Raw genomic sequence first — 57,671 nt, 5'->3', positions numbered from 1 at the left:
GAGCACGTGGTGCAGGCGCAAGGTGATGTCGGCGTCTTCGGCGGCGTAGCGGGTGGCGTCGTCCAGGCTGATCTGCGCGAACGGGATCTGCTTGGCGCCCTTGCCGCAGACGTCTTCGTACTTGACCGTGTCGTAGCCGAGGTAGCGCTTGGCCAGGCTGTCCATGTCGTGACGGGCGCTGCCGGAATTGAGCACGAAGCTCTCCAGCAAGGTGTCGTCGCTGTAGCCGGCCAGGGCGATGCCGTGGCGGCGCATCACGTGCAGGTCGTACTTGCCGTGCTGGCCGAGCTTGCGCACGGCGGGGTCGGTGAGCAGCGGTGCCAACTGCGCCAGCGCCTGGGCGCGGTCGAGCTGGGCCGGGGCGCCGGGGAAGTTGTGGCCGAACGGCAGATACGCCGCCTGGCCGGGCTCGGCGGCCACGCTCAGGCCGATCAGGTCAGCCTGCAGCGGATCCAGGCTGTCGGTTTCGGTATCGAAGGCGAACTGGCCGGCCGCGCGCAGGCGGGTGATCCAGCTGTCGAGCTGTTCCTGGGTCAGGATGGTGTCGTACTGGCCGGGTGCCGACAGCGCCGGGTCCACTTCCACCGGGGCGCTGACCGGGCCGGACACGAAGCCGGTGCCCCGCGCGCGGCCGGGTTCGGTGCGGGCGCTGGCTGCAGCGGCCCCCAACGGCATCGGCTCGGTCAGCAGGCCGGCCTGGGCAGCGGCGCCGCCGAGCTCGCGCAATGCCTGGGTGAAGCCGTAGCGCGCATACAGCACCGCCAGCGTTTCGGCATTGGGCTCGCGCAGGTCCAGCGCGCGCGGGCCGCTGGCCAGGGTCACGTCGGTCTTGATGGTGACCAGTTCGCGGTTGAGCGGCAGCCGCGGCAATGCGGCGCGCAGGTTCTCGCCGATCTTGCCCTTGATCTTGTCGGCGTTGGCGATCACGCCGTCGAGCGAGTGGTATTCGGCCAGCCATTTGGCGGCGGTCTTGGGGCCGCACTTGTCCACGCCGGGCACGTTGTCCACGGTGTCGCCCATCAGCGCCAGCAGGTCGACGATCTGGTCGGGGCGCACGCCGAACTTGGCGATCACCGCCTCGTCCGAATCCATGCGGCTGCCGCTCATGGTGTTGACCAGTTCGATGCCCGGACGCACCAGCTGCGCGAAGTCCTTATCGCCGGTGGAGATGGTGACGCTCAAGCCATCGGCGGCGGCCTGCAGGGCCAGCGTGCCGATCACATCGTCGGCTTCCACGCCGTCGATGCGCAGGATGTCGATGCCCAGCGCATGCACGATGTCGCACATCGGCTGCACCTGCGCGCGCAGGTCGTCGGGCATCGACGGGCGATTGGCCTTGTAGTCGGCATACAAGTCATCACGGAAGGTCTTGCCGGGCGCATCCACCACGAACGCGACATAGGCCGGACGTTCCTTCAAGGTGGCGCGCAGCATGTTGACCACACCGAACAAGGCACCGGTGGGCTCGCCCTGGGCATTGGTCAGCGGCGGAAGCGCGTGGAACGCGCGATACAGGTAACTGGACCCGTCGATCAGGACTAATTTGCTCATCGGCCAATTCTACCGCTGCACGCTCACCCCACGCCGCCCAGCGCATACTGAGCAAGGACCTAGAACGGATGACGACGATGATGAGAGCAAGTCTTTTGCTGCTGCCGTTACTGCTGCTCGGCGGCTGCGCCACCAGCGGCGCCAGCGGCAACGTGCCGGCCGGTGCGGATGTCACCAGCAAGACCATGGGCAACGGCGACAAGGTCGACGAGTACCGCGTCAATGGCCAACTGGAAATGGTGCGGGTGACGCCCGCGCGCGGTGCGCCCTACTTCCTGTACGACCGCGATCACGACGGCCATACGGATGCGGAAAAGGACAAGGTCAACAAGGTGTATTGGAAGTTGTATAGCTGGTGATTCGGGATTCGGGATTCGTAGAGCGTAAGCGCAGCGGCTCTTTGGCCGCTGGTGCCGGTGAAGCCAACTTCGTATCAGCGTTGCACAACCGCGGTGGTGGTCTCTGCGCTTGAGGTGGCCGGCACTGCCTTGGCCGCTGCGGCCAGTGCCAGGGTCTGGCGTGCGGCAAGCAGCGGTTCTTCGGCATCGCCGTAGATGCCGGCCAGCATCTGCACCGCCTGCTGCGCGTGGTCGCGCGCAGCGGCGGTCTGGCCAAGCCTGCGCTCGGCTTCGGACATGCCGCGCAGGATCTCGGCGGTCTGTGGATGCGCACGACCCAACACGCGCAAGGACGAGGCCAGGCAAGCGCGCTGTTCGACCAATGATGCCTGCACCTGCCCGGCATCCAGCAACCAGAAGGCATGGTTGCTGCGGTAGGTGATCGTGGCTCGCGCATCGTCGCCGAAGGCGGCGCGTGCGCGCTCCATCGCAGCGCGGTAATGCGGGCCGGCTTCGGCCAGCTTGCCTTGCTGACGCAAGGTGTCGGCGAGATTGCCTTCCACCATCAAGGTATCGGCGGCGTTGTCGCCGTACAGCTTGCGGGTAATGCGCAGCAGCGGGGCGAGTTCGGCCTCGGCAGCGGCAAACTCGCGCTGCATCAGCAAAAATACCGCCAGGCTGTTGCGCATCGACAGCACCAGCGGATGCTCTGGCCCACGCACGCCAATGCGCTCGCGCAGCAGGCTGCGCTGCAAGGCGATGGCCGGTGCAAGCTGCCCATTCTCGGCCAGCATGCCGGCGTAGCTGTTGCCGGCATCGATGCGGCGTTCTGCGGTGGTGGCCCCGTTGGCCAATGCGGCGACGTAGGCATGCCGGCTTTCCGCCAGCGCCTCCAGCATGCGGCCTTGATCGCGCAGCGCCCATGCCAGCCGGGCACGCATGTCGTTACCCAGGCTCTGCTGCTTCGCATTGCCGCGCGCGGCCTGCGCCATGCCGGCGCGCAGCACGCGCTCGGCCTCGCGCGATTGACCCGCACCACTGAGCGCCTGGCCCAGCATGGAGGCCGCTTCCAGCGCAGGCGTACTACCGGCACCCGTGCTCTGCTGCGCCAGCGCCTGCGCGGTGCGCAGATGCGCAACCGCCTGCGGATAGTCCGACAAGGCGATCAGCGTGCGACCCAGCGTCAGTTCCACCTCGTTACGTGCATCCGGTTGATCGGCCAGCTCGCGCGCGGCGCGCTGCGAGGCCTGCTGCAACACGCGCAGCATCAGCGTCTTGTCCAGATCCTGCGCGATGCCAGGGTCCACGCTGGACAACACCGAGCTGATGAAATCGCCGGTGACCTGCGCGCGTTGCGCATCGCGCGCGGCTTGCTGCAGCGACCATAGTGTGGCGCCCAGACCACCCATCAGCGCAATCGACACAAGCCCGGCGGCCAGCACGCCACTGCGATGGCGTTGGGCGAACTTGCGCAACCGCAACCACCGGCCCGCCTGCAACGCGCGCGGCGGGTAGCCGTCGAGCCAACGCTGCAACTCGTCCAGCAAGGCCGATACCGACGCATAACGTGCAACGGGCTCGGGCGCCATCGCGCGCAGCACGATCGCATCCAGGCCATCGCGCAGTTGCTGCTGCAATTGGCTGTGGGTCGTCGCGCGCGCCGCGCAGATCCGCGCGCGCGCATCGGCCGGCACCGCCGCCACGCGCCGTGAGGGCGGCTGCGGCACTCCATCCTGCCCGGCCACCGGCGCCAGCCCGCAGCTCAACTCGTAGAACATCGCGCCCAACGCATAGATATCGCTGCGTGCGTCCACGTCCGGCGCACCGCGCGCCTGTTCCGGACTCATGTAACCGGGTGTGCCGCGCCCGTGCGCAGAGGTCATGGACGGGTTGGCCGCATCGATCGCGATACCGAAATCGATCACGCCCGGCATCGGCCGCCCGTCGATGTCGCTGACCAAGACGTTGCTGGGTTTGAGGTCGCGATGGATCACGCCTTTCTGGTGCGCGTGCTGCACCGCCTCGCTCACCCGCAGCATCAGCAACACGCGCGCATGCAGCGACAGCAGATGCGCATCGCACCACCAGGTGATCGGCTCGCCGCGCAGGTATTCCATCACCAGATACGGGCGGCCGTGCGCATCGGTGCCTACATCGTGAATCTGCGCGATCGCCGGGTGCACCATTTGCGCCAGCAAGCGGCATTCGAACTCGAACAACGCGCGGCCCTGCACATCCAGCGCATCGGCGGCCACCAGCTTGATCGCCACCTCGCGCTCGTAGGCACCGTCGGCGCGATGGCCCAGATACACCTGGCCCATGCCGCCGGCGCCGATCAGGCGGTCGATCGCCCATGCACCAAAGCGCGTGCCGGCCGGCAGTTCCGGCAATGGCGCGCGCAAGGCGGCCACGGCCTGTTTCAACGGCGCACGCACGCGCAGCGTGGCCTGCGATTCCACCGCCAGCATCGCCAGCAACGCATCGCGCAGCACCACATCGTCACCGGCCTGCGCACGCGCGAATGCCTCGCGCGCCTCCACCGGCAGTAGGCAAGACTGATGAAATAACGCCTCCAGGCGTTGCCAGGAAGTGGCGACAACGCTCACAGCTGCGCCGCCAGCCACACCCGCGCAAAGCGCAGATCGCGCTCCAGCGTGGGCACCGACACCTCCAGTTGCTCGGCCGCCTCGGCCACACTGAAACCCACCAGCTCGGTCAGCGCGAACGCCTTGGCCTTGCGCTCGTCCACGCGCGCCAGCTTGTCGAAGGCATCGGCCACCATCAGCAAGGCCTCCGGTCGCGGCGCGCCATCGGACAGACTGATGGTCAACGTCACCGCCTGCCCACCCCGCTTGGCGCTGGCCTGCTGCCGCGCCAGATCCACCAACAGGTGGCGCATCTGCAGTGCGGCAACCGAATAGAAGTGCGCACGCGAGCGAAATCCCTGCTGCCCCTGCTCCAGCCGCATCCATGCCTCATGCACCAGCTCGGTGGCCTGCAGCCCGCCGCGCGCATTGCGCCGCAGTAGCCGCAACGCCGTCTCGCGCAGCACCATGTACACCTGCCGCGCCAATGCATCGCCCGCGCCGGGCTCCTCCCGCTGCCAGGCATGCAACAACTCGGTGATCGGCAGCTCGGACATCGGGTCCATCTCGCCTGCGTGGGAGCGCAGTATCCCGCATTGGCGGACGGGTAGGCATTTCAAAACCAAACGGTTTAGCTCGCTTGCGCCGGGCCTGGCGAACGCGCCTCGGGCCGGCCAGGTCAGGCAGCCATCAAGGTGCGGGCTGCCAGGTCGGCCCCTGACATATGAAGGCCACGCAGCCCTCCACCTTCAAGGAGCCATCGGCGCCACGCTTGATCTTGGCGTTGTAGGTCTTGCCGGATTCGGGGTTGTAGATCTTGCCTTTCCACAGATCTCCTGCATCCACCAGCTCGCTGAGGATCACCGTGCCTTCCATGGGATTGTGGCGCTTGGCTGGATCCGGATTGAACGCATCGGTCTTCCGGCTACCGGGCTTGGTCCGCAGCACCTTGACGATGGTGCCGCACAGCGACGTGCCGCAGGGCTGGATGTCGACCAGTGCCTGCTGGTTATCGGTAAACCATTTTCCGGTGATCGGTTCGGCGGCGAATGCAGGCGTGCTCTGCACGACAAGGCCGAAAACGACACAACATACTGCAGAGACGCATTTCATTGGATTTCCCCAAGCTTCGATAAGAGCAATTGACGCGCGAACGTGCTTTCGCTGATGCAGCGTCGCTGACACAGCCGCAGCAGCGTTAGGGATGGTCTGATCAACGGCATCGGAGGATGAGCCTAACCACATCGACCAGGCTGACGGCGCTCAGATCCTCGATTTTTTTGCCGTTTCCGGCGCGTTTGCAGGGTGTTGCCCGGGTTACAGGCGCACGTTCCCCATCGTCGGCAGTAACTGCTTTCGCTTCATCCACAGGTTCGATAGCGCAAACAAGGTCAGCACCTGCGCGGTGTTCTTGGCCAGGCCGCGATAGCGGACCTTGGTGTAGCCGAACTGGCGCTTGATCACCCGGAATGGATGCTCCACCTTCGCGCGCACGCTGGCCTTGAAGTGTTCCCAACGTCTTTCCCGAGCACGCTCGCGTTTGTTGCCGAGGGCTTGCATCGTCGAGGGCCTGGCGGCGATGAAGAATGCAGCCTTGCAGGCCTGCAGTTCTTCGCGTTTGTCCGCACCGGTGTAGCCGCTATCGCCGAACACGCTGTCTTCTTTGCCATGCAGCAACGTGTGCATCACCGTGACATCGGCGACGTTGGCGGCTGTGCAATGGACGTGGTGCACCAACCCGGAAAATTCATCCACGCCGATGTGCGCCTTCATCCCGAAATACCACTGATTGCCCTTCTTGGTCTGATGCATCTCAGGGTCGCGCGCGTTGTCGGCATTCTTGGTCGAACTGGGCGCCGCGATCAGCGTCGCATCGACGATCGTGCCCGACCGCAGGCTCTGGCCCTTGCGCGCCAGATGCGCGTTGACCGCTTCCAGCATCCGCGCGGCAAGGCCATGGGTCTCCAGCAGGCGCCGAAAGTTGAGAATCGTGGTCTCGTCCGGAACGTTGTCCAAGCCACCGAGCTGGGCAAACCGCCGCAAGGTCGGGATCTCGTGCAGTGCTTCTTCCATCGCCGGATCGCTCAGCGCATACCACTGCTGCAGCAGATGAATCCGCAACATCGTCGCCAGTGCGTACGGCTGCCGACCTGGCCGGCCCGATACCGGATAGTGCGGCGCGATCAGACCGAGCAGTTGCTGCCACGGAACCACCTGCTCCATCTCGGCCAGAAAGATCTCGCGCCGGGTCTGCTTGCGCTTGCCCAGGCCCTCAGCGTCACCGAACGTCAGTTGCATGGATCACTCCTCAACATCAGGCGGGTAGTGTCGCGTATCTGTGGTGCGTTGTTCAGAGGTTCCTTAGAATCAGGCGAGTCAAATCGTATCGATGCAGTCTTGGGAGATGATTAGATCACTTGCCAGCAAGCACGCATGGCCGCATCCATGGAAACTTTTGACCTGATATCGGGCTTGCACCGATTGCGCTTACCTTGCTGATGTCGAATAGCTTGGTGAGCGAAGTAACAAGCGAACCTCGCCCACTGCTATCGCCCAGAAAAAATTTCAATCGCATTGCATCATCACAAGAGCAAATCGTTAGCTGGGCCTCCTGCAACGCTGGCTCACTTCTCCCACTGCCTCGCCCTAAAGTACAAGGATCGTCATGCCTGTCATTCATCGTCGTGAGCTGTTGATTGGCGGGCTGACGTTGCCACTGTGGTCACTGCCGATCGTTGCTCACGCAAAAACATCAAGCCCGCCTGCATCGTTCGAAACATTGCTGCGCCCAACCGTGCACACCGGTCAGGAGCAGTGGGCATTGCAAGCGCGTATGCAACATCACCGAGTACCAGGCGTGGCAGTTGCGATCCTGCGCGGGGGACAAATCCACAGCATCAAAGGCTTCGGATCGACAACGGCGGAAACTCGCTCACCGATCGGCGAAGACACCTTGTTCTCGGTTGGCTCAGTCAGCAAGGTAGTGACGGCCGCCCTGTGCGTGAAGCTTGCCGCGCTTGGCATTGTGGATCTGGATAAAGACGTCGGCTCCTGGCTACGCCGTTGGCAGATACCGCAGGGACCGGACGGCGATACCAGCAAGATTTCCCTGCGCATGTTGCTGTCGCATACCGCAGGTTTCAACGTGCACGGCTTCAAGGACTTCGACCCAGGCGCTGCATTGCCCACGCTGGTACAGACGCTCACCGGCACATCGCCCGCAGTCAACAAGCCTTTGCAGCGGATCGATAGTGCCGGCACCCGCGCGCGTTACTCCGGTGGCGGTTACATGATCGCGCAGGCGGTGATCGAAGACGCTGTGGGCAAACCGTTGAATGCGATTGCCACCGAGCATCTTCTTGGCCCATTGGGCATGCGCAGGAGCCGGTTCGATGCAGGCCTTGCCGCAGACACGCGCGATGTGGCGCACGCACACGACGACTCGGGCGCTCCTGTCGCACTGCCGCGGGGATGGCAAAGTTTCCCGGAACTGGCGGCCTCCGGCTTCTGGACCTCAGCCAAGGAGTTGAGCCGCTTGGTCATCGCGTTGGGTAGCTCCTACCGCAGCAGTGACGGATTTCTGCCGCAAGCACTGGCCATCGACATGATGACCGAGGTGGCCCCCGGCATCCACGGACTCGGGCCACGCCTCGCCGGGCAAGGGCAATCGCGCATCTTTCATCACGCCGGAGCCAACGACAGCTACAAGGCCTATCTCGAAGGAAATCTCGAGAGCGGCGACGGGCTAAGGAACCTCTGAACAACGCACCACAGATACGCGACACTACCCGCCTGATGTTGAGGAGTGATCCATGCAACTGACGTTCGGTGACGCTGAGGGCCTGGGCAAGCGCAAGCAGACCCGGCGCGAGATCTTTCTGGCCGAGATGGAGCAGGTGGTTCCGTGGCAGCAACTGCTCGGTCTGATCGCGCCGCACTATCCGGTATCGGGCCGGCCAGGTCGGCAGCCGTACGCACTGGCGACGATGTTGCGGATTCATCTGCTGCAGCAGTGGTATGCGCTGAGCGATCCGGCGATGGAAGAAGCACTGCACGAGATCCCGACCTTGCGGCGGTTTGCCCAGCTCGGTGGCTTGGACAACGTTCCGGACGAGACCACGATTCTCAACTTTCGGCGCCTGCTGGAGACCCATGGCCTTGCCGCGCGGATGCTGGAAGCGGTCAACGCGCATCTGGCGCGCAAGGGCCAGAGCCTGCGGTCGGGCACGATCGTCGATGCGACGCTGATCGCGGCGCCCAGTTCGACCAAGAATGCCGACAACGCGCGCGACCCTGAGATGCATCAGACCAAGAAGGGCAATCAGTGGTATTTCGGGATGAAGGCGCACATCGGCGTGGATGAATTTTCCGGGTTGGTGCACCACGTCCATTGCACAGCCGCCAACGTCGCCGATGTCACGGTGATGCACACGTTGCTGCACGGCAAAGAAGACAGCGTGTTCGGCGATAGCGGCTACACCGGTGCGGACAAACGCGAAGAACTGCAGGCCTGCAAGGCTGCATTCTTCATCGCCGCCAGGCCCTCGACGATGCAAGCCCTCGGCAACAAACGCGAGCGTGCTCGGGAAAGACGTTGGGAACACTTCAAGGCCAGCGTGCGCGCGAAGGTGGAGCATCCATTCCGGGTGATCAAGCGCCAGTTCGGCTACACCAAGGTCCGCTATCGCGGCCTGGCCAAGAACACCGCGCAGGTGCTGACCTTGTTTGCGCTATCGAACCTGTGGATGAAGCGAAAGCAGTTACTGCCGACGATGGGGAACGTGCGCCTGTAACCCGGGCAACACCCTGCAAACGCGCCGGAAACGGCAAAAAAATCGAGGATCTGAGCGCCGTCAGCCTGGTCGATGTGGTTAGGCTCATCCTCCGATGCCGTTGATCAGACCATCCCTAATCGTGCTGACCAACGGTGAAAACGGCGACCTGCTCCATAACGAGATTCGCAACGCGGTCTCCGATGCGCAGCATTGGCCTGGCGATTGGTCGGTGCAAGTCAGCACCGTCGATTTCACAGCCCTCCTGAAGGACTACACCGGCCGCTATGTGCGGCGGCCCAATCAGGAACCGCTACTCACCGGCGTGCTGGATATGAGCTTTCTCGGCGAGGAGGTTGTGATCTCGCAAAACAGCGAGGGACTGGTGCTGGAAGGTAAAAGCAGACCTCGCTCGCTGAAGCCGCTCAACAGCAATCGCTTTGTTGCCGATGCGGCGATTCCTGCGGGAACGCTGCAGTTTCAGTTTGATCGAGGCAGCGATCGTCGTGTGGTGACGCTGAGAGTGATGGCTGGGGATGGAGTGATGGTTTTTGCGCCCGAGTGAAGCAAGCTTGGAAAGCAGCATAAAATTTCTACCATGGCGCCGATGGCTGGTAACAGAGCACGGGCATGATGCCCGAAGCACGCCGTCGCATTTACTGCTCACTATAGTGGCAAATAACATTGGCTGATTCGCAGGAAATCTCGGTCATGGGTGTCACCAGAGTGTGCACACCAATTGATTCGGCGCCTGGACTCATGCCGCTTGCCAACGTCTTCCAAGCTCGAGTCAGGATCAGGAATCAGATAGACGCACTATCCGACACAACGTCTTGGGACCTCGCCGGGATCGAGACGCGTTGAAAGACCGGCCGCAATCGATTCGTTGCGGCCGGTCTTTGCCGGACATCCTGCAATCAGCTGCCTTTGATAAAGGCAATCGCCGGATCACTCGAGTTGTACCTCACGTAATGGTCGCCATTGCGATACGTGTTGACCTGATAGCTGTCGCCTGTCTTGTCGTAAAAATAGTAGTCGTAGTGCTCGGTGTTGCTGAAATACAGGATATATGCCCAGGTCCCGCCGTAGGCTCCGAGATTATAGCGAGAAATCGCAGCAATCGATTTAACCTCTGCGGTGGTATCGGTCCAATTGTTTCCGGTCAGCGGCCAAGCAACAGCAATGCCGAAATCTCTCTTCGCTTCTTCGCCTGCAGCATCGGCTTGCTCCGTCTCCTGGCTGCTGCCGCGAAACCCGATTTGGTAGGGAATTCCTTTGTCGCTGACGGCGTCGGTCCATTCGATACCGGATTCATCATGCGGATGTGGCGATGCGGTGCTCATTCGTTATCTCCTGATGGCAAACCAAGACACTGCGTTCCGGCTGGAACACTGCTACAACCTGAAAGTGATGACGATGTCGCTGCCGGCGTATCCCGATTCCGGGTCAACGCCAGACTGGCAAACAACGCAGAGCGAGCTGCGAGGTGGATGCGGACGAAACGATTGGAACCTAGCGTGCGGGCTGTCCACGCAGCAGCGCTCCGGCAGCTCCACGCTGCACCTACGCGAAAATCCGAGATTTTCCCTATGTCCAGCGGCTGGCGACCCAGTCACGCGTTTGTTTCCACGCATCTGTCTGCAGGTAAGCCTGGGTTTCGCTGGCCAGATCAGCGACATGCTTCCAGTCATCCAGTGCGTAAGGACGTTTCAGTTCGACATTGGCGCGCTTGAAGTTGCCGGCCAGCACCTGCTCGGCCTGGATGCTTGCAAGTTCGGCCGTTGCATCCATGGTCAGATTCAGTAGCGGCATGGCCGGCACCGAGCCGCTTGCCCAGGGATACAGCCAGGATTTTGCGCCCCAGTCGAGCGGGTTGCCGATCGCGGTGGATGGAATTCCTTGCGGGCTGCTGCCGGTTCCAAGCGAGAGCAGCTGGATATCGCCGACGCTGTTCACCAGGCCACTTGCAATGGCCTCGGCCACGGCGGTCATGGCCGGATTGTTGGCGAACACGCCGCCGTCGGCGAAGAAGCCATAATCGTCGTTCACTCCGGCAATCCGATAAGGCGGAAAGTAGGTTGGCGCGGCAGACGTGGCCAATGCGGCATCGACCATGCTGATCTGCCTGTACGCATTGTTGACGCCGTTGGAGAACGTGGCAGGCATCCAGTTCCCACTGGTCGCGTCCCACAGGCGCGCGGCGTTGACGACGACGAGCCGCTTCGCGTCTGCAAGCGACGTTGTACCCAACAATCCGCTTGCGATCTGGATCAATCCATCGTTCTTATACTGGCTGCTGAAGAAACCCGGCCCGCTACCCAGCGTCGCGTCCACCCCTTGCTGTTGCGACTCGGCCTGTTGATCGAGAAGCCACCCGTTGGGTTCGAAAATGCTTGCGCCTTTGGTCATGTACATCTCGATAATCGTGTTGATCGAGACGTTTTGCACCAATGCCAGAGCAAGCAGGCCACCGGTGGAAGTGCCGGCAAAGCAATTTGCATGGCTGAGGATGTTGCTGTGCTGGTCCAGGTCCTGGATGAGGATCGCGGTGATCAGTCCTCGAATTCCGCCGCCATCGCAGCTGATGATATTGAACGACATTGAAGTCTCCTGGAGAGCGCGCACTGTCTTGAAACGTGTGTACGAAGGCGTCAAGAGCAAGCGATCTGACTGTCCCGCTAGCGCGGGATACCGACAGCTGTCAGGACGATTCCACGTGTGCGTGAGAGTGGTGGCGACGACGCTTCCGTCTCCCGTTGCGTCACCCTAGAAGCACCTTCGTCGATCACCCGACAAATCGTCTCACCGCATTGATCCTGTGATCTTCGACCGCCTTGCTGTGGGCCTTCGGTCGTGCTGAGCTCGGTATTCACTTGGCGGCCAGCATCGCGCTGCAGAACCCAGTCTTTTCGAATCAGCGAATCGGCGCGACCTCATGCAGCGCAGCGCTAGCCAGCGCTGTTCCCTGATCTCGATGCGATGCCGTTGCTATGGGCCTTGCATTGGGCGCTACCCAAAGCGCAGGCAGGGTCCATGCGGCTTCCCGGCGTCGCGGTGCATTGAGAAAGGGGCCAGACGGTTGGCCTGGATCGCCGTTGATCGCACCGGTGCGTGACGCAGCGCGGAGTTCATAAAGACCGTGATGGGTTGGCGCCGCTTTTCTCGGTTGATCAGATAACAGGCCCCGGGGAGTGGGCCGCAGGCAGCACCCGCATGAGCAACACCGGCTATTACAACGCCATCGTCCCGCAGGCATCGGCATCGGTGGTGGCGCACGCGCCGCTGATGATCGATCTGCTGGCCTACATCGAGCAGCACATCGGCGAGGCCGAGCTCGGTACCGAGTCCTTGCAACAGGCGTTCGCGCTATCGCGCGCCTCGTTATACCGGCTGTTCCAATCCCGTGGCGGCGTGGCCCGCTACATCCGCGAGCAGCGCCTGTGCACCGCGCACCGCTATTTGCAGGCCTACCCGGAGTGCAGCCTGACCTGGTTGCTGTATGAAATGGGCTTTGCCTCGGAACGGCAGTTTCAACGCTGTTTTCAGCAGCGTTTCGGCATGCAGCCGATGCAATGGCGCCGCCACTGTCGGGCTGCGCCGGCAACGCATTCGCCGCGCCGCGGCCACTACATGCCGCTATGGCGCTTCATGCGCGAGCTGAGCCAGGATGCGCAACGCGATCACGCGCCGGTGCGCCCTGGCACGCTGCCGGTCCAGCCCGCCCCGCTGATACATACCGAAGCGCTACGGCGTCTTGCACAGCCGGCGAGCCGCTTTGCGGGTCAGCCTGAAACAATAGAAAACTGATCCGTAATCCGCGTAGGAGCGTGCTTGCGCGCGATGGGGCGTTACCGGTAACGCCTCTCGCGCGAAGGCGCGCTCCTACAACGGAACATGCGGGCTGACACCTGAGATGCACTGCGCGTGTTCTTGTGCAGCAAAACATCCGCCAGTCAGCGAATCACCAACACCGGAATCGAACTGTTGGTCAGCACTTCCACCGTCTGGCTGCCGAGCAGCATGCGGCGCACGCCGCGGCGTCCGTGCGAGGTCATGATGATCAGATCGCTGTTGCAGTCCTTGGCGGTCTGCACAATGCCTTCGGCGGCGAACCGATCCAGCACGTGATGCGAGGTGGCCTTGATATTGGCCGCAGCCGCCAGTTCCAGTGCCGGGCGCAGAATCTTCTCGGCAGCGGCCTCGCGCTCGGTGCGATATTCCGGGCTTGCCTCGTAGCCCACGCTCCAGCCCATCGCGTCGTACATGCCCATCGCCCATGGCTCGGACACGGTGACGATATCGACCTTGCCGCCAGTCGCCTTGGCCAGTTCAAGGCCCTGGAACAAACCACGATGCGACAGCTCGGATGCATCGATGGCGATCAGGATACGTTTGTACATGGTGATCTCCGAAGTGACTGGCAGCATCGCCGGTGATGGAAGCCTGACAGGGTCCAGCGACGCAGACATTGATGTGGATCAATCCAGCTGCGGCGGTTGCACTGGTGCTCAAGCAGGGTTGTAGAGCTCGCCCGACTCATTTTCTGCGCATCCTGCCGTGTGTTGCTCTGCGTTCGATTCGATCGCAGGGTGTCACGGATGATGCTGTGAATGCATCGGGCAGCGCACAACGGCACGCTCGTAGTGACGGTTACATGTCCAATTTACGACCGCAATGCGTAGATGCAACGCGCTCGTCTGCTGTCGGACGCGTTGCACGTGTACGCATGACATGAAAACTTTCGCTGGCCGCTGGTATTGCCCAGCTCGGCAGCCTCTAGCAGCACTGGCTGAAATTTACGAATGCTCCAGTGTGATCATCATAGAAAATGTACAGCTGCGCAGTGTCGTGACGGAGGCTGCCAATGTCGATCTGCCCTACAAACACCAACGGCCGTCCTTCAACGATAGGCCAATCAGGGCCTTGCAGCCACTTCGGCGCCGATTTCAAGAAACGAAAATCCTGCGCGATCTTGTCTTTTAAAATCCTCACCAGTTCCTTTCCCTTGCTATCGCCCTGACCTTCGATAGCAAGGGAAAAGTACCAGGATGGAAGATCAAGCCATTTGGGCTGAGCTTTCAGTGTCAACTGGAGTAACTCGCCATATTTTTCACTACAGACATGCGCAACCTCGTGTTTCTTCAAGAAGCTGCAAAGTAGTTTTTGAACATTGTAGACAGAGCCGATCCGGCTGTAGTCCTGACTGATCAGATGCGTGTAGAGATCAGCTTCCTGGATGTGGGCAGGAAGTTGAACTTCATTCTTTAGAAGACGTTCGAAGGATGCATCGGACTGAATCTTCCGTTCAAATTCCTCTGCAGAAATCGAGGCTTCTACAAAAGCTTTTATCGTCGCTTCCACCATCATTGCCTCGCTCCGTCCTGTGGAAATTCGCGCATCGCCACTGCCAGCCACGACGTACCCTCATCCGGCGCTGCGCGCCACCTTCTCCCGATGGGAGAAGGGAAAACCTCGTTGTCCAATCAGCAGCGGCCACCACAGTGCGTCTCCCCGTAGTAGAAGAAACGCCTACATCACCGTCAAATTCGCATACGCCATGACCAGCCACTTGGCGCCGACTTCGTCGAACTGCACCTGCACGCGCGCATGCGCACCGGCGCCCTCGTAGTCCACGACCACGCCGCCGCCGAAGGTGGGATGTTCGACATTTGCGCCGAGCTTGATCGGTGCGGCTTCGACTACGCCGTGTACCGGGCCGCCACGTGCCGCGCCCAGCGAAGCGGTGCGCGAGACCTGCACCTTGGGCCGCACTTCATGCAGCAGCTCGCGCGGGATCTCGCGCAGGAAGCGCGAGGGCACGTTGTAGTTGTCCTGGCCGTGGATGCGCCGCGATTCGGCGTAGCACAGCACCAGCTTCTGGCGCGCGCGGGTGATGCCTACGTACGCCAGGCGACGCTCTTCTTCCAGCCGCCCGCTTTCTTCCAGCGAGCGCGCACTCGGAAACAAGCCATCTTCCAGGCCGACCAGAAACACGATGGGGAATTCCAGGCCCTTGGCCGAATGCAGCGTCATCAGCTGCACGCCTTCTTCGCCCGCCTGGGCCTGGCCTTCGCCGGCCTCCAGCGAGGCATAGGCAAGGAAGGCGACCAGCTCGGTCATGCCCTGGCTGTCTTCATCGTCCGGGCGGGTGAAGCGCGAGGCTACCGAGACCAGTTCGTCCAGGTTCTCGGTGCGCGATTCCGAATCCAGCCCGCTGCGGCTTTCCTTGGCCCAATGCTCGCGCAGGCCTGAACGCATCAGCACGTGGTCGATGCGCTCGGCCAGTTCCATGTCGCCGGTTTCGGCATGCAGTTGGCCGACCAGGCTCAGGAACGTGGCCAGCGCATTGCGTGCGCGTGCGGCCAGGGTGTTCTCTTGCGTGCACAGCATCGCTGCTTCCCACAGCGACAGCGCATTGGCGCGTGCCAGACGGCGCACTTCGTCCAACGTGCGATCGCCGATGCCGCGCGTGGGCGTGTTGACCGCGCGCTCGAAGGCGGCATCGTCGCTGCGGTTGCTGAGCAGGCGCAGGTAGGCCAACGCATCCTTGATTTCGGCGCGTTCGAAGAAGCGCATGCCGCCATACACGCGGTACGGCAGCTGCTCGGAAATCAGCGCCTCTTCCAGCGCGCGCGATTGCGCATTGCTGCGATAGAGCACGGCAACTTCACCGTAGCTGCCGCCGTCGCGCACCCACTGCCGCGCGCGCTCGACCACATAGCGCGCCTCGTCGACCTCGTTGTAGGCCGCATACAGATCGATCGGGTCGCCATCGCCGGAATCGGTCCACAGCTGCTTGCCGATGCGGTCCGGGTTGTGCGCGATCACCGCATTGGCAGCGCCCAGAATATTGGCGCTGGAGCGGTAGTTCTGCTCCAGCCGCACCGTCTGCGCGCCGGGGAAGTCCTTCAAAAAGCGCTGCACGTTCTCGACCTTGGCACCGCGCCAGCCGTAGATGGCCTGGTCGTCGTCGCCCACCACGAACACATGCCCGCTCTCGCCGGCCAGCACGCGCACGAAGGCGTACTGGATGGCGTTGGTGTCCTGGAATTCGTCGACCAGAATCTCGCGGAAGCGCGCGCGGTAATGCGCCAGCAACGCCGGGGTGTCGCGCAGCAGTTCATGCGCGCGCAGCAGCAACTCGGCGAAATCCAGCAGACCGGAGCGGTCGCAGCGTTCCTGGTAGGCCGCGTACACCTGCCGGCGCACCTCGGTCCAGTCGTCGTTGGGTTCGGGCTGGATGTGCTGCGGACGGCGGCCTTCGTCCTTCTGCTCGTTGATCCACCAGCTCATCTGCTTGGGCGGATACTTGCTCTCGTCCAGCTCCAGCGACTGCACCACGCGCTTGACCAGCCGCAGCTGGTCGTCGCTGTCCATGACCTGGAAGCCTTCCGGCAGCCGCGCGTCCTGCCAATGCAGCCGCAACAGCCGATGCGCCAGCCCATGAAAGGTGCCGATCCACATCCCGCGGCTGCCGTTACGCAGCTGCAGGTCGGTACGGTGGCGCATTTCGCCGGCGGCCTTGTTGGTGAAGGTCACCGCGAAGATGCCGTGGTTGGGCACGCCCTGGACTTCGTTGAGCCAGGCGATGCGATGGATCAGCACGCGCGTCTTGCCGGAGCCGGCACCGGCCAGCACGAGGTAATGCCCCGGCGGCGCGGAAACGGCCTCGCGCTGGGCGGGGTTTAAATGATCGAGCAAATGAGAGACATCCACCGGACCATTTTACCGGTTGTGGCGTCGCTGCGGCTGAGATTGCGATGAAGGGGTTTGGGACGGTGGGTAACCCAGGCTTCGCTCGTACCCTCATCCGGCGCTTCGCGCCACCTTCTCCCAGCGGGAGAAGGGAACAACGCCCCTCACCGCCCAAGCAATACCAGCACATCCCGCGCAATCGCCATTGCCTGCTCACGCAACTCCGGCACCGCCAGGCTTTCCCACAACGCGCCGATCCGCAGACTGCCGATCACCCGCAACTGCGGATTGGCGCGGCCATCGGCATCGATCAAGCTGCCATCGGCATCGGTCCCCACCCCGATGCCATGCGGCCCGGCCACCGCGATGCCCTGCCCCAGCAGCTGTTGCAGCAGCGGGTTGCGCATCGCCTGCACGCGCATTTCCACACCGGTGGCGTTGATCAGCGTCTGCACATCCAGCTGCAAGGCATGCCCGGCACTGGCGCCAGCACTCACCCGCACGCAGGCGCCAACCTGAAATGCGACATCCAGCCGCGCGCGATGCAGCTGCAGTTGTCCGCGCGCGCGCATCGCCTGCAGCTGCGCATGCACCGGCGCGGCGATGCGATGACGGTGCACATCCCAGTAGCGCACCACATGGCGCAGGAAGCGGCGTTGGTCGGCGACCGACAGCGTCTGCCACAAGGCCTGACTCAACGGCCGAATCCGCTCCATCACGCTCTGCCAGGGCAACCCCTGCGCCATCGCCTTGCGCGCATGCTGACGCAGTGCGTGCATGCGCGCACGCAGCGATAGCGCCAGCAACGGCTGCGGGTCGAAGTCCGCCGCTGCGCAATGCGTCTGCGGCAACGGCAACAACCCGTGCCGCGACACCACGTGCACCGCCCCGCGATGCGCCTGCGCGGCCAGCGTCACCACCGTGTCGACCATGCTCAACCCCGAACCGACGATGCACACCGCCGCATCCTGCGGCAACGCGGCGACCGCCGCTGTGTCCCAGGCTTCCACCCGCTGCGCACTCGACAAGCCGGTGGCACCACGCAGCGGCAACGGCCGTAGCGCATTGCCCACCGCCAGCACCACGCTGGTGGCCTGCACCGTTTGCCCGTCGTCCAGCTGTAGCAGCGCACCGGAAGCATTGGGCTGCACGGTCTGCACGCGTGCGGCATGCATTGTCAGCGTCGCCGGGCTCTGCGCACGTGCGGCCTGCAAGCGATCGCGCAGATAAGGCGCGTAATGCCGGCGCCCGACGAACTGCTGCGGTAGCTGCGCGTCTTCCAGCTCCGGGCAGCAGGCGTGCGCGCGCAGGTAATCGACAAAATCCTGCGGCGCCTCCACCAGCGCACTCATCCGCGCTGCCGGCACATTGAGCAGGTGTTCGGCACGCGTGGTGGAATACGCCACGCCCTCGCCCAGCACCGGGTGTGGCTCGATCAACACAACCCGCACCGGCGCGGTCGCCTGACGCAGCAATTGCAGCGCCACCAGCACACCGGATGCGCCGCCGCCGACGATGGCGATCACTGCATCGCCGGGATCACGCAGTTCATTCATCCGGCAATTGTAGGCGATGCGTCACGTCGCACCGATGACAGCCGCCATGGCCGCTGTCATGGCCGGGATCACGTACCGCCGCGCAGACGCCGTCGTGCGATGCGCGTTGTCCGACATCCGGGAAGACGATGAGCACAATCCATCCAATCCGACCTGGGTGACGACGAGCGAGGTGCTCGTCGTCACGTTGGAAATAGCCGGCTTGCCTGAGGCCTGCGCCGGAAGGCGGGCACTCTCAAACGCAGCAAGGCCTTGCCAACCTGTGCTTGCGCCCAGCAATGCGCCCGCACCCGCAGGCATCGACGCGCGTTCCAGCTGGCAATGCGCCTTCATACAACACGCATATGCAAGCCCTACATCAATGCATCCGCCAACCGCGCAATTCCCTCACGGCTGCGGCGCCAGGCCGGGCGACTACGCCACTGCTCCAGCTGCAGCTGGCGTGCGTTGGCCAGGTAATCCTGCTCGATCGCACGCAGCCGCTGCACCACGCCATGGTCGTAGCACAGCATGCCGATCTCGGCGTTGAGCGCGAACGAGCGGATGTCCAGGTTGATCGACCCTACCAGGGCGATGTCCTCGTCCACGCTCAGGTGCTTGGCATGCAGAAAGTGCGGACGGTACAGCGCAATCTTCACCCCGCAGCGCAGCAGCTCTTCGAAATACGCCTCCTGCGCCCACGCCGCCAGGACCTGATTGTTGCTCTCCGACAGGATCAGCTGCACATCCACACCCGAGACCCCGGCAATGCGCAACGCACTGAGCAAGGCTTCGTCGGGGACGAAGTACGGCGTTACCAGCACCACCTTGCGGCGCGCCAGGTGGATCACCGCATTGATCGCATCGCGCGCATTCTCGAACGGATATGCCGGCCCGCTCGGCAGCAGTTGCGTGGCGATGTTGGCCTCGCACACCGGCGCGTCCGGCCACACGTCCAGGCGCTGCCCGGTTTCGGTGAACCAGTCGCTGGCGAACACCGCTTCGAGATGATTGACCACCGGCCCGCGCACGCGCGCCACCAGTTCGCGATTGGGCACGCCTTCGATAAAGCCGGCGTCGGCCAGATTCTGCGAGCCGACAAAGCCCACTTGGTTATCGATCACCGAAATCTTGCGGTGATTGCGCAGATCCATGCGCCCGCTGCGACGCCAACGCAGCCCACCGGGCAACACCGCCAGCACCTCCACACCGCCGGCCTGCAACCGCTTGCGGTAGTGGCGCAAGCCACGCTTTGCGCCCACCGCATCCAGCAGCACGCGGCAACGCACGCCGCGCGCACTGGCGCGCTCCAGTGCGGCCACCACCGCATCGCCTACCGCATCGTCGAACATCAGGTAGTACAGCAGATGCACGCGTTTTTCCGCCGTATCGATCGCGTCGGTCAAGGCCTGCAACGACTGCGCGTAGTCGTCCAGCAACTCCACCGCATTGCCCAGCGTGGGCATGAAATCGCCCTGGCGTTCGATCAGCGGCACCACCTCGGCGCTGCTGGAATCTGCCTGCGGCATCCAGCGCAAGGCATGCAAGGGCAGTTGCTGCTCGCGGATCACCTGCGAGGCGGTGGCCTGGCGCTCCACCCGCAAGCGCGACAACCACGGGTGGCCGAACAGCAGATACAGCGGCAGGCCGACCACCGGTACGAAGCCGATCAGCAACAGCCAGCTGCGCGCCGCGCCGGGCGTGGTGCGGGCCGGAATCCACAGCAGTGCGGCCAGGCGGATCGCCCAGTCCAGCGCCAGTAGCCAGGTCCCTTGCAACCAGTCGGGCAGCATCAGCGATCCGTTCTCAAGAAGACTCCGATTCTGACTGCGCCGCGTGTGAACGCAACGGCGCGATGCCGCTGATCGGCGCGCAATAGCGAAACGGTCCACCATGCGCATCGGCCGGCTGCACGCGCTCGGCGCAAACCTGCCGCAGCGTCTGCACGAACGCCGACTGCGCGCGGGTGGGATGCCAGTCGCTGCGCAGCGTCATGCCGATCTGGCGACGCAGCTGCGGCCCGGTGGCGCCGATCTCGCACAGCAACCCGGCGCGGCGCTCGAACAGAAACTGGTCGCGCGACATGAGCGTGAGCCAATCGTCTTCCAGCAGCAGCCCACGGATGGTCAGCTCCGCGCCGCATTCGATGCGCAGCGCAGGCGGTTCGATGCTCTGATCGCGAAACATCTGCTCCCAGCGCGCGCGCACCGGCGTGCCGGTGGTGGCGATCACCCAGGGGTACTCCAGCAATTGCGCGAACGCATAGGCCTGCCCGGCCAGCGGATGCCCGCTGCGCGCCACGATCACTGGTTCGTCGTCGAACAACGGCTCCTGCAGCACATCGCGCACCGGCAAGGGCTCACGCAGCGCACCGATCAACAGATCCAGCTCGCCATCGCGCAGATGCGCCAGCAATTCGGCATACGGACCTTCGACCACGTTGACGCTGGCACCAGGATGCGCGCGCACAAAGCGCGCCAGCACCTGCGGCAGCAGGATCGCCCGCGCCAACGGCATCACCCCCAGCGTGAGCCGGCCGGCGTGCTGCGAGCGCAGCGCAGCCACTTCGTCCAGCCCGGCGCGCAGCTCGGCCAGCGCCAGCCGCACCTGCCGCAACAGCCGCACTGCCACCGGCGTGGGCTGCATGGTCTTGCCGCGACGCACCGTCAGCGGCACCTCGATCACCTCGGCCAGCGCCTGCACCGCACGGTAGATCGCCGGCTGCGAGACCCCGGCGCGCGCCGCCGCCAGCGAATAACTGCCCGCCACATCCACCGCGATCAACGCCTGCAACTGCCCCAACGAGACCCGCCGCTCCAGCCCCGGGCGTGTCGGCAGCCGCAGCGCACGCCGCGCCACCCGGATGCCACGGCCCAGTTGCTCCAACGCACGTTCAATGCGCGGCACCAGCAGCTGCGTGGCCTCGGTGGCGACCATGCCGCCCGGATGCCGATCGAACAGGCGCACCCCGAGCTGCTGTTCCAGCCGCGCGATTGCCTGCGTCAACGCCGGCTGCGACAGATTCACCTGCGGCGCGGCCGCGCTGACGCTGCCCAGCCGGTGCACCACGACCAGGGCGTACAGATGGCGTAGGTTCGGTTCCAGAATTGGCGGCATGCTCTAACTATAAGCAAAACCAATATGCATACCTCAAATGAATCTTGAGCCATCAGGCGATCGGCGCACAGACTCAGCACACCCCTAACGAGGATGGATGGATGAGCCAGGTCGTCACCCGGATCGAGCGCACCCCGCTGGCCATCGTGGATGGGCTCGCGCAAGCCGGCGTGGCCACCGTGCACGAGGCGCAGGGGCGCAGCGGCCTGCTGCATCACCGCCTGCGCCCGATCTACGCCGGCTGCCGTGTTGCCGGCACTGCGGTCACGGTGTCGATTCCGCCCGGCGACAACTGGATGATGCATGTGGCCATCGAGCAACTGCAGCCCGGCGACGTGCTGGTGGTGGCGCCGACCAGCGACTGCTGCGACGGCTACTTCGGCGACCTGCTGGCCACCTCGGCGCAGGCGCGCGGCTGCCGCGGGCTGATCATCGATGCCGGCGTGCGCGACGTGCGCGATCTCACTGCCATGCAGTTCCCCGCATGGAGCCGTGCCATCTGCGCGCAGGGCACCATCAAGGAGACGCTGGGCTCGGTCAACGTGCCGCTGGTCTGCGCCGGTGCGCTGGTGCAGCCGGGCGATGTGGTGGTGGCCGACGACGACGGTGTCTGCGTGGTGCCGCGCGCCACTGCAGCGCAGGTGCTGGCTGAAGCGCAGGCACGCGAAGCGCGCGAGCTGATCAAACGCGACCGTCTTGCCAGCGGCGAACTGGGCCTGGACATCTACGCCATGCGCGAACGCCTGGCGGCCAAAGGCCTGCGCTATGTCTGAGCACGTACGCGCGATGTGGATGCGCGGCGGCACCTCCAAGGGCGGCTTTTTTCTGGCCGACGAGTTGCCCGGCGATCGCGCCACACGCGATGCGTTTCTGCTGCGCGCCTACGGTTCGCCGGATCTGCGCCAGATCGATGGCATGGGTGGCGCCGACCCGCTCACCTCCAAGGTCGCGGTGGTGTCGCGCTCCACGCGTGCCGATGCCGACGTGGACTATCTGTTCCTGCAGGTGTCGGTGGAACAGGCGCAGGTCAGCGACGCGCAGAACTGCGGCAACATGCTCGCTGGCGTCGCCCCCTTCGCCTTGGAACGCGGCTTATTGCCCGCGCACGATGGCGAAACCGACGTGCGCATCTTCATGCGCAATACCAACACGCTGGCCACCGCCACCGTGCAGACGCCCGGCGGCCAGGTGCGTTACGACGGCGATGCCCGCATCGACGGCGTGCCCGGCACCGCTGCGCCGATTGCGCTGGCGTTTGCCGAGATCGCCGGCTCTTCGTGTGGTGCGTTGCTGCCGACCGGCCATGCGGTGCAGACGCTCGACGACGTAGAGGTCACCCTGATCGACAACGGCATGCCCTGCGTGGTGCTGCGCGCCAGCGATCTCGGCATCAGCGGCTACGAAGACCGCGCCACGCTCGATGCAGACCAGGCACTGAAAGCCCGCCTGGAATCGATTCGCCTGCAGGCCGGCCCGTTGATGCGGCTGGGCGATGTCACCGCTGCCACCGTGCCGAAAATGATGCTGGTCGCCGCACCGCGCAACGGCGGCGCGATCAGCGTGCGCTCATTCATTCCGCACCGCTGCCATGCCTCGATCGGCGTGCTGGGCGCGGTCACCGTCGCCACTGCCTGCCTGCTGCCCGGCGCTCCCGCGCATGCGCTGGCGCAATTGCCTGGCGGCACTACACAGCAGCTGGATGTGGAACATCCGAGCGGTGCGAGCAGCTGTGTCATCAGGCTCGATGCGCACGGTGAGGTGGTGCGTACCGCCGTGCTGCGCACCGCACGCAAACTGTTCGATGGTGAACTGTTTGCTTGAGCGCGGCTGCCAGCCTGCGATGCGTAAGCCGGCATCGCGCTGGCTTGAACCCGGGGCGTTGCTGCGTGGTGTGCTGCGTGCTGCAGTCTGCGTGCCAGCTACTCACGATCGCGCGTGGCGCGTTCTCTGCGCACTCCAGCAACGCGATTCGCTTTTCGGGCTACCCGCCCGATATCAGCGCGGCATTCCGGTTCGCCCGGGTGCGATGCATTGCTTCGCCGACAACTGCAGACCGATGGCAGTGCATACGCGGAGCTGCATCGCTCCAAGGCCCATGCATCCGAATCCAGACATCCGTCCACATGCGCACTGCACATCTATCGGTCGGATGCGTAGCGCGTTCTGCGCACCTCAACGAGCATTCTCATGATCATCGACTGCCACGGCCACTACACCACCGCGCCCGCTGCACATGACGCCTTCCGCAAGGCGCAGATCGCACACTACGACGACCCGCAGTTGCCGGCACCGATCTATCCGCAGATCTCCGACGACGCATTGCGCGAAAGCATCGAGCAGCATCAACTGCGGCTGCTGCGCGAGCGCGGCGCGGACATGACGATTTTTTCGCCACGCGCCAGCACCATGGCACACCACATCGGCAACGAGGCGGTGAGCCAGATCTGGACGCGGCATTGCAACGACCTGATCGCACGCGTGGTGCAGCTGTATCCGCACACCTTCATCGGCGTGTGCCAGTTGCCGCAATCGCCGGGCGTGGCGATCGCGCACTCGATCGCCGAGCTGGAGCGTTGCGTCAGCGAGCTCGGGTTTGTCGGCTGCAATCTCAATCCCGACCCGTCCGGCGGCCACTGGACCGGCGTGCCGCTGACAGACCGCGCCTGGTATCCGCTCTTCGAAAAAATGGTCGAGCTCGACGTGCCGGCCATGGTGCACGTGTCCGGCAGTTGCAACGCCAATTTCCACGCCACCGGCGCGCATTATCTCAACGCCGACACGACGGCCTTCATGCAGTTTCTCGAAGGCGATCTTTTCAGCGACTTTCCCGACTTGCGCTTCATCATCCCGCACGGTGGTGGCGCGGTGCCGTATCACTGGGGCCGCTTCCGTGGCCTGGCCGACATGCTCGGTAAGCCGCCGCTGTCCACACATGTGATGCGCAATGTGTTCTTCGATACCTGCGTGTATCACCAACCTGGCATCGACCTGTTGTTCGAGGTGATCGACATCGACAACATCCTGTTCGGCTCGGAGATGGTCGGCGCGGTGCGCGGCATCGACCCGCAGACCGGTCAGTATTTCGACGACACCAAGCGCTACATCGATGCATTGGCAATCTCCGATGCAGACAAGCGCAAGGTGTTCGAAGGCAATGCCAGGCGGGTGTATCCGCGCCTGGATGCGCAACTGCGCGCACGCGGGATGTAATCTCCTTCTCCCTCCGGGAGAAGGTGCCCCGCAGGGGCGGATGAGGGTACGGGCGAAGCCTCTGGAACTAAAACTATTGCGAGTGGCTTCGCCCCGTACCCTCACCCCTACCCCCGCTCCGCGCCCCGGCCCGCGCTTGCGGCGCGGGCGCTCCAAGGCACGCGCGCCAGTGGCGCGCAAGCCGTGCCTTCTCGCCCCGCAGGGAGAGGGATGCAGTCCGCCGAGTTGTATTGGCCCAGAAAGTGTGCGGATTAAAACCTTGGTTGCGATAAAACCCGCAACACACCCCACAAACGCAAACACCCGCCTTTCGGCGGGTGTTTGCTTGGATGCAAATCGTGTAATCGGTGGATTACTTGATCTTGCCTTCCTTGTACATCACGTGCTTACGCACGACCGGGTCGTATTTCATCATTTCCATCTTCCCCGGAGTGTTTTTCTTGTTCTTATCCGTGGTGTAGAAGTGGCCGGTAGCGGCCGAGGAAATCATACGAATCTTGTCACGCTTGCCTTTTGCCATGACTGCTTACTCCTCAGACCTTTTCGCCGCGCGCACGCAGCTCTTTCAGAACGGCATCAATCCCGTTCTTGTCGATGGTGCGCAATGCATGCGCGGAGACACGAAGCTTCACCCAGCGGTTCTCGCTGGCGACCCAGAAGCGGCGCTCGTGCAAGTTGGGCAGGAAGCGACGACGGGTTCTGTTGTTTGCGTGGGAGACGTTGTTACCCGTCTGCACACGCTTGCCGGACACTTGGCATACGCGGGACATTACGCACCTCGATAAATGAATTGCCACCCATAGCCTGGGGAGCGGCGGCCCCGACAGCGCTAGGCTGCCACGCAACGTTGGGAATCAAGAACTTACGCTGGGAACGAGCCGGCAACCCCATCGCGCTGGGTGCCGCCATCCGGAGCGATCCGGGCACAGCGAGCCGCGCATTATGCACGGCTTTCCTTTGTGCCGCAAGCACTTACAGCACTCGCCCGCTAACCCACCGCTGTCGGCACCTGGCCCGACGGCGGTGGTCGATCAACCTCCCACTCCCTACGTCAGCGCAGCGACCCGATGCAGTTCTGCCCATGCGCCGCGCGCCACCTGCCAGGCCGAGCGCAGGAACAGCAGCAGCAATGCCACCGCGATCACCAGGTCGGGCCAGCCGCTGCCGAACGCCCACACCGCCGCACTGGCAGCCAGCACCGCAAGGCCTTCGTAGACATCATTGCGCGAACAGGCCCAGGCCGAGGCCAGGTTGATGTCGCCGTTACGGTACGGCCATAGCAGGCGCAAACACACCAGATTGGCGGCAAAATTCAGCGCGGCCACCAGCCCCATGCTCTGAAACAGCGGCAGCTGCGGGTGGGCCAGCTTCCAGCCGATCTCGGCGGCCACCGCCAGCGCCGCCAGCAGGATCAACCCGGCCTTGAGCAAGGCGACCCGCGCCTTGGCCGCCAGGCTGGCGCCCACCACCGCCAGGCTCAATGCATAGGTCAGCGCATCGCCCAGGTTATCCAGGCTGCCGGACAGCAGCGAAGCGGCGCCACTATGCAGCGCGCCGGCAAGCATCAGCGCAAAGCTGCCGGCATTGATCGTCAACACCCACCACAGCACGCGCCGCTGACGGGCCTGCATTGCGGCCACATCCAGGGTCTTGCCGCACCCGCAACAGGACGCGCTCATGGCGTGCCTGCCTGCGGCGTTGCCGCGATAACCGGTCCGGATCGCCCCGCCCGCTCGCGATGCAGCCAGCGATACAGCACCGGCAACACCAGCAAGGTCAGCAGCGTGGACGAGACGATGCCGCCGATCACCACCGTGGCCAGCGGGCGCTGCACCTCGGCACCGGCGCCGACGTTGAAGGCCATCGGCACGAAACCCAGTGCGGCCACCAACGCGGTCATCAGCACCGGGCGCAGGCGGCTCAGTGCGCCTTCGCGCAGCGCCTGCTCCAGCGACATACCCTCGGCCCGCAAGCTGCGCACGAAAGCGATCATCACCAGGCCGTTGAGCACCGCCACGCCCGACAACGCGATGAAACCGACGCCCGCGGAGATCGACAACGCCAGATCGCGCAGTGCCAATGCGACCACACCGCCGGTCAATGCCAGCGGCACACCGCTGAATACCACCAGCGCATCGCGCAGCGAGCCGAATGACCAATACAGCAGCGCGAAGATCAGCAACAAGGTGCCCGGCACCACCCAGGCCAGGCGCTGGCCGGCGGAGATCAGTTGCTCGAAGGTGCCGCCGTAGCCGATCCAGTACCCGGTCGGCAGCACCACCTCGGCCTGCACGCGCCGCTGCACTTCGGCGACGAATCCACCCAGATCGCGGTCGCGCACGTTTGCGGTGATCACGATGCGGCGCTTGCCGTCTTCGCGATTGATCTGGTTAGGCCCGAGCACGGTTTCGACCTTTGCGACCTCACGCAGCGGCACCGTGGTCGGTTCGCCGCTACGCCAACCGGCCGCGCGGCTGGACTCGTCGACATCGGCGCGCTCGCCATCGCCACGCAGCGGGATCGGCAGATCGGCCAAGGCGGTGGGATCCTGACGCAGGCCTTCCGGCAGGCGCACCACGATGTCGAAACGGCGGTCGCCTTCGAACAACTGCCCGGCCGCCTGCCCACCCACCGCCGCCGACACCGTGTCCTGCACCACGCCGGGATTGAGCCCGTACCCGGCCAGCGCGGCGCGATCGGGCACCACCGCCAGCATCGGCAAGCCGGTGGCCTGCTCCAGGCTCACGTCGGCCGCGCCCGGCACCGTGCTGGCGACTTCCTGCACGCGCTGTCCCAGCTTGACCAACGTGTCCAGATCATCGCCGTACACCTTGATCGCCACGTCAGCACGCACGCCGGAGATCAGCTCGTTCATGCGCATCTGGATCGGCTGGGTGAACTCGTAGTTGTTGCCGGGCAATTGCTTCACCGCCTGCTCGATCTCGGCCACCAATTGCGCCTTGGGCTTGCGCGGGTCCGGCCATCGCTCGCGTGGATGCATGATCAAGAAGGTATCGGCCACCGATGGCGGCATCGGATCGGTCGCCACTTCGGCAGTGCCAAGCTTGCCGAACACATGCGCCACTTCCGGAAACTGCTTGATGCGTTTTTCCAGCGTGGATTGCATGGTGATGGCCTGTTCCAGGCTGGTGCCGGGAATACGCAAGGCATGCAGCGCGATATCGCCTTCGTCCAGGTTCGGAATGAACTCGCTGCCCAGGCGGGTGGCCAACACCGCACACACCACCACCGCTACCACTGCGCCAATGCCGACCAAACGGCCGTGACGCAGCGCGCGATCGAGCAGGGGCGCGTACACGCGACGCGCCCAACGCATCGCACGGTTTTCGTGCTCGGCCACCTTGCCACCGAGCAACAACGCGATCGCCGCCGGCACGAAGGTCAGCGACAGCAGCATCGCACCGCTGAGCGCCAGCACCACGGTGATCGCCATCGGATGGAACATCTTGCCTTCGATGCCGGTGAGCGCGAACACCGGCAGATACACCGCGGTGATGATGCCCAACCCGAACAGGCTGGGACGGATCACCTCTGCGGTGGCTTCGGCAGTGAGTTCGAAACGCTCGTCGCGCTCGAGCACACGCCCAAGACGCAACTGCGCTTCGCCGAAGCGGCGCAAACAGTTCTCCACGATGATTACCGCGCCATCGACGATCAAGCCGAAATCCAGCGCGCCCAGACTCATCAGATTGCCGGATACGCCACCGCGCACCATGCCGGTGAGCGTGAACAACATCGCCAACGGAATCACCGCCGCGGTGATCAAGGCCGCACGCACATTGCCCAACAGCAGGAACAACACCACGATCACCAGCAAGGCGCCTTCGATCAGGTTCTTGGCGACGGTGACGATGGTGCGGTCCACCAACGCGGTGCGGTCGTAGACCGGTACTGCCTGCACGCCGGCCGGCAAGCTGGCATTGGCCAGTTCCAGGCGCTGCGCGGCCGCTTGCGCCACGGTGCGGCTATTGGCGCCGACCAGCATGAACACCGTGCCGAGCACCACTTCGGTGCCATCTTGCGTGGCTGCACCGGTGCGCAACTCGCGGCCCTCGCCGACCTGCGCCACATCGCGCACCCGGATCGGCACACCTTCGCGCCGATCCAGCACAATTGCGCCGATCTGCGCGATATCGTCCACCTGCCCCGGCACCCGCACCAGAAACTGCTGGCCGTTGCGCTCGATATAGCCGGCACCGATATTGCGGTTATTGGCTTCCACTGCCTGCGCTACATCGTCCAGCGTAAAACCCAACGCCACCAGGCGCGCCGGATCCGGCGTGATATGGATCTGCCGCGCATAGCCGCCGATGGTATTGACCTCGGTGACGCCGGGCACATTGCGCAACTGCGGGCGTACCACCCAGTCCTGCAGGGTGCGCAGATCGGTGGCCGTCCATGCGCTGCCATCGGGCTTGCGCGCATTCGGCTTGGCTTCCACCGTATACATGAAGATCTCGCCCAGCCCGGTCGCGATCGGCCCCAGCTGCGGCTCCAGATCGGCCGGCAATTGCGACTTGACCTGCTGCAGCCGCTCGGCCACCTGCTGCCGCGCAAAATACAGATCCGTGCCATCGGCGAACACGGCGGTGACCTGCGACAAGCCATAGCGCGACAACGAGCGCGTGGACTCCAGGCCCGGTAATCCTGCCAGCACCGTCTCCAGCGGAAACGTCACCCGCTGCTCCGATTCCAACGGCGAATACCCCGGCGCGGCGGTATTGACCTGTACCTGCACATTGGTGATATCCGGCGTGGCATCGATCGGCAACCGCGAAAAACTCCATGCCCCGATCGCAATCAACACCCCCGTCAACGCCAGCATCAACCACCGCTGCGCGATCGCGAACCGAATGATGTTGGTCAGCATGACGCCCACCTCCACGCACGATGACCGAGGAGATCGCCGCACCCGCGCTTACCAGGAGCGTCGCTTAAAAGCGCAGAGAAGAGCCACTCGCAAGCACGCACGTGCGGTCGACGTCGAATCAAACCGGAAACACGCTGATCAATGATCATGCGACGCCCCCGACTTCTCGATATCCGCTTTGACCAGATAACTCTGCTCCACCACCACCGCATCACCCGCCGCCAAACCCGACACCACCTCCACCTGCTGCGCATCGCGCGCGCCCAGTTTCACCGGCCGCACCTCGTAGACATCGCCCACCCGCACGAACACCACCTCCCAGTCGCGGAACTGCTGCAACGCCCCCACCGGCACCACCATCGCCGCTGGCTGCTGCGCCACCGTCACCCGCGCCTTCACTGCAGAGCCCGGCCGCCATAAGCCATCGCTGTTGCGCAGCACCGCGCGCGCCACCGTGCTCTGACTCGCCGTGGCCGTACCCGGCAACACGCGCTCCAACGTGGTCTGCGCCACCACGCCATCACTGATGCGCGTCACCGTCACCGGTGCGCCGGCGGTGATGTGCCCCGCATCGGCACCGAAGATGTGCAGATCCACCCACAAGCTCGACAGGTCCGCGATCTCGAACAACACCTGGCCTTCGCCCGCATTGCTGCCCAGGCTGGCGTTGCGGGCCAGCACGGTGCCGCTAATCGGCGCGCTGACCGAATAGGTAGTCAGACTCAGATTGCTCTCCACCGTGGCCAGCACCTGACCGGCGCGCACCTGGTCGCCGACATTGACGCGCAAGCTGCGCACCGGCCCGGGGAAGCGTGCGGTAGCCTGCGCCTGCGCACCTTCTGCCGGCGTCAGCAGGCCTTGCACTTCGTGCTGGTCGGCGATGCTGCCGGGGCCAACGGCTGCGACACGAATGCCGGCATCCTGCGCGATCTTCCCCGCGATGGTGGTACGGCCTTCATAGCTGGGATAGGCCCAGCGATGCGACTTGCCCTGCACGGTGGCGCGCACCTCCACATCGAACGAATGCGGCTCGCCCACCGTGCTGTCGGCCAACAGGCTGCCATCGTCACGTGCACGCAAACGATGCACTTCATTGATGCCGCCGAGCCGGGTCAAACGCACCTCCACACTGCCGGCGCTGGGCGGTAATGGTTTGCCGTCGCGATACAGCCAGGCTTGGTACGTGGGTGGCGTGCCGTCTTCGGCAATGGCCAGCTCCACGCTGTCGCCGTCCTGTTCGAGCAGGCGCCCGCCGTGTGCGCCTTTCTCGGCTTCTTCGCCATGGGCGTCGGCTTCACCCTCGGCACCGGGCGTTGCGTGGTCATGGGCTTCTTCGCTGTTGCCGCTGTTGCCGCTGTTGCCGCCGCAGCCGCTCAGCAGCAGCGCCAGCACAAGCGGCGCAATCAAAAAACGTTTCATCGAAATTGGTCCTGGTTGGCGCCGGCGCAGTGCGTCGGGCGAACGAACGAAGATGGTCTGTGCTGGATCCGCAGTCGGCGCGGTAGGCGCGAGCATCGCTTGGCGACTGCTGGATGCCGATGCGGTTGCGAATGCGGCTGCGAATGCCGATACCGATACCGATACCGATACCGATACCGGCGCAGCAGATCCAGGCCGAGGCATGCAGTCAGGGCGAAAATACGCAACGGACGTAGCGCTCATGGCCCCACCTGCGCAGCGCTGTCGACCACAAACGGCTGCCCGGTCAAGCGCTGAATCTCGATCAACGCGGTCTGCGCTTCCAGTGCCGCGGCCAATTGCTGCTGGCGTGCATCACTGCGCTGCGCCTGCAGTTGCGCCCAGTCCAGATAGCTGGTGGCACCGGCGCGATACGCGCGCTCGGCAGCGGCATCGGCGCGCGCAAGTGCGGGCAGCACGTCGCTGCGCATGCGCGTCACTTCCAGCTGCGCAGCGCGATAGCGGCCATGCGCATCGGCCAGCGTGGTGTACAGCACCAAGGCCTGCGATTGCCGCTCAATGTCCAGCAGCGACAGCTCCGCCTCGGCGGCGCGGATCTCCGGTTGCGCGCGCGCGGCGCTGCCCAGGGCCAGCGAGACGCTGCCGAGCAGCGCAGTGGCGTCGTTGCCCTCGAGCCGGCGCACGCCCACCTGCCAATCCAGATCCGGGCGCGCCTGGCTGCGTGCCAGGCGCACCCGCGCCTCGCGCACGCGCTGCTCGCCGTTCAAGCGCGCCAGCTCGGGCGTGGCATCGAGCAGCTGCGCCAACACCTCGAACTCGGGAATGGCCGGCAACTGCAGCGGGTCGCCGGTGACATCGCCGAAGTCCGGCGTGCGCTGCCCCCACAACACCGCCAGCTGGCGACGTGCCGCCAGCAGTTCCTGCTGCGCGCGGTCGCGCTCCAGCTCCGCGCGCGCCTGCAAGGCCTGCGCGGTCAGCACGACCGATTCAGGCGAGGCGCCGGCCTGCAGCCGCTGACGCGCGGCACTGACGGTGCGCTGGCGCTGGGCAAGCGTTTCCAGAGCGACCGCATGCCGCTGCGCGGCCATGCCGATGGCCAGATAGCGCCGGGCCACTTCGGCCAGCACGTCCAGCCGCGCCAGCGCCCGCTGCGGCGCCAGCGCGTCGATGCGTGCCTGGGCCAGCGTGCGGCGCGCGTCGAGCTTGCCGCCGCGTTCCAGCACGCCGGCCAGGGTGACGGTGAGTTCGGCCTGGTCCAGCGCGCGGGTCGGGCCGGTGCCGAACACGTTTTCCAGTTCGGCGCCGATACGCAATGGCGGGCGCAATGCGTCGCGCTCGGCTTCGGCGGTGAGGACCGCGCGCTGACCATCGGCCAGGCGCAGATCGGGGTGCTGCCAGGCGACGCGCGCAATGGCGTCGTCCAGGGTCAGCACGGGTTTGGGCGGTACGTCCTGCGCCATGGCGCACGGCACGACCGCGAAGACGGCAAGTGCCGTCAGTCGCAACCACATGAGGGTGTCTCCGGAATCGGGATCGATGGACAGGCCGGCAGCTGCCGGCGATGCATCAGGCCGCGATCGGAGGACGCAATCCGGTCTCGCTCAGTTGCGAGCGGTAGTGCGCGAAGACGGCCACAGGCTGGGCCTGCGTATGCGTGGACAGCGGCAGCCAGGCCAGCGCCGGCAACACCGCCGGATTCTGGCCGTGGCAGTAGCCGCTGTGCATCAGGGCGTGCATCAGGCCGGCACCATCGCGCTCGCCGGCATCGCCTTCGTCGGCACCATCATGGCCGTGCGGTGCGGTGTCTTCCAGATGCATCTGGTCGTGGGCCAGCGCATGCACATCGCCCAGCGCGCAAGCCACCGGTGCCACCAGCACGCCCATGACCAGCACCGCCAGCGCCATCAGGCGCAGCAACGGGTGCAACAGGCGGGCGCGGCGAAGCAACATGGGCGCAGCGTATCGGGGCCGGGGTAGTTACACAATCGCATGCACGGCTTAATAGGAAGCTCAGGTCAAAAGCTTAGTTAGTCGAGGGCGCGGTGCCCTCGCCGCTTGCGGGACACGCCGTGAACCTGTCACTAGGGGCTCAATGGCGGCATCTTTGCAGCCAACGGTCCCGCAATCGGCGAGGACACCGCACCAGAGAGTTAGTCGGCGGCTTTTTTAAAGCCATGCACACAGACCAACTCGACTGGTCCTTGCCCGCCCACCGTCGCGGGACCTTACGCGGCATGGATGCCGCGTAAGAGCTTACAAGGACGTACTTGCAGCGTGTCCCGCGATGGTGGGCGGGCGAGGGCCCTGCAGCCAAATCAAAAACCAGCCGCTCTAAAGGTGGTGCTGTCAGCCGCTCCAAATGCCCCAGGGCATCACAGCGCCGCGTTGCGGGCCGGCTTGGCGTCGACCGGGCGCGCCTTGCTCTCGGCGATAAACGCCCGCACCTGCTGCTCCAACACCGGCAAGGTCACCGAGCCCTGCTTCAACACCGCGTCGTGGAAGGCCTTGATGTCGAAACGCTCGCCCAACTCCTTTTCGGCCTCGGCACGCAGCTTGACGATGCTGATCTCGCCCAGCTTGTAGCTCAGCGCCTGGCCGGGCCAGGAGATGTAGCGGTCCACCTCGGTGGTGACCTCGTGCTCGCTCAGTGCGGTGCGGTCGCGCAGGTAGGCCAGCGCCTGGTCGCGGCTCCAGCCGTCGTGATGCACGCCGGTGTCGATCACCAGCCGGCAGGCGCGCCACATTTCATAGGTGAGCCGGCCGAATTCTTCATACGGGGTCTCGTAGATGCCCATCTCCTGGCCGAGCTTTTCGGTGTACAGCGCCCAGCCCTCGCCATAGGCGGAGATGTAGTTTTCGCGGCGGAACGCCGGCTGGTCGCCCTGCTCCAGCGCCAACGAGCCCTGCAGCGAATGCCCGGGCGAGGACTCGTGCAGGGTCAGCGCCGGCAGGTTGTACAGCGGCCGCGATGGCAGGTTGTAGGTATTGACCCAGTACGTGGTGGCGCCACCGCGCCCGGCAGTCCAGAACGGCGCGATATCGTCCGGCACCGGCTTGATGGTGAAGCGCCCGCGCGGCAGCGTTCCAATGAACTTGCCGACCTGCCCGTCCACGCGCTTGGAGATCCACGCGGCGCGATCGAGCAACTCCTGCGGGGTCTTGGCGTAGAACTGCGGATCGGTACGCAGGAAGGCCAGGAACTGCGCGAAGCTGCCCTTGAAGCCGACCTGCTTGATGATCGCGTCCATCTGCGCCTGGATGCGTGCCACCTCGTCCAGGCCAATCTTGTGGATCTGCTCCGGGGTCAGTTCCAGCGTGGTGTATTCGCGGATCTGCTGGCGATAGAACGCCTTGCCGTCGGGCAGCGCTTCGGCCGCCAGCGTGGTGCGCGCCTTGGGCATGTAGTCGTTGCGGAAGAAGCTCAGCAGCTTGGCGTAGGCCGGCAGCACCGCGGTGCTCAGCGCGGTTTTGGCCTGTTCGCGCAATTGCGCCTGTTCGGCGGCCGGGATCTGCGCCGGCAGCTGCTTGAACGGTGCGTAGAACGTCGACTCGGTGGGGTCCTTGACCTCGGCGACGGTGGCGATGGAGACATCGCGGCCATCGAGCACCGCGCGCGGCACGCTGAAACCGCGTGCCAGGCCGGCGCGCATGTTGGCGGTCTGCTGGTCGAAGTAGCGCGGCACATCGTTGAGGCGCGCGATATAGGCGCGGTACTCGGCAGCGGTTTTCATCGGCCGCTGCGCCATGAAGCCCAGGTTGGACCAGAACGAGCTATCCGAATTGAACGGCATCTCGTACAGGCGCAGGCGTACCTCGGCGGCGAGGTTTTCCACCTGCGGGCGATAGATGGCGTAATTGACCTGGTTGGCGGGCGATAGCTGCTTCGGGTCGATGCCATCGAGCTGCTTGAACACGCCGTCCCACATCGCCAGGCGCGCCTGCTGCGCGGCCGGGCCGACATCGGGCAGATGGGTGTTGTCGCCAGTGGTGTCGCTGTCTTCGTCCGCCTGGCCGGTCTCGGCCTGGCGCCAGCTCCATTCCTTTTCGTAGATCGCGCGAAAGCGCGCATCGGTGGGGCGCTCGGCGGTCAGCGTGGCAGGCGGTGCCACCGGTGCCGGTGCGGCGGCCTGCGCCGAGGTGGCGGCGAAGCTTGCGCCCAGCAGGGCGAGCGAGAGTGCGGCGGCGAGAGGAGATGTCACGTGCGGGCGGCCTGCGTTCGGATCGAACGCTCGATCATGGCAGCCCGGGCGGCGGCTGCCATGGGCCGGAAGTCCCAGCGTGAGACTGACTACTGGTCCAGTTCGGTTTGCCGCAACCGCAGGTTTGAACGTTTGCAGTCGGGCGCTTGCGATAGCTCAGACAATGCGAGGACAACCAGCTGCCGACCTACCGCCCAACGACGGGTGTAAATCAACCCTGACATACGCTGCCCAAGCTGCCACGCGCCGACCCAACGCACCGAAGGCGCCTGCGTGTCGGCGCGCGGTTGATGCACCGGTTTCGCTACGCCTTGCGCACCACCACCAGATGCCGCTCGCCATCCAGGCCGGGCACCTGCAGCGGGTGCACCTCGCCCACCGTCCAGCCTGTGGGCAGTGCGGCGATCTCCTCATGCGGGTAGATGCCCTTCATCGCCAGCAGGCTGCCGCCCGGGCGCAACAGGTGGCCGCCGACGGCGATGATGCCGGCCAGCGTATCCAGCGCCCGTGCGGTGAGGTGGTCGTAGGCGGCCGGCTCGTCCAGCGCCTCGGCGCGCGACTCGGCCACGCGCGCATTGCCCAGCGCCAGGTGACGCAAGGCCTCGCGCATGAAGCGCGCTTTTTTGCCGTTGCTTTCCACCAGGGTCACCTGCAACTGCGGGCGGGTGATCGCCAGCGGGATGCCGGGCAGGCCGGGGCCAGTGCCCAGATCGGCCAGGGTGCCGCTGGCGATGTAGGGCTGCATGGCCAGCGAATCGAGCAGATGGCGGGTGACCATCTCGCGCGGGTCGCGCACGGCGGTGAGGTTGTAGGTCTTGTTCCAGCGCACCAGCAGCGTCAGGTAACGCAACAGCGGCGCGGCAAACGCCGCATCCAGGGATTGGGCCTGCAGGCCATTGGCCAGCGCGGCGGCTACATCGGGGGGAAGTGCGGCATCGTTCATGGCGCGATTATCGCAGCTGGGTGCCGTGCAGGTGCGTGGGTGCCGCGCTTGGTGGCGATGCGCGGCACGTGGGCGCGCGGGCAGGAAGCCGTCGTACTTGAACTTGCCCGGCACGGAACGTCCAGGCTTGGCGATACCGCAACACCTGTAACCACCACGACAGCCGCCGCTGCACCGGCTCATGCGCATCGCTGTGGGCGGAATCATCCGCCGCGGTGGCACGCCTCGTATCCGCCATCCGCAGTCGATGACGCGCGTAAGCCTGCGCCAGCAGCGACAGCACTGCCGCTGCCATTGAACGGACATCCGCCCGTCGCACTATGGTCGCGTCCGCTAGCTCGCGTTTGTGCCCATGTCCTTGATCGACCCGTCTTCCGTATTGCCCCTGCCCGGTTCCGACAACACGACACCCACGGTGGATCACAGCCGCCGGCGCATTCTCATCGGCGGCGCCGGGCTGGCGACTGCCGGGCTGCTCAGCCCGTTCGCGCGCGCAAGCGGCAGCCCGGACCCATTCACCCTAGGCGTGGCTGCGGGCGACCCGCTGGCTGACGGCTTTGTCATCTGGACCCGACTGGCGCCGCGCCCGCTGGACCCCGATGGACGTGGCGGACTGAACGCCCCGGTGCAGGTGCGCTGGCAAGTGGCCAGCGATCCGGGCATGCGCAGTATCGTGCGCCAGGGCGAGGCCGTCGCCAGCCCGGCCTGGGGCCATGCGGTGCATGTGGAGGTCGCCGGCCTGGCCGCCGATCGTCCGTACTGGTACTGCTTCCAGGCGCTGGGCGCGCGTAGCGCCATCGGCAGCGCGCGCACCTTGCCAGCGCCGCATCAATTACGGGATGCGGCGCGGCTGGGCTTTGTGTCCTGCTCGCACTGGGAGCTGGGCTATTTCAGCGCCTACCGCCATCTGGCTGCCGAGCAGCCGGACCTGGTGTTCTTCCTCGGCGATTACATCTACGAATACAGCAACCACGGCGAGGCGGCGAACAAGATCGTGCGCCCGCACGGCAGCGGCGAATGCCTGGATCTGGCCGGCTACCGCAACCGCTATGCGCTGTACCGCACCGATCCCGACCTGCAGGCGCTGCACGCCGGCAGCGCCTGCGTGGCGACCTGGGACGACCACGAGGTGCAGAACGATTACGCCAATCGCTGGTCGCAGGATCCATCGATTCCGGTCGACACCTTCCTGGCCCGACGCGCGGCCGCCTACCGCGCCTTTTACGAGCACTTCCCGCTGCGCGCGCGCAATCGCCCACATGGCGCCGACATGCGCATCTACCGATCGTTGGACTACGGCCAGCTGGCACGCTTCTACGTGCTCGATGGCCGCCAGTACCGCAGCGAACAACCCTGCCCGCAGGCCAACGGCTGGCGCGGCGGCCATGTGGTGGACGACAGCTGCCGCGAACGCACCGACCCACGCCGCACCATGCTCGGCTGGGAACAGGAGCGCTGGCTGCATGGCGCCTTCGCACAATCGCCCGCGCGCTGGAACGTGATCGCGCAGGACCTGTTGGTCGCACCGATGAACCAACACGGTCGCGACGGCGTATTCGGGCAGTGGACCGACGGCTGGGACGGCTACCCGGCCACGCGCACCCGCATGCTCGACGCAATCGCCAAGACCCGGCTACGCAACCCGGTGTTCTGGGGCGGCGACATCCATTCGTACTGGGTCACCGATCTGAAGGCCGATCCGGCCAATCCCGACTCGCCGACGCTGGCCACCGAATTCGTCGGCACCTCGATCACCTCCGACGGCCAGAGCAACACCGAGCTGCAAGCCACCATGGCGCTCAATCCGCATGTGCACTACGCCGAAGGCGAGACGCGCGGCTATGTCTCGGTGACGCTGACGCCGGGGCGGATGGAAACGCGCCTTCAAGGCATCTCCGACCGCCGCAATCGCCAGGCCACGGTCTCGACGTTGAAACGCTTCGTGGTCGAAGACGGCAAGGCCGGGGCGGTTGAGGCGTGATCAACTATAAATATCTGCATCGACAAGATTATGGGCCAGGACTGATCGATGCCTTCGAGCTCGCCCCTGGGAAAGAACAGCACCTTCAGTAAAAATCCAACGTATCCCATCTTGGGTCAATAACAGCCTTTCCGTCCCAGCGAATAACTTCCAATTCAAATAGCCTTCCATTACTGTCACTGTAAATAATTACCGTCAATTCGCCTTCATCGGAATCCAGAGCCCTGATCTCTACAGGGAAATGACACTGCCCATGATATGGAGGAATTTCATATCCATCGATAATAAAAAGCACCTTCGAATAGTCAGAAGAGCAATCCACAGCAGAAGCGTTGTCAACATCATAACGCAGCACTGCACCAGGGGGACCAGGTATAAGATCCGCAACTTTTTGAATTAAAGAGCGCTCAAACGCATGAAGAGGCCGCATATTAAACCCAATACTCAAGTAACTTTAATTTAAATCAAACGAGATGACGGCGGCAACCTCACGGAGCCTTGCCCTAGATCTTGCAGCTGCATTTAACCAATCCTCAAAGCCGCACTTTCAGCGTGATGTCATCTCCAGCGAAAATATCCCACTACGCGAGATCTTACAAGCATTCTGGCATCCTCTCTCAAATTTTTTATTGCGCCCTAAGTGGCTTGATCGGCGAAATTAAGCGGTACGCACGGGCATGACCAATTTGGCGCAGAATTCCAGATCGCACTGACAACATCAACGAGTCTTCAATTGCTTGTTCAGTGAGTGCAGACATGCCAACACTCTCCGTAAACTGCATAATTCGCCATGCGTCAATTACGTCGAAAATATCTCCATAAAAACGATGCGAATCCACGATTCGCCCTGATTCAGGGTGGTAGAACCTTACTCCTTGGCCATGCTTTCGGAATTGCCACATTTCACCTTTGACACTTATTTCACCATTTTTCGGGACATCACGCATGAAATCTTGGCCCGCACTTGGAAAAATTTCAAAGAATTCTGAAATCAGCGCGAATTGAAGCTCAGAAATTGGGAGAGCAACTCTCTTGCAATCAATGTCACTTAGGGAACCTCTGAACAACGCACCACAGATACGCGACACTACCCGCCTGATGTTGAGGAGTGATCCATGCAACTGACGTTCGGTGACGCTGAAGGCCTGGGTAAGCGCAAGCAGACCCGCAGGGAGATCTTCCTGGCCGAGATGGAGCAGGTGGTTCCGTGGCAGCACTTGCTCGGTCTGATCGCGCCGCACTATCCGGTGTCGGGGCGCCCAGGTCGGCAGCCATACGCACTGGCGACGATGTTGCGGATTCATCTGCTGCAGCAGTGGTATGCGCTGAGCGATCCGGCGATGGAAGAAGCGCTGCACGAGATCCCGACCTTGCGGCGCTTTGCCCAGCTCGGTGGCTTGGACAACGTTCCGGACGAGACCACGATTTTGAACTTTCGGCGCCTGCTGGAGACCCATGGCCTTGCCGCGCGGATGCTGGACGCGGTCAATGCGCATCTGGCGCGCAAGGGTCAGAGCCTGCGGTCGGGCACGATCGTCGATGCGACGCTGATCGCTGCACCCAGTTCGACCAAGAATGCCGACAACGCGCGCGACCCTGAAATGCATCAGACCAGGAAGGGCAATCAGTGGTATTTCGGGATGAAGGCGCACATCGGCGTGGATGAGTTTTCCGGGTTGGTGCACCACGTCCATTGCACAGCGGCTAATGTCGCCGACGTCACGGTGACGCACACGTTGCTGCATGGCAACGAAGACAGCGTGTTCGGCGACAGCGGCTACACCGGCGCGGACAAACGCGACGAACTGCAGACCTGCAAGGCAGCATTCTTCATCGCCGCCAGGCCCTCGACGACGCAAGCCATCGGCAACAAACGCGAGCGTGCTCGGGAACAGCGTTGGGAACACTTCAAGGCCAGCGTGCGCGCGAAGGTGGAGCATCCATTCCGGGTGATCAAGCGCCAGTTCGGTTACACCAAGGTCCGCTATCGCGGCCTGGCCAAGAACACCGCGCAGGTGCTGACGTTGTTTGCGCTGTCAAACCTGTGGATGAAGCGAAAGCAGTTACTGCCTGCTATGGGGAGCGTGCGCCTGTAACCCGGGCAACACCCTGCAAACGCGCCGGAAACGGCAAAAAAATCGAGGATCTGAGCGCCGTCAGCCTGGTCGATGTGGTTAGGCTCATCCTCCGATGCCGTTGATCAGACCATCCTTAGCGGCCCCTCTGCTGCATTGCCTCTGCGGACTCTTGTAGAAGCTGTGCCCCTTGCTGCGATGTGGTCGGTACAGTTTGCACAGGAACCTCCTTTACACCGGCTTTGATTGCGGCTGCTGCACGGTGGTGTCCGTTAACTCAGCCCGGCCGACTACAACCAGCAGATCTCGCACGACAGCCTGGGCGGGCTAACGCCCGCCGAGTTTCGTGATCAACATCAACCGCAGACCTCTAGGCACTGAATTACGGGGAGTCGACACAGCTTGAGCGCACCCAGCACTTGGCCAAGACCTGGCAGCGCGCCATTGTGTAAGTACCCTAAACGGTGCTCGCCGCGCATCAGTAGCAACGATCGCGAACCCGCCAACAATAGACCCGCAAATGCGGACATATTGTTATGCCGCAAGGTGCTTACCCCGACACCTACTCAGGTTCCGACCCCGCTAGGGAACCTCTGAACAACGCACCACAGATACGCGACACTACCCGCCTGATGTTGAGGAGTGATCCATGCAACTGACGTTCGGTGACGCTGAGGGCCTGGGCAAGCGCAAGCAGACCCGGCGCGAGATCTTTCTGGCCGAGATGGAGCAGGTGGTTCCGTGGCAGCAACTGCTCGGTCTGATCGCGCCGCACTATCCGGTATCGGGCCGGCCAGGTCGGCAGCCGTACGCACTGGCGACGATGTTGCGGATTCATCTGCTGCAGCAGTGGTATGCGCTGAGCGATCCGGCGATGGAAGAAGCACTGCACGAGATCCCGACCTTGCGGCGGTTTGCCCAGCTCGGTGGCTTGGACAACGTTCCGGACGAGACCACGATTCTCAACTTTCGGCGCCTGCTGGAGACCCATGGCCTTGCCGCGCGGATGCTGGAAGCGGTCAACGCGCATCTGGCGCGCAAGGGCCAGAGCCTGCGGTCGGGCACGATCGTCGATGCGACGCTGATCGCGGCGCCCAGTTCGACCAAGAATGCCGACAACGCGCGCGACCCTGAGATGCATCAGACCAAGAAGGGCAATCAGTGGTATTTCGGGATGAAGGCGCACATCGGCGTGGATGAATTTTCCGGGTTGGTGCACCACGTCCATTGCACAGCCGCCAACGTCGCCGATGTCACGGTGATGCACACGTTGCTGCATGGCAAAGAAGACAGCGTGTTCGGCGATAGCGGCTACACCGGTGCGGACAAACGCGAAGAACTGCAGGCCTGCAAGGCTGCATTCTTCATCGCCGCCAGGCCCTCGACGATGCAAGCCCTCGGCAACAAACGCGAGCGTGCTCGGGAAAGACGTTGGGAACACTTCAAGGCCAGCGTGCGCGCGAAGGTGGAGCATCCATTCCGGGTGATCAAGCGCCAGTTCGGCTACACCAAGGTCCGCTATCGCGGCCTGGCCAAGAACACCGCGCAGGTGCTGACCTTGTTTGCGCTATCGAACCTGTGGATGAAGCGAAAGCAGTTACTGCCGACGATGGGGAACGTGCGCCTGTAACCCGGGCAACACCCTGCAAACGCGCCGGAAACGGCAAAAAAATCGAGGATCTGAGCGCCGTCAGCCTGGTCGATGTGGTTAGGCTCATCCTCCGATGCCGTTGATCAGACCATCCCTAGTTCCGGTTGGACCAGAAGCCACTGACGATACTTATTGAAGAACAGCCGACGAACAGCCAAAAAAAGCTTTTCCATGCGACCGATGATGAAAAATGTGAAGCCAGAGTCGTGCCCCTCGTTCTCCGAATACTTTTCTACAGTGACTTCCCATATGTCGTGAACCCAGTAATAAGCCATAAACCATCCTGCATTATCGCTAACTACGGAGTGCGCAGCCATCCTCTTTGCAAGCAGCTTGTTCACTTTATGCGAGGCATTAGCTGCATTGATCGCCATAACAAAAAAAGTCGTGTGGAACCCCCCTGTGAGCCGACCCAGTTCCGGGGATCTCACAAAGACCCCTTCGATCATGACCTGATATGTGTTCATACTTATCTTTTCTTGTCCAACTCTTCAGATAGCCGCTTTGAGTCGATCCGCCCCTCCACTCGGAAGTAGCCCTGGAACCCACCGTCTTGGCCCATCTTGACCCCGGGCATTGGCACTCCAGTCGCCTCACTTATAGCACCCATAGCATTGTTCCAACGCGAGAGATCTGATTGCTCGACAGGTCTTGGGGCAGGATCAGGCAAGTATTCCGCAGCTTCAGCAACTTGATCTAGCGCACCTGCTGAAATCGTGGCGATACTTAACTTGCCCCAGAATGTATGACCTCGCTTCCCTTCGGTATGATAATGAGGCAATCCTTTGCTTCCATCTTCCAATTCATGAGCAGAATGAGGTCAATGTAAGTACCCAGTCTATTCTTCACTTCCCGCCGCCTAGCTTTCCATATTTGATAATGTTCACATCAATAATAAAGCCAGCCCATCGCTGAGTACACGTCGCCCAGTAGCTTGCACTACTACTACGGCTCGACAGCGCACATAGCTAATGGCGAGGTTTGGCTGTACTGATGTGAGAATAAAACGGTAGAGACCCACATGGATAGCATCTTTAATATCGATTTCCACGCACTCGACGTTCTGCAAATTAACGCCAATCAAGTAACCGAGATGGAGATGTTGCTACTAGAGGATCAACCTCTGCGCCACCCTCATTAAATAATAATGACAGACGGTCTACTTCACATCTGATAAATTGATCAAAATCACCCCATTCATTTAAAACATCCGTTGAGTCAGGAGACCTATGCCGAATGATTGAGTCGCACTGATTAATAAACAAAATTGAGCCATCCCAATTATAGCTCCCAATATAAATTTCATTTTTGTTTAGATTGCCAGGCCTAGCTATCGTATTTGCCTCAAGCAAATCGAACGGGTGCCTTTTTCCAGCAGACCTAGACAACTGTGATCGCACTCCGAAAATAGATAGCGCACCTTGGAAAAGAACGAAACCATTACACTGAGCAAGTAACTCCAAGAAACTCTTAGGCAATTGAACCCCTGCTTCTTTCACACTTTTTAGAACCTCGTTCGAATTAGCCTTCTCAAAAATGACGTGCAGATAAGCTCGACTACCTACCGATGGAAGATGATTTATTAGTATATTCCCGCCTTCATCAATGACCCGCTTACTTGCAAGCCTATTTTCTAGGATGCCAACAAGTTCATCCCGATTCATGCGCATAATCATTTTCCTCGCTTTATTATTATAGTCCCGGTTTCCACGACCCTACCGATCCTCCCGGATATAGACCTTGAGGATGCAGATCTTTGCAGCATTGGCCCTTGAGTTTGGTTTCTATAATTCCCGCCATGCTCTCCAATATGCTAGTTCCCGGGAAAAAATGCGACATTATCCGGCACACCAGCAAGTTCTGGAAATGCTTGAACGCTATTGACATGATGCCCTACAAACCCTGAGACAGTACCAGTAGCCAGCTCCGAAAGCTGAGCTATAGTCCGAGGCCTAGTACCCGCCCCGCTCTATCGAACCATGCGCCTTCTGTCAGCCAGACACGCTTTACACGATTCCCGCAATCATTTTTGAGGCAATATGGTTCACATTAATGATATGAAATTACAAATTAAAAATTTTTAAATTATCTTATTCTAGCTGAGCTAATTTCAGACTTCCATTATCAAGATTTGACCATTGCGCACGCAGCACCTTAGTCACCGTTTCACGGCCACCCTCTAAATTAACTAGGTACTCAAGACTTTCCCTTTGTATACGCAATTCATTTTGCATGAGCTGACTTTCACAAACCATGTCCTCTAGGCGAGGATCATTTGGATCAATATCTTCTTGAAATTGAACAAATAAATCAACGGTATCTCTGGATAAAGATGCCACATCAATGAGCTGCATTGCTGTCGAGCTTGTTGTCGCATTTATAGTCATCGCTGTTGCTGCAGCAGCGTCAAGTGCGGCGGATGTGTATAGCGAAGTAAAATCTTCTGTATCAGGCGCCAGCTTCTCGCAAGCTTTTACTAGGGTAGCCGCATCCTCATTTAAGTTACCGAATTCAATCCATTTCCAGATATAGTCCAAGGAATTCCTTAATACCGACGCATCACCAAACCCAGTCTCTTTGCTGAAATCAATGTAATTAGGAAACATCCTTTCACAACAATAGGTCATAAAAGCTATACGCTTCCAGTCCGGCATGCCATTTATCCACAGCAAAATTTTTGTTTCGTTGAAAATTTCCACTTCCAGCCTTCATTTATCTTTAATGGGAATTTCTAATTTTCTCATGGCTTCCTGACATCCTGAGCATGCCGTTCGACTCGGCGAGACGCTTGTTGGCGTCAATCCCATATCTCTAGCGGCATTGACTCCGTTCACCTCCGCGTGCGTGCGTGCGGCGCCTTTTCCAGCCACCTCGCCAACTTGTAGGGCTGCACGCTGTGCTGGACGCAACCTCCCTTCGCTTGAAGTGACAACGCGAACACCTTCCGCCGTCTCTGTTACAGCAGTCGTGACTTTGGACTGAGTTATAGGTTTTAGTGCGCCCTGGATTTCCCTTGCCCTGGTGAGGGCGCTTACTGCTTCAGCAGACTTCGCAACAACCCCGCCTACGCCTGCAGCTGCTCCACCAGGACCATCACCAAACTGCGATAGGAACAGGTCCAGCGCAACATTAAGTGTAACAGCGGCATGCTCACCCTGTGCTCGGTGGAAGTCATTGATAACGGCTGGGTCGCTGGAGCCAAGTTTGTTTTCCGCTGGAATTGTCTGCCTTCCATCCGGATCAGTGAACCGATACGGATTGTCGTTAGCATACCAATAGCGATTGAATGGTCCTGAGGGATTGCCATAAGCCATCACGGGATCAACTGAAAGAAGTCTTCCAATCTGTGGATCGTAATACCGCTGCTGCATATAGCTCAGCCCGGTCGCCGAGTCCGCTACATGCCCGGTAAACCCAGGTCCGTCCACCGCGGCCTTATTGACCATGCCGCCATACGGCTCATACACCGTTCGCTCGATCACATTGCCTGCGGCATCGGTGATCGCCACCGGTGAGCCCAAGGCATCGGTGTGGATGTACTCCACCGTTTCGGCAAGACCTGCAGCCGGCCAGGCCAATGCCAACAGCAGCGCCGCACGACGCATGATTCTCTTCAGCATCCTGGCATCCTCATTCCATCTCGCCCTGGGTCACCGGGAATGGTGGGCTCGACCATGCCGAACATCCACCGGCGTTGCAGGCGCGCACCGTGTACTCGTAGGCGCAGTAGGCATTGCCGTTGGCACTGACATAGGTGCTGGGGCCGGTGTAAAGCGCATTGCCGCCACTGCTCTGCAATTGGTACTCCACTGCATCGGCGACCGCAGACCAACCGGCTTCGCACCAGACCTGCACCGGCGCGGTGCGCGTACTCAGCCAGTTCGCTGTCTGCATGGCCGGCGTCGCCGGTGGCGGAGAGACCGTCACCGTGACAATGCCCGAGGTCGGTCCACAGCCGGCAATGTTGCAGGCCCTGGCGCGGTAGCCGTAGTTGCCCTTGCCTTTGCTGGTGTCAAAGCTGGTGGCAGCGCCCGCATACACCTGCACCCATCCTGCGCCATTGCTGTCCTCTTCCAGCTGGAAGCTCTCGCTGCCGGATGGAGTGCTCCAACTCACCGTGTACGCGTTACCCGGCACCAGCGAGGGGGCCGACAGTGCGGGCTCCAGGGTGGGCGGGGCGACAACCTGCACCGCGACAGCGCCGGACCAGTTGCCGCACCCGGCACGATTGCAGGCCGCCACCCGGTAGCCGTAATCGCCTGCAGTGCGGGCACCGGTCTCGAAGGCCTGTTGGGGGCCCTCCTGCAGCGTGGACCACGCTCCACCATTGGCACTTTCCTGCAGCACATAGTGAGAGGCCGCGCCTACAGCCGACCAGCTGACGGCAAAGCCGCTCTGGGTGGCACGGGCAGGAGCACTCGTCGCGGGCGCACTGTCGGGCGGGTACACCACATTGACACTGGCGCTGGCGGAATAGGACGTACAGCCGATGGGATTGCAGGCGCGTACCCGATAGCCGTATATCCCCGCCGCGCGTGCTGCAAAAGCCTTGGACAACTCTGCACCGGTGTAGCTTTGGCTCCAGGCACTATCGGCAACGCTCTCTTCCAGTTCATACCCGGTTGCACCCGAAGCGGCGGACCAGGCGATGCTGTAGTTGCCATTGTCGCCAAACTGAGGCACCGACAGGTCGGGCACGGTCGACGGTGGCAGCTCGATTGCCACTGTGGCGATGTTGCTCCAGCCTCCACAGCTGTCGCGGCATGCACGGACGCGATACTGGAAGCTACCAGTCGATTTCCCGGTAACGGTAAAAGTCAGCGCGCTTGCGTTGTAGATGCCTGTCCAGCTTCCGCCGCTGGCCGCTTCCTCCAGTTCGTAACGGGTTGCCGCGCCCACTGCGTTCCAGGTCAACGCGTAGTCGCCCTGATTGACGTAACCCGGGCCGCTCAATGCCGGAACATTCGGGGTCACGCTGCCCGACACCTGCGCCACCAGACTGCCATTGAGCTGGATGTAATCCACGTCCTTGCCGGTGCGTTCATTGCGCTGCTGCCGCAGGACACCGGCATTGTCGTAGAACGAGTAGATCGCGCCGCTGGCGGAGGCCTGAGCGCGGATACGTCTTCCCTGCGCATCGTATTGATAGGCCTCCACTGCACCGACCTGACGCAGGCGGTTACCGTAGTCGAAATCGTAGGTCACGCCGTTGCGATTGTTCAAATTGCCCTGCACGTCGTAGCTCAATCCGACCAGCGTCGCTCCGCCGACGGCATCGACCACGTTGGTCAGGCGATTGTTGCCATCGTAAACATGCATGCGATCACGCGTTCCCACTTTGGCCGCCTGCAGGTTGTCCAAGGCGTCGTAGTTGTAGCTGGCGTCACCAAAAGCAGCCGAGGTTACGGTCTTCAACCGATCCAGGCCGTCGTAGGTCATGTCGCGGCTGGTGTTGCCGCCCGTTACGCCATCGCTGATGGCCATCACATTACCCACCGCATCATAGTCATAGCCATCGTCGAGCACCGCAGTGCCACCAGCCAGATCGGTACTGCGATCGGGGAGACCACGCACGTTCTGTCCCAATGTATGCACCACGCCATTGCCGTAGACGAACCGCGACATGCCGCCGTTGGCGTAGTAGGTCACCTCGCTGGCAAAGTTGCCGGCACGGGTCGGGCGGCCCAATGCATCCGGCGCATAGTCCACAACACGCCCACTCGGGTAGGTATGGCCCGACAGCGCGCCATTCGCATCGTAGGCATAGCTCATGCTCCTGAGCCCAAGTTCGGCGTGCTGCTGAGACTCCTGAACCAGCAGGCGTCGGCGGTTGTACTGGTAGCTGTTGATCACCGGCAACGCGTCGCTGGTATTGGACGTGCTGATGGAGGCAGGCAGGCCGTCTGGGGTGTAGGACCAATCCTGATCTCCCCGACCATCAGGAAAGCGCAGTTGAAACAAGCGATTGCGCGCATCGTAGTTGCGCACCACGACACGCCCACTCGCTTGCGCCGCTTCGGTATCGCACTGGGTCGCGCTGGTCAGGGCGGTGCCCGATGCAGACCAGGCAAGATTGCCGGCTGCATCGTAGTCCTGCACGGTGGCGCCGGATTCCGGCTCGATGGTCTTGCACAGCTGGCGATACCCATCGTAGACATAGCGACGGGCCAGCTGCTGGCTGCCATCCCCGTTACGTCGGTTCATCGAGAGTGGAGTTCCGAGCGCATCGCGCTGGATCTCGGTAATCACGTCTTCGGGTTGGGAAATCGTCAGCGGCATCTCGTACTCCGGCCCGGTATAGGCAAGATGCCGGGTCGTGGTGGAAAGACCTCGCGGATTGGTCACGCGGACGCTGAGATCGCCGATGTACTCGGTCGTGGTAACGAGCGGCCAGAGTTCCGATGCCTGCGTCATGCTGATCGGACGCCCAAGCGCATCGTATGTATAGGAAGTGCCTGAGAGTGCCTGGTTGACGTCGTTCACTGCACGCGACGGATACGAGGTAAACGCCTTCTGGCCAGTGACGTCATAGCGAGTGACCACGGCGCTATCGGTCTGCCCTTGTGCCACCTCCGCAGCCATTACGGGGCGAAATAACGCATCCAGATAGGTCTGGGTTGTGTGCCCGCCCTGCGTGCGGCTGTGCAGCCAATGCCCGGCAGGCAGGCCGAGATTGGCTGCCTCCATGCGTTGCAGCGCAAAGCTCACTGCATTCCATGCCGTGCTGTCGCCTTGCGGATATTGGATCGACGCCAATCTCCCCATACCGTCATAGGTATAGTTGGTAGTGAACCCGTTCTCATCGGTAAGTGCGGTAATCCATCCGTTGTCGTCGATCACCACCGCTCGCGTCGCGCCATTGGGCGCTTCAGCAGTGCCGGGAAACTTGATTTGCTGCGGTACACCGAACTTCCAACCACTAAGCAGGGTTGTATTGCCACGCCCATCGCTGACGCTGGCGACCGTTCCATCAGCGGCGTAGCCCACACTCTGGGCAAGCCGCCCAAACGCATAGAAACGCACGGGCAACCCACTTGCAGTATCAAACTCGGCGCGGCTGCGCTGGATATCGCCGACGGTCTCTTGCTGGTCCTGTCCCAACAACCACAATCCAGCGTCGTCGTAGTAGGCCTTGGAGGTAGTTCTGCTCTGGCCGGCAGAGTTCGACTCCACTGCAGATCTCTCGCGGGCAAAAGCATCGAAAGCTGTAATCTGACGGACAAACTGCACACCATCCTGGGTTGTGCTGGTGCTCTGCACGGGCCGGTTGCCATGCGACATGATCTCGTCACTGCCATAAACATAACTGGTACCAGCCAATGCCGGAAACGGTGCGTCTGCAAGCTGCGACTCTGCAACGTAACTGGTGGTCTCCACCTTGACATTGACATCGTTGCGCGTGGTCACTACGCCCAGCAACCGACCATCGTTGTAGCGGACTTCCTTGCCGAACTCGTAACGCTTGACCGTGCCGTCGGGTCCGGTTTCCACTGTGAATTTGTGTTCTGCGCTGCCTGCCGGATACAGCGGCCAGCTATCCACCGTGACGTCACGATCGTAGCGCCCACCTAAATTGAGATAGTCGTACTGCCATTGAGCAGTCGGCAGCGCAGGGCCGCTGATGGTCTTGGATTTGAGAGTGTAGGCGTCGCGATACAGCGGCGTCTGGTTCCATCCATCCTCCAGCGTGGCGCTTTCCCCGTTTTCCTGACAATCGAAACGCACACCCATCCGACCATGTCGGATCGGGCGCAGGCTAAACGTTGCGACTGCTCCAGAAGGGTGTTTGACGGTATAGATCGCTTCGTTGTCGAGGAGGATCCCCATTTTGGCGCACAGATCCATGCGTACCCGATAATTGGACTCCGGCTCGTCCTGAGTTTGCTGCTGCTTGTATAGCAATGCCGGTGGCGCGATCGCATAGCCCCACGCTGTTCCATCCGGCAAAGTGACCGAGATCAGCCGGGAGGTAGTGCTGTCGTACTGGTAGCTCCACTGGCGCGTACCGCTGGTCATACTGGCGACACGCCCCGCGTTGTCGTAGCCGAGCACAATGCTACGTCCATCGTTGGCATGGATACGCTGCAGCTGCGCGCTACTCCATTCATAGCGAACCCAGTTGCCGAAGCGGTCGACGACCTGGCTCGGATACAGAAATACCTTGTTGCGGCGAAGCACCGCATGCGTATCTGCCCCAAGGGTTTGCTTATGTGCCTGGTCGTTATGGTCGCGTACCACCATCCAGTCGAAGTAATACTTGCTACCGTCGGGCGCATGCCCCACGAAGCCCTGCCCTGCCTGTCCGCTCTTCAAGGCACCCAGGCACGAGAAGAACCAGCCGTCCTTGGTATTCCAGCGCACAGCCTCGGTAAACGTCGGCCTGACCTCGCGCGCGTCTCCTGATGCACCAAGCAGTTCGCCGCCTCCACCTCCGGGCAACGACAGCCGGTTGCCGTCCCAATACTCGAAATCGGCAAAATCAATATCGAGGGTTCCGCGAACATTTCGGACCGTGACAATCGGTGGTCCGCTCACACTGTCACAGCGCTGCGCAGGCGCCCAACTGCCGGCACCTGCCGTGGCCGCATCGTCTCCAAAAACGCCTGAAAGCGAAGGGATATCCAGCTCCCAGTCGCCAAACGCGAGATTGTTTTTGGGATTGCTCGGGTCAAGCCTGCGTCCGATGGACACCGGTAAGCCGTTATTTCCCGTCAACGACAGCTCGGTGGCAGAGAAGGACACCGACCCGTCATAAAGATTGACCGATTCGCCAAAGATATCGCCCTTGAGCGGCTCGACTAGTTCCGCATATTTCAGCCGGTTGCCATATTCCTCATGCCAACTTGGAATCTCTGCATGCAGTATCGAAGGACAGCACGCGAGCGAGAAAATCGTCACCCCGGCTCTTGCGAAATTCCCCGCAAACAGGCGTGCAGCACCGCAAGTCCAAAGAATTCTCCAAAATTGGCCGCACTTATCATCAGACACGCCCGGCTTCCTGCTCATCCCTGACCTCTGCGCTGTAGTGAATATCCACTCATGACCGCCATCCCAGCCAGTGAACCAGCTGGCGCTTCGCGCGATGACCTGTCCTTGGTGCCTCAGACGAGTCTGTTCCGCAACGGGAACACCGTCAAGAAAATTCAAAACCCAATGCACATTGAAAAAGCGAAAGACGCCCATGTAGCGGCACCTCAAGCGCTCACCACTTCATTGCCAGCAACGCAGCGCTGAGGGGTGAATTCGAAATGCTCCAATCGCGCTGCTATGCCTGAAAGATTCGCCTAGGGATGGTCTGATCAACGGCATCGGAGGATGAGCCTAACCACATCGACCAGGCTGACGGCGCTCAGATCCTCGATTTTTTTGCCGTTTCCGGCGCGTTTGCAGGGTGTTGCCCGGGTTACAGGCGCACGTTCCCCATCGTCGGCAGTAACTGCTTTCGCTTCATCCACAGGTTCGATAGCGCAAACAAGGTCAGCACCTGCGCGGTGTTCTTGGCCAGGCCGCGATAGCGGACCTTGGTGTAGCCGAACTGGCGCTTGATCACCCGGAATGGATGCTCCACCTTCGCGCGCACGCTGGCCTTGAAGTGTTCCCAACGTCTTTCCCGAGCACGCTCGCGTTTGTTGCCGAGGGCTTGCATCGTCGAGGGCCTGGCGGCGATGAAGAATGCAGCCTTGCAGGCCTGCAGTTCTTCGCGTTTGTCCGCACCGGTGTAGCCGCTATCGCCGAACACGCTGTCTTCTTTGCCATGCAGCAACGTGTGCATCACCGTGACATCGGCGACGTTGGCGGCTGTGCAATGGACGTGGTGCACCAACCCGGAAAATTCATCCACGCCGATGTGCGCCTTCATCCCGAAATACCACTGATTGCCCTTCTTGGTCTGATGCATCTCAGGGTCGCGCGCGTTGTCGGCATTCTTGGTCGAACTGGGCGCCGCGATCAGCGTCGCATCGACGATCGTGCCCGACCGCAGGCTCTGGCCCTTGCGCGCCAGATGCGCGTTGACCGCTTCCAGCATCCGCGCGGCAAGGCCATGGGTCTCCAGCAGGCGCCGAAAGTTGAGAATCGTGGTCTCGTCCGGAACGTTGTCCAAGCCACCGAGCTGGGCAAACCGCCGCAAGGTCGGGATCTCGTGCAGTGCTTCTTCCATCGCCGGATCGCTCAGCGCATACCACTGCTGCAGCAGATGAATCCGCAACATCGTCGCCAGTGCGTACGGCTGCCGACCTGGCCGGCCCGATACCGGATAGTGCGGCGCGATCAGACCGAGCAGTTGCTGCCACGGAACCACCTGCTCCATCTCGGCCAGAAAGATCTCGCGCCGGGTCTGCTTGCGCTTGCCCAGGCCCTCAGCGTCACCGAACGTCAGTTGCATGGATCACTCCTCAACATCAGGCGGGTAGTGTCGCGTATCTGTGGTGCGTTGTTCAGAGGTTCCCTAGCTATCGTCGCGCCAGACACGCGCCGGTAAGACTCATGCGCTAGATCTGGATGCCGGACCTAACTCGTCAAGGACATCCCATGACCGCCTCCGATCCCGCCCGCCGCCGCGTGTTGCAAGGTTTGGGTGCCGGCCTGTTGTTGCCGGCCACTGCTGCTTGGTCCACGCGCAGTCTGGCCGCGCCCTCCGGGCGGCCGATGATCACCGATGGGGTGCAGAGCGGCGATGTGCTGGACGGCCGCGCGATGCTGTGGAGTCGCTGCGATCGGCCCGCGCGGCTGCGGGTGGAATGGGATACGCGCCCAAGCCTGCGGCAGGCGCGTCGCGTGGATGGGCCAGTGGCGTTGCCGGCACACGATTTCACTGCGCGGGTGGACCTGGGTGCATTGCCGCGCGATCAGGACATCTTCTACCGGGTGCGCTTTGAAGACGCCGACAGCGGTGTGTTGAGCGCGCCGGTGCACGGTCATCTGCGCAGTGCGCCGCACGCGCGGGGCGATGTGCGCTTTGTGTGGAGCGGCGACACCGTGGGCCAGGGTTTCGGCATCAATCCGGACATCGGCGGCATGCGCATCTACAGCGCGATGCGCGAACGCAATCCGGACTTTTTCCTGCATAGCGGCGACACCATCTATGCCGACGGCCCGATCCCGGCCGAACTGATCGTCGAAGAGGGCAAGCGCTGGCGCAATCTCACCACCACGGCCAAGAGCAAGGTGGCCGAAACGCTGGACGAATTTCGCGGCAATTACCGTTACAACCTGCTCGATGAAAACGTCCGTCGCTTCAATGCCGAGGTCGCGCAGGTCTGGCAATGGGACGATCACGAGACCACCAACAACTGGTCGCCTGGCAAGCAGTTGGACGAGCGCTATCAGGTGCGCGATATCGATGTGCTGGCCGGCCGTGCACGTCAGGCATTTCTGGAATATGCACCGATGCGCGGCGTGCGTGCCGATGGCGACGGGCGCATCTATCGCAAGATCGGTTATGGCCCGCTGCTGGATGTGTTCGTGCTGGACATGCGCAGCTACCGCGGCGCCAACAGCGACAACCTGCAGCCGCAACCCGGCGCGGACGCTGCATTTCTCGGCACGCAACAACTGGCGTGGCTGCAGCGCGAACTGGCCGGCTCACGCGCGCAATGGAAGGTGATTGCCGCCGACATGCCGATCGGCCTGCAGGTGCCCGATGGGCAAGACGCCGCAGGGCGCGCGCGTTGGGAAGCGATCGCCAATGGCGACCCGGGCGTGCCGCGTGGCCGCGAACAGGAAATCGCCGCGCTGCTGCGTTTCATCAGCGCAGCGCGCATCCGCAACACGGTGTGGCTGACCGCCGATGTGCACTACTGCGCGGCCCATTACTACCATCCCGATAAAGCGGCGTTTAAGCAGTTCGAGCCGTTCTGGGAATTCGTCGCCGGCCCGCTCAATGCCGGCAGTTTCGGGCCGAATGCGCTGGATGCCACCTTCGGCCCCACGGTGATCTTTCAAAAAGCACCACCTGCGCCGAACATGTCGCCGCTGGCCGGATTTCAGTTCTTTGGCGAAGTGGAGATCGACGCACACACCGGCGTGCTGACGGTGACGCTGCGCGATCTGGACGGCGTGGCGCAGTTCCGCCAACCAATCTTGCCGCATGGGCATGGTGCGACGTAGGCAAACGCATTGCCCACGCTTGCCAGCGGAGCGCGCTGGTGCGGCATGCGAGGTCGCAGAAACGCTGCAGCATCTCTCAGGTTGTGCCGATGCCTGCTGCTGGCGACACAGCCGCGAGGTCAATCGCCGCTTTCAGTCGGTGGCCAACGGATAGAACGCCAGCGCCGCGCGGCAGTCCGGGGCGGCCCACCATTCGTGCAGTTGCCAGTGCGCGGCCCGGCCGAGTTCCGGGTCGCACCACTGCAAGTGCAATGAGCCGTCCGGGGCCAGTGCATAGGCCAGCCGATGCAGACCGAACGACAGGCCATGCCCATAGGCCTTGAGTAGCGCTTCCTTGGCGCACCACAGGCGGAAGAACAGCGCGTGTTGCGCGTCCGGCTCCTGCGCAGTCAACAGTGCGATTTCGTCGGGATGGAAGAAGCGTTGCGCGATGTCCAGCAGGCGTGGGCGTGCGCGAATGCGCTCCAGATCCACGCCCAGCCGCACGCCTTCGCCCAGGCCGACCAGCAGGTACTCGCCGCTATGGCTCCAGCCGGTATCCCGGTTAGGCAAGGCCGGCTGCAGCGATGGACGCCCGCGTGCATCGCGCTGCAAAGGCACGTTTTCAGGGTCGATGCCCAGTGCCAGGCCCAGCAACTGCCGCGCCTGCGGTTCGCCGCGTTCGCCGTGCCGATGCGGGCGCAGCCACAGCTGCACCGGGCCATGCCGCCAGCTCGCGTGCGCTGTCACGCTGCGTCCACCAAACCGAACACTCGGCAGCGCGATGTATCGCGCTCGACAGGTACTTCACGCCCGGCTGCGTTGAATGGCGGCCATGCACCACTTCCGGTGCATGCACCACTTCCGGTGCACGCGTACAAGGAGATCGGCAACATGGGCATCATCATCTGGTTGATCGTCGGCGGCATCGTGGGTTGGCTGGCCAGCATCATCATGCGTCGCGACGCACAGCAGGGCATCATCCTCAACATTGTGGTCGGCATCGTCGGTGCGTTGATCGCAGGTTTCCTGTTCGGTGGCGGCATCAATCAAGCCATCACGTTGTGGACCTTCGTCTGGTCGCTGCTGGGTGCGGTGATCCTGCTGGCGATCGTCAATCTGTTTACGCGTGGTCGTGTGCGCTGATTGAAGCGTAGTGTGATTGAAACAACGCCCGGGCTTGCCCGGGCGTTGTCGTTTCAGCCGCCGGTGACATCAACCGCTTGCCGGCGTGCGATCGGACGGATGGTGAATCCCATCTTCCACCGGCACGGCGATGTTCAACGCATAGGGATTGACGCCTTCCAGGCAACCGACGTTGTAGCCGTATTCGTTGGGATTGGAACGCCGCCGATGGTGCGTATAGATGCCGCACACACTGCAGAAATAATGCGCAGCCGCGTGCGTGTTGAACTGATACAGCCGCAGCACGTCTTTGCCCTGCAGCACATGCAACCCATCGAGCGTGACCGAGGCGACGATGGCGCCGCGGCGGCGGCACATCGAGCAATCGCAGCGGCGTGGATCGAGCAGGCCATGCGGTAGATCCAGATCGATCTGCACCGCGCCGCAATGGCAACTCAATCGATGCACCGGCCCGAGCGTGACCTCGCCCACCTTGTAGGTGCTGCGCCGCAGCGTGCGCTCGCTCATGCGCTGGCCTCTGCCAGCCGCACCCACGCCGGTGCGTGATCGCTGGGGCGCTCCCAGGTGCGCGGTTCGCGGTCGATACCCGATTCCACCGCGCGTGCGCGTAGCGCATCCGACACTAGGGTCAGATCGATGCGCAGGCCAAGATTGCGACGGAAGCCGGCCTGGCGGTAATCCCACCAGCTGAACTGCTCGGCATCGTCGTGATGCAGACGGAACGCATCGTGCAGGCCCAGCGCGAGTAGTTTTTCCAGCGCCGCACGCTCGGCGGTGGAGGTGAGGATGTGGTGCTCGTTCCACACCGACGGGTCGTGCACGTCGCGCGCATCCGGGGCGATATTGAAGTCCCCCAGCACCACCAGCTGCGGGTACTTCTGCAATTCCTGCGCCAGCCAGTCGTGCACCGCGGCGAGCCAGCGCAGCTTGTAGGCGTACTTGTCGGTGTCCACGTCCTGGCCGTTGACCACATACAGGTTGACGATGCGCACGCCATCGACGGTGGCGGCGATGACGCGCTGCTGCACGTCGTCGAAGCCGGGGATGCCCATCTGCACATCCAGCGCCGGCGAGCGCGACAGGATCGCCACGCCGTTGTAGGTTTTCTGCCCGCAGAACACGCTGCGATAACCAAGCGCAGCGAGCGCCGCGTCTGGAAACTTGTGGTCTTCCAGCTTGGTTTCCTGGATGCCGACCACGTCGGGCGCAAACGTGTCCAACCACTGTTGCAGGTGCGGCAGGCGCACGTTGAGCGAGTTGACGTTCCAGGAGGCAATCTTCATGGCGCAGACCGTGGTTCAAACCACCAATGGTACCGCGCCGCTCGCTTGTCGCTTAAGGCTGCGGGGCGATGCGCACCCCGAGCTGGTTGGCAACCGGGCGTTCGCGCCCCGGGATGCCGGTGTGGATGGGGCGGTTGAGCGTACGCACGCGCCCCTCCACGCGCGCAGCCAGGGTGCTGGAGCCGCCGCCATCCAGATTGATGGCGGAGCTGGCGCCGAGCTGCTGCAACACCGCGGTGAGCGCATCCAGGGTCATGCCGGCGCTGTAGCCGGGCTGGCGGCCGTCGGCGACCACCATCCACAGCGTCTTGCGTGCGCGATCCAGGCCCAGTGCGCTGCGTGGTTCGGGGCCGTCGTAATACTCGGCGCGGCTGGCTTCGCGTGGCTGGCGCTTGCCGTCGAGCAGCAGCAGCGGGCCGGCACCGACACCCATCCGCGTGCCGGAGGGGCAACTGCCGCGCACGATGCGCACCGCATTGCGCGCGCTCACGCACAGCGCTGCGTTGACGCGTGCATCGGTGGTGGTGGCGGCCGAATCGAGGTGGCCTTCATTGATCGACAGACCTTCGGCAGTAACGCCCTCCCCCGTGGCCGGCACGAATGCCTTGTCGAACAGGTGCCCGCCATCGAACGGCAGGAAGTAATCGGCGTTGATCGCCAACGCCAGCTCACCATCGCGCACGAACGCGGTAGTGGGATTGGCGAGAAATTCGCCACCGCCGCCGCGCTCGCCGCGCGTGCCGACCAGCTGCAGCCCGGGGGTGGCGAGATCGATTTCGGCGATGTGCAGCATCACCGGTTGCGGTGCGCTCACGGCTTGCCGCCAGTAGCGCACACCCGGCGCCAGCGTGATCGGCACCCCGGGTGCGGGCACCGGCTGCACCAGCGGTTCGATACTGATGCGATCGCGGGCGTGGGCCTGGTCCAACGCAGCCAGCACCGCGTCGATACGTGCCGGCGGCGTGCGCAGCAGCAGCCGTTGTGTGGGCGCGAGTTGCAACACCTGCACCAGACCGGCGCAGCGCGCGCCGCCGCATGCCTTGCCATCGATGCCGACGCGTGCCGGGCCATCGGCATCGTCGGGCACCTGCAAGGCGATGCGATTGCGCTCGGCCGGTTTGCAGCGGCTCACCGCCGCGAGCACATCGTCCGGCCATTGTCCCCAGCAGTCGCCGCTGACGATGGTCTCCATG

The 57,671-nt window shown here is 62.8% G+C and carries 49 protein-coding genes (2 of these 49 cut by a window edge); 13 read left to right on the top strand and 36 right to left on the bottom strand.

Annotated features, from left to right (window positions below):
• Positions 1 to 1,551: the 5' portion of a DNA polymerase I gene (polA, locus tag NMB96_RS07430; RefSeq protein WP_183086928.1), read on the bottom strand. 1,251 nt of this gene lie to the left of the window's left edge; 1,551 of the gene's 2,802 nt are visible here — the first part of the coding sequence; its start codon is at positions 1,549 to 1,551; its stop codon lies off the left edge, out of view.
• Positions 1,552 to 1,628: 77 nt separating this feature from the next.
• On the opposite strand from polA, the gene NMB96_RS07425 reads away from it, so the two are divergent.
• Complete coding sequence (locus NMB96_RS07425) at positions 1,629 to 1,910, top strand: DUF2782 domain-containing protein (RefSeq protein WP_095575361.1); 282 nt, start codon at positions 1,629 to 1,631, stop codon at positions 1,908 to 1,910.
• A 74-nt stretch (positions 1,911 to 1,984) separates the two neighbouring features.
• Here the strand turns inward: NMB96_RS07425 and NMB96_RS07420 are convergent, their stop codons facing one another.
• The 4 genes from NMB96_RS07420 to NMB96_RS07405 form a co-directional block, all read right to left on the bottom strand.
• Positions 1,985 to 4,513 carry a serine/threonine-protein kinase gene (locus tag NMB96_RS07420; RefSeq protein ID WP_255086599.1) on the bottom strand — a complete coding sequence of 843 codons (2,529 nt, stop codon included), beginning with the start codon at positions 4,511 to 4,513 and terminating at the stop codon, positions 1,985 to 1,987.
• Complete coding sequence (ecfK, locus tag NMB96_RS07415; protein WP_023905614.1) at positions 4,492 to 5,031, bottom strand: ECF-type sigma factor EcfK; 540 nt, start codon at positions 5,029 to 5,031, stop codon at positions 4,492 to 4,494. Before ecfK ends, NMB96_RS07420 begins: the two co-directional genes overlap by 22 nt.
• Positions 5,032 to 5,164: 133 nt before the next feature.
• Positions 5,165 to 5,542 carry a DUF2147 domain-containing protein gene (locus NMB96_RS07410; protein ID WP_225970139.1) on the bottom strand — a complete coding sequence of 126 codons (378 nt, stop codon included), beginning with the start codon at positions 5,540 to 5,542 and terminating at the stop codon, positions 5,165 to 5,167.
• A 249-nt stretch (positions 5,543 to 5,791) separates the two neighbouring features.
• Positions 5,792 to 6,772, bottom strand: coding sequence for an IS5 family transposase (locus tag NMB96_RS07405; RefSeq protein ID WP_183086593.1), 981 nt, complete (start codon positions 6,770 to 6,772; stop codon positions 5,792 to 5,794).
• A gap of 367 nt (positions 6,773 to 7,139) precedes the next feature.
• On the opposite strand from NMB96_RS07405, the gene NMB96_RS07400 reads away from it, so the two are divergent.
• The 3 genes from NMB96_RS07400 to NMB96_RS07390 all read left to right on the top strand — a co-directional run bounded on the left by NMB96_RS07400 (position 7,140) and on the right by NMB96_RS07390 (position 9,811).
• On the top strand, positions 7,140 to 8,234 hold the full coding sequence (locus tag NMB96_RS07400; RefSeq protein WP_255086598.1) for a serine hydrolase domain-containing protein: 1,095 nt from the start codon (positions 7,140 to 7,142) through the stop codon (positions 8,232 to 8,234).
• Between the two features lie 52 nt (positions 8,235 to 8,286).
• Positions 8,287 to 9,267, top strand: coding sequence for an IS5 family transposase (locus NMB96_RS07395; RefSeq protein WP_183086593.1), 981 nt, complete (start codon positions 8,287 to 8,289; stop codon positions 9,265 to 9,267).
• A gap of 94 nt (positions 9,268 to 9,361) precedes the next feature.
• Complete coding sequence (locus NMB96_RS07390; RefSeq protein ID WP_255086597.1) at positions 9,362 to 9,811, top strand: hypothetical protein; 450 nt, start codon at positions 9,362 to 9,364, stop codon at positions 9,809 to 9,811.
• 352 nt (positions 9,812 to 10,163) lie between these two features.
• On the opposite strand, the gene NMB96_RS07385 is transcribed toward NMB96_RS07390, so the two are convergent.
• Positions 10,164 to 10,589 (bottom strand): hypothetical protein, encoded by a 426-nt coding sequence (locus NMB96_RS07385; protein ID WP_023905617.1) that lies wholly within the window; start codon positions 10,587 to 10,589, stop codon positions 10,164 to 10,166.
• Between the two features lie 244 nt (positions 10,590 to 10,833).
• Positions 10,834 to 11,847: a patatin-like phospholipase family protein gene (locus tag NMB96_RS07380; protein ID WP_255086596.1), complete on the bottom strand. Its 1,014-nt coding sequence runs from the start codon at positions 11,845 to 11,847 to the stop codon at positions 10,834 to 10,836.
• A 546-nt stretch (positions 11,848 to 12,393) separates the two neighbouring features.
• On the opposite strand from NMB96_RS07380, the gene tagK reads away from it, so the two are divergent.
• Positions 12,394 to 13,053 (top strand): transcriptional regulator TagK, encoded by a 660-nt coding sequence (gene tagK / locus NMB96_RS07375; RefSeq protein ID WP_255086943.1) that lies wholly within the window; start codon positions 12,394 to 12,396, stop codon positions 13,051 to 13,053.
• A gap of 146 nt (positions 13,054 to 13,199) precedes the next feature.
• Here the strand turns inward: tagK and NMB96_RS07370 are convergent, their stop codons facing one another.
• From NMB96_RS07370 to NMB96_RS07340, 7 genes are all read right to left on the bottom strand, one after another.
• Positions 13,200 to 13,646, bottom strand: coding sequence for a universal stress protein (locus NMB96_RS07370; protein WP_006452697.1), 447 nt, complete (start codon positions 13,644 to 13,646; stop codon positions 13,200 to 13,202).
• Positions 13,647 to 14,022: 376 nt separating this feature from the next.
• Positions 14,023 to 14,613: a hypothetical protein gene (locus NMB96_RS07365; RefSeq protein WP_023905621.1), complete on the bottom strand. Its 591-nt coding sequence runs from the start codon at positions 14,611 to 14,613 to the stop codon at positions 14,023 to 14,025.
• 162 nt (positions 14,614 to 14,775) lie between these two features.
• The gene (gene uvrD / locus NMB96_RS07360; protein WP_023905622.1) at positions 14,776 to 16,962 is read right to left on the bottom strand and encodes a DNA helicase II; all 2,187 of its coding nucleotides are present in this window, start codon (positions 16,960 to 16,962) and stop codon (positions 14,776 to 14,778) included.
• Positions 16,963 to 17,105: 143 nt separating this feature from the next.
• The gene (locus NMB96_RS07355; RefSeq protein ID WP_023905623.1) at positions 17,106 to 18,497 is read right to left on the bottom strand and encodes an FAD/NAD(P)-binding protein; all 1,392 of its coding nucleotides are present in this window, start codon (positions 18,495 to 18,497) and stop codon (positions 17,106 to 17,108) included.
• Between the two features lie 21 nt (positions 18,498 to 18,518).
• The gene (locus tag NMB96_RS07350; protein ID WP_255086595.1) at positions 18,519 to 18,830 is read right to left on the bottom strand and encodes a hypothetical protein; all 312 of its coding nucleotides are present in this window, start codon (positions 18,828 to 18,830) and stop codon (positions 18,519 to 18,521) included.
• 20 nt (positions 18,831 to 18,850) lie between these two features.
• On the bottom strand, positions 18,851 to 20,269 hold the full coding sequence (cls, locus tag NMB96_RS07345) for a cardiolipin synthase (protein ID WP_255086594.1): 1,419 nt from the start codon (positions 20,267 to 20,269) through the stop codon (positions 18,851 to 18,853).
• A gap of 13 nt (positions 20,270 to 20,282) precedes the next feature.
• Complete coding sequence (locus NMB96_RS07340) at positions 20,283 to 21,593, bottom strand: LysR family transcriptional regulator (RefSeq protein WP_255086593.1); 1,311 nt, start codon at positions 21,591 to 21,593, stop codon at positions 20,283 to 20,285.
• A 101-nt stretch (positions 21,594 to 21,694) separates the two neighbouring features.
• On the opposite strand from NMB96_RS07340, the gene NMB96_RS07335 reads away from it, so the two are divergent.
• The 3 genes from NMB96_RS07335 to NMB96_RS07325 all read left to right on the top strand — a co-directional run bounded on the left by NMB96_RS07335 (position 21,695) and on the right by NMB96_RS07325 (position 24,803).
• A complete protein-coding gene (locus NMB96_RS07335) occupies positions 21,695 to 22,366 on the top strand; it encodes a 4-carboxy-4-hydroxy-2-oxoadipate aldolase/oxaloacetate decarboxylase (RefSeq protein WP_023905626.1) in 672 nt (223 codons plus the stop codon).
• A complete protein-coding gene (locus tag NMB96_RS07330; protein ID WP_255086592.1) occupies positions 22,359 to 23,414 on the top strand; it encodes a 4-oxalomesaconate tautomerase in 1,056 nt (351 codons plus the stop codon). The genes NMB96_RS07335 and NMB96_RS07330 overlap by 8 nt, the downstream gene beginning before the upstream one ends.
• Positions 23,415 to 23,780: 366 nt before the next feature.
• Entirely contained in the window at positions 23,781 to 24,803 is a 1,023-nt protein-coding gene (locus NMB96_RS07325; RefSeq protein ID WP_023905628.1) for an amidohydrolase family protein, read from the top strand.
• A 352-nt stretch (positions 24,804 to 25,155) separates the two neighbouring features.
• Here NMB96_RS07325 and rpmG read toward each other — a convergent pair whose 3' ends face one another.
• The 9 genes from rpmG to rsmG all read right to left on the bottom strand — a co-directional run bounded on the left by rpmG (position 25,156) and on the right by rsmG (position 36,255).
• Positions 25,156 to 25,323: a 50S ribosomal protein L33 gene (gene rpmG, locus NMB96_RS07320; protein ID WP_002809462.1), complete on the bottom strand. Its 168-nt coding sequence runs from the start codon at positions 25,321 to 25,323 to the stop codon at positions 25,156 to 25,158.
• A gap of 13 nt (positions 25,324 to 25,336) precedes the next feature.
• A complete protein-coding gene (gene rpmB, locus NMB96_RS07315; RefSeq protein WP_002809459.1) occupies positions 25,337 to 25,573 on the bottom strand; it encodes a 50S ribosomal protein L28 in 237 nt (78 codons plus the stop codon).
• 276 nt (positions 25,574 to 25,849) lie between these two features.
• Positions 25,850 to 26,482, bottom strand: a complete 633-nt coding sequence (locus NMB96_RS07310) for a cation diffusion facilitator family transporter (RefSeq protein WP_255086591.1) — start codon at positions 26,480 to 26,482, stop codon at positions 25,850 to 25,852.
• Positions 26,479 to 29,694: an efflux RND transporter permease subunit gene (locus NMB96_RS07305; RefSeq protein ID WP_183086929.1), complete on the bottom strand. Its 3,216-nt coding sequence runs from the start codon at positions 29,692 to 29,694 to the stop codon at positions 26,479 to 26,481. Before NMB96_RS07305 ends, NMB96_RS07310 begins: the two co-directional genes overlap by 4 nt.
• A gap of 138 nt (positions 29,695 to 29,832) precedes the next feature.
• Positions 29,833 to 31,113 carry an efflux RND transporter periplasmic adaptor subunit gene (locus tag NMB96_RS07300; RefSeq protein WP_183086930.1) on the bottom strand — a complete coding sequence of 427 codons (1,281 nt, stop codon included), beginning with the start codon at positions 31,111 to 31,113 and terminating at the stop codon, positions 29,833 to 29,835.
• A gap of 239 nt (positions 31,114 to 31,352) precedes the next feature.
• Positions 31,353 to 32,624, bottom strand: coding sequence for a TolC family protein (locus NMB96_RS07295; RefSeq protein ID WP_255086590.1), 1,272 nt, complete (start codon positions 32,622 to 32,624; stop codon positions 31,353 to 31,355).
• Positions 32,625 to 32,679: 55 nt separating this feature from the next.
• A complete protein-coding gene (locus tag NMB96_RS07290) occupies positions 32,680 to 33,063 on the bottom strand; it encodes a hypothetical protein (protein ID WP_023905633.1) in 384 nt (127 codons plus the stop codon).
• Between the two features lie 422 nt (positions 33,064 to 33,485).
• On the bottom strand, positions 33,486 to 35,312 hold the full coding sequence (locus tag NMB96_RS07285) for a DUF885 domain-containing protein (RefSeq protein WP_023905634.1): 1,827 nt from the start codon (positions 35,310 to 35,312) through the stop codon (positions 33,486 to 33,488).
• 304 nt (positions 35,313 to 35,616) lie between these two features.
• Positions 35,617 to 36,255 carry a 16S rRNA (guanine(527)-N(7))-methyltransferase RsmG gene (rsmG, locus tag NMB96_RS07280; RefSeq protein WP_023905635.1) on the bottom strand — a complete coding sequence of 213 codons (639 nt, stop codon included), beginning with the start codon at positions 36,253 to 36,255 and terminating at the stop codon, positions 35,617 to 35,619.
• A 352-nt stretch (positions 36,256 to 36,607) separates the two neighbouring features.
• Between rsmG and NMB96_RS07275 the strand changes: the two genes are divergently transcribed.
• Positions 36,608 to 38,236 (top strand): alkaline phosphatase D family protein, encoded by a 1,629-nt coding sequence (locus NMB96_RS07275; protein ID WP_255086589.1) that lies wholly within the window; start codon positions 36,608 to 36,610, stop codon positions 38,234 to 38,236.
• Positions 38,237 to 38,321: 85 nt separating this feature from the next.
• Here the strand turns inward: NMB96_RS07275 and NMB96_RS07270 are convergent, their stop codons facing one another.
• On the bottom strand, positions 38,322 to 38,684 hold the full coding sequence (locus NMB96_RS07270) for a DUF6984 family protein (RefSeq protein ID WP_255086588.1): 363 nt from the start codon (positions 38,682 to 38,684) through the stop codon (positions 38,322 to 38,324).
• A gap of 178 nt (positions 38,685 to 38,862) precedes the next feature.
• Positions 38,863 to 39,324, bottom strand: a complete 462-nt coding sequence (locus NMB96_RS07265; protein ID WP_255086587.1) for a DUF6896 domain-containing protein — start codon at positions 39,322 to 39,324, stop codon at positions 38,863 to 38,865.
• A 27-nt stretch (positions 39,325 to 39,351) separates the two neighbouring features.
• Between NMB96_RS07265 and NMB96_RS07260 the strand changes: the two genes are divergently transcribed.
• Together NMB96_RS07260 and NMB96_RS07255 are read left to right on the top strand one after the other, a co-directional pair.
• On the top strand, positions 39,352 to 40,332 hold the full coding sequence (locus NMB96_RS07260; protein ID WP_255086586.1) for an IS5 family transposase: 981 nt from the start codon (positions 39,352 to 39,354) through the stop codon (positions 40,330 to 40,332).
• Between the two features lie 628 nt (positions 40,333 to 40,960).
• The gene (locus tag NMB96_RS07255; protein WP_183086593.1) at positions 40,961 to 41,941 is read left to right on the top strand and encodes an IS5 family transposase; all 981 of its coding nucleotides are present in this window, start codon (positions 40,961 to 40,963) and stop codon (positions 41,939 to 41,941) included.
• Positions 41,942 to 42,045: 104 nt separating this feature from the next.
• On the opposite strand, the gene NMB96_RS07250 is transcribed toward NMB96_RS07255, so the two are convergent.
• The 7 genes from NMB96_RS07250 to NMB96_RS07225 all read right to left on the bottom strand — a co-directional run bounded on the left by NMB96_RS07250 (position 42,046) and on the right by NMB96_RS07225 (position 52,346).
• Positions 42,046 to 42,429, bottom strand: a complete 384-nt coding sequence (locus NMB96_RS07250) for a hypothetical protein (RefSeq protein ID WP_255086585.1) — start codon at positions 42,427 to 42,429, stop codon at positions 42,046 to 42,048.
• A gap of 603 nt (positions 42,430 to 43,032) precedes the next feature.
• On the bottom strand, positions 43,033 to 43,626 hold the full coding sequence (locus NMB96_RS07245; RefSeq protein ID WP_255086584.1) for an SMI1/KNR4 family protein: 594 nt from the start codon (positions 43,624 to 43,626) through the stop codon (positions 43,033 to 43,035).
• Positions 43,627 to 43,775: 149 nt separating this feature from the next.
• Complete coding sequence (locus tag NMB96_RS23510) at positions 43,776 to 43,886, bottom strand: hypothetical protein (RefSeq protein ID WP_225970206.1); 111 nt, start codon at positions 43,884 to 43,886, stop codon at positions 43,776 to 43,778.
• 166 nt (positions 43,887 to 44,052) lie between these two features.
• Entirely contained in the window at positions 44,053 to 44,661 is a 609-nt protein-coding gene (locus tag NMB96_RS07240; protein WP_255086583.1) for a DUF416 family protein, read from the bottom strand.
• A gap of 9 nt (positions 44,662 to 44,670) precedes the next feature.
• The gene (locus tag NMB96_RS07235; RefSeq protein ID WP_255086582.1) at positions 44,671 to 45,582 is read right to left on the bottom strand and encodes an RHS repeat domain-containing protein; all 912 of its coding nucleotides are present in this window, start codon (positions 45,580 to 45,582) and stop codon (positions 44,671 to 44,673) included.
• Between the two features lie 10 nt (positions 45,583 to 45,592).
• On the bottom strand, positions 45,593 to 51,145 hold the full coding sequence (locus tag NMB96_RS07230; protein WP_255086581.1) for an RHS repeat domain-containing protein: 5,553 nt from the start codon (positions 51,143 to 51,145) through the stop codon (positions 45,593 to 45,595).
• A gap of 220 nt (positions 51,146 to 51,365) precedes the next feature.
• Complete coding sequence (locus NMB96_RS07225) at positions 51,366 to 52,346, bottom strand: IS5 family transposase (RefSeq protein WP_183086593.1); 981 nt, start codon at positions 52,344 to 52,346, stop codon at positions 51,366 to 51,368.
• Between the two features lie 146 nt (positions 52,347 to 52,492).
• Between NMB96_RS07225 and NMB96_RS07220 the strand changes: the two genes are divergently transcribed.
• A complete protein-coding gene (locus NMB96_RS07220; RefSeq protein WP_255086580.1) occupies positions 52,493 to 54,070 on the top strand; it encodes an alkaline phosphatase D family protein in 1,578 nt (525 codons plus the stop codon).
• A 132-nt stretch (positions 54,071 to 54,202) separates the two neighbouring features.
• Here NMB96_RS07220 and NMB96_RS07215 read toward each other — a convergent pair whose 3' ends face one another.
• Complete coding sequence (locus NMB96_RS07215; protein WP_255086579.1) at positions 54,203 to 54,799, bottom strand: 4'-phosphopantetheinyl transferase family protein; 597 nt, start codon at positions 54,797 to 54,799, stop codon at positions 54,203 to 54,205.
• 144 nt (positions 54,800 to 54,943) lie between these two features.
• Here NMB96_RS07215 and NMB96_RS07210 point away from each other — a divergent pair, with 144 nt between their 5' ends.
• Positions 54,944 to 55,195 carry a GlsB/YeaQ/YmgE family stress response membrane protein gene (locus NMB96_RS07210; RefSeq protein ID WP_043889923.1) on the top strand — a complete coding sequence of 84 codons (252 nt, stop codon included), beginning with the start codon at positions 54,944 to 54,946 and terminating at the stop codon, positions 55,193 to 55,195.
• A 69-nt stretch (positions 55,196 to 55,264) separates the two neighbouring features.
• On the opposite strand, the gene NMB96_RS07205 is transcribed toward NMB96_RS07210, so the two are convergent.
• The 3 genes in view from NMB96_RS07205 to NMB96_RS07195 are tightly spaced (at most 52 nt apart) and all read right to left on the bottom strand, a layout consistent with a single transcriptional unit that may run on beyond the window.
• Positions 55,265 to 55,702, bottom strand: a complete 438-nt coding sequence (locus NMB96_RS07205) for a GFA family protein (protein WP_255086578.1) — start codon at positions 55,700 to 55,702, stop codon at positions 55,265 to 55,267.
• Positions 55,699 to 56,478 carry an exodeoxyribonuclease III gene (xth, locus tag NMB96_RS07200; RefSeq protein ID WP_255086577.1) on the bottom strand — a complete coding sequence of 260 codons (780 nt, stop codon included), beginning with the start codon at positions 56,476 to 56,478 and terminating at the stop codon, positions 55,699 to 55,701. The genes NMB96_RS07205 and xth overlap by 4 nt, the downstream gene beginning before the upstream one ends.
• Positions 56,479 to 56,530: 52 nt before the next feature.
• On the bottom strand, positions 56,531 to 57,671 hold the 3' portion of the coding sequence (locus tag NMB96_RS07195; protein WP_255086576.1) for a phosphodiester glycosidase family protein. 116 nt of this gene lie beyond the right edge of the window; only the last 1,141 of its 1,257 coding nucleotides appear in the window; its start codon lies beyond the right edge, outside the window — the gene reads right to left on this strand; its stop codon occupies positions 56,531 to 56,533.

This window comes from Xanthomonas hortorum, from assembly GCF_024339125.1.
Lineage (GTDB): Bacteria > Pseudomonadota > Gammaproteobacteria > Xanthomonadales > Xanthomonadaceae > Xanthomonas > Xanthomonas hortorum.
The sequence above is the reverse complement of the archived record's forward strand: the minus strand, read 5'-3'. Positions and strand labels throughout refer to the sequence as shown.

Excerpts from the sequence above, each read along its gene's own strand:
- NMB96_RS07210 (WP_043889923.1), top strand. The coding sequence starts at position 54,944 with ATGGGCATCATCATCTGGTTGATCGTCGGCGGCATCGTGGGTTGGCTG.
- NMB96_RS07255 (WP_183086593.1), top strand. The coding sequence starts at position 40,961 with ATGCAACTGACGTTCGGTGACGCTGAGGGCCTGGGCAAGCGCAAGCAG.
- NMB96_RS07305 (WP_183086929.1), bottom strand. The coding sequence starts at position 29,694 with ATGCTGACCAACATCATTCGGTTCGCGATCGCGCAGCGGTGGTTGATG.
- rsmG (WP_023905635.1), bottom strand. The coding sequence starts at position 36,255 with ATGAACGATGCCGCACTTCCCCCCGATGTAGCCGCCGCGCTGGCCAAT.
- NMB96_RS07325 (WP_023905628.1), top strand. The coding sequence starts at position 23,781 with ATGATCATCGACTGCCACGGCCACTACACCACCGCGCCCGCTGCACAT.
- NMB96_RS07245 (WP_255086584.1), bottom strand. The coding sequence starts at position 43,626 with ATGAATCGGGATGAACTTGTTGGCATCCTAGAAAATAGGCTTGCAAGT.
- NMB96_RS07290 (WP_023905633.1), bottom strand. The coding sequence starts at position 33,063 with ATGTTGCTTCGCCGCGCCCGCCTGTTGCACCCGTTGCTGCGCCTGATG.
- NMB96_RS07260 (WP_255086586.1), top strand. The coding sequence starts at position 39,352 with ATGCAACTGACGTTCGGTGACGCTGAAGGCCTGGGTAAGCGCAAGCAG.
- NMB96_RS07355 (WP_023905623.1), bottom strand. The coding sequence starts at position 18,497 with ATGAATGAACTGCGTGATCCCGGCGATGCAGTGATCGCCATCGTCGGC.
- NMB96_RS07400 (WP_255086598.1), top strand. The coding sequence starts at position 7,140 with ATGCCTGTCATTCATCGTCGTGAGCTGTTGATTGGCGGGCTGACGTTG.
- NMB96_RS07330 (WP_255086592.1), top strand. The coding sequence starts at position 22,359 with ATGTCTGAGCACGTACGCGCGATGTGGATGCGCGGCGGCACCTCCAAG.
- NMB96_RS07395 (WP_183086593.1), top strand. The coding sequence starts at position 8,287 with ATGCAACTGACGTTCGGTGACGCTGAGGGCCTGGGCAAGCGCAAGCAG.
- NMB96_RS07380 (WP_255086596.1), bottom strand. The coding sequence starts at position 11,847 with ATGTCGTTCAATATCATCAGCTGCGATGGCGGCGGAATTCGAGGACTG.
- NMB96_RS07235 (WP_255086582.1), bottom strand. The coding sequence starts at position 45,582 with ATGCTGAAGAGAATCATGCGTCGTGCGGCGCTGCTGTTGGCATTGGCC.
- rpmG (WP_002809462.1), bottom strand. The coding sequence starts at position 25,323 with ATGGCAAAAGGCAAGCGTGACAAGATTCGTATGATTTCCTCGGCCGCT.
- NMB96_RS07385 (WP_023905617.1), bottom strand. The coding sequence starts at position 10,589 with ATGAGCACCGCATCGCCACATCCGCATGATGAATCCGGTATCGAATGG.
- ecfK (WP_023905614.1), bottom strand. The coding sequence starts at position 5,031 with ATGTCCGAGCTGCCGATCACCGAGTTGTTGCATGCCTGGCAGCGGGAG.
- NMB96_RS07310 (WP_255086591.1), bottom strand. The coding sequence starts at position 26,482 with ATGAGCGCGTCCTGTTGCGGGTGCGGCAAGACCCTGGATGTGGCCGCA.
- NMB96_RS07335 (WP_023905626.1), top strand. The coding sequence starts at position 21,695 with ATGAGCCAGGTCGTCACCCGGATCGAGCGCACCCCGCTGGCCATCGTG.
- xth (WP_255086577.1), bottom strand. The coding sequence starts at position 56,478 with ATGAAGATTGCCTCCTGGAACGTCAACTCGCTCAACGTGCGCCTGCCG.
- NMB96_RS07250 (WP_255086585.1), bottom strand. The coding sequence starts at position 42,429 with ATGAACACATATCAGGTCATGATCGAAGGGGTCTTTGTGAGATCCCCG.
- NMB96_RS07300 (WP_183086930.1), bottom strand. The coding sequence starts at position 31,113 with ATGAAACGTTTTTTGATTGCGCCGCTTGTGCTGGCGCTGCTGCTGAGC.
- NMB96_RS07225 (WP_183086593.1), bottom strand. The coding sequence starts at position 52,346 with ATGCAACTGACGTTCGGTGACGCTGAGGGCCTGGGCAAGCGCAAGCAG.
- NMB96_RS07350 (WP_255086595.1), bottom strand. The coding sequence starts at position 18,830 with ATGAAGGCGCATTGCCAGCTGGAACGCGCGTCGATGCCTGCGGGTGCG.
- NMB96_RS07340 (WP_255086593.1), bottom strand. The coding sequence starts at position 21,593 with ATGCCGCCAATTCTGGAACCGAACCTACGCCATCTGTACGCCCTGGTC.
- NMB96_RS07405 (WP_183086593.1), bottom strand. The coding sequence starts at position 6,772 with ATGCAACTGACGTTCGGTGACGCTGAGGGCCTGGGCAAGCGCAAGCAG.
- NMB96_RS07205 (WP_255086578.1), bottom strand. The coding sequence starts at position 55,702 with ATGAGCGAGCGCACGCTGCGGCGCAGCACCTACAAGGTGGGCGAGGTC.
- NMB96_RS07370 (WP_006452697.1), bottom strand. The coding sequence starts at position 13,646 with ATGTACAAACGTATCCTGATCGCCATCGATGCATCCGAGCTGTCGCAT.
- rpmB (WP_002809459.1), bottom strand. The coding sequence starts at position 25,573 with ATGTCCCGCGTATGCCAAGTGTCCGGCAAGCGTGTGCAGACGGGTAAC.
- NMB96_RS07425 (WP_095575361.1), top strand. The coding sequence starts at position 1,629 with ATGATGAGAGCAAGTCTTTTGCTGCTGCCGTTACTGCTGCTCGGCGGC.
- NMB96_RS07230 (WP_255086581.1), bottom strand. The coding sequence starts at position 51,145 with ATGGGCGTCTTTCGCTTTTTCAATGTGCATTGGGTTTTGAATTTTCTT.
- NMB96_RS07220 (WP_255086580.1), top strand. The coding sequence starts at position 52,493 with ATGACCGCCTCCGATCCCGCCCGCCGCCGCGTGTTGCAAGGTTTGGGT.
- NMB96_RS07275 (WP_255086589.1), top strand. The coding sequence starts at position 36,608 with ATGTCCTTGATCGACCCGTCTTCCGTATTGCCCCTGCCCGGTTCCGAC.
- NMB96_RS07365 (WP_023905621.1), bottom strand. The coding sequence starts at position 14,613 with ATGATGGTGGAAGCGACGATAAAAGCTTTTGTAGAAGCCTCGATTTCT.
- NMB96_RS07295 (WP_255086590.1), bottom strand. The coding sequence starts at position 32,624 with ATGTGGTTGCGACTGACGGCACTTGCCGTCTTCGCGGTCGTGCCGTGC.
- NMB96_RS07390 (WP_255086597.1), top strand. The coding sequence starts at position 9,362 with ATGCCGTTGATCAGACCATCCCTAATCGTGCTGACCAACGGTGAAAAC.
- cls (WP_255086594.1), bottom strand. The coding sequence starts at position 20,269 with ATGCTGCCCGACTGGTTGCAAGGGACCTGGCTACTGGCGCTGGACTGG.